The organism is Paenibacillus xylanexedens, assembly GCF_007680605.1.
Lineage (GTDB): Bacteria > Bacillota > Bacilli > Paenibacillales > Paenibacillaceae > Paenibacillus > Paenibacillus xylanexedens_B.
In genome coordinates this window covers 230686-288356 of the sequence record NZ_VEIO01000002.1, presented here as the reverse complement: position 1 = coordinate 288356, position 57671 = coordinate 230686, and the positions used below count along the sequence as shown (strand labels likewise).

The following is a 57671-nucleotide window of genomic DNA, read 5'->3' as shown; positions in this document are numbered from 1 at the left end:
TACCAACCCTCTCTTCTCCGGTCTTAAATACATCATCCCTCTGCACCCCTTTTTCTCAAAATTAATATGGAATCCCGCGCCACGTTTCGATCTGCATTTAACGCTCAATTCGGCGAACGACAAAAAAAGCACCCGCAAGTCAGGCCTATGCCTGCTCTTACGGGTGCTTCCCTCATGAGCCGTTCCATATAAGATTCGATGAATCAAAGTGTCGCTTGAATCTTTGCTTTTCCTAATATATTCCACAAATATTATCTGGTCAAGCTAAATGTTGAAACACTAAGAGTTCGTAACACATATCTATCTTCGATTGTTTCTGGCATTCAGACTACAAATGCGAAGAACAACAACACGTTATAGATCAGCCAAGATGGCTTTCATATCCTCGGTGAGATCTTCCTCTTTTAACATCATATAGACATTCTGACCTTTGTTAAAATTAAGCTTGATCTGATAGAAGATACCCTGATCGGTATAGTAACCTGATCTTTGGCGCTGAAGCAACTGGCTGATAATTTCTTTGTTTTTGGTCGCGACTTTCTTCTTCCCTGTTAGACTTTGATCTATTAATTGTGGGTCAGGATAGACTAGTGTAGCTTTACCTCGGCTGTGGATCTCTTGTTTAATAAACTGGGCGGAAGCAATTTCATCTACAGACACCTGCAACTGGTCATAAAACTTGTTCTCTTTAAGCCAAGCAATCAAACGGGTGTAGGTTGGTTTAATCTCATATGTGGAGCTCAGATTAGGATTATCTAATATCTGCTTATGCGATTCATCCCGGTAATTCTGATAAACCTCAGCTGATGCATATGACTCCCAATGGGATTTTTGATCTTCATACGTTTGATCCAAAATTTCTGTTTTCAAGAGTGCCTTGAATTCACGAATGAGCTGAGGGTCACTGATGTATACAGCGCGATCACTAGTTAATCTTGACCGGATACCAACGCTGCGAACGTCATTGTCGAGTGCATAGGTTCCATAACTGACTACTTTATAATCCTCGAAGTTTTTCATATTCTCAAATTCTTGTTGAAAATTGGTCTCTTGAACGGTATATTGTCGCGATATCGTCTTTCCATTCTTTAACTTGTAATCAATCCTGACACTCTCTTGATCGGGTATAATCTGATTCTGCCCCCTGTCATTCAAGCTCTGTCTGGTGTCGACAATCTTATGATGAAGTGTTAGGACAGCATCAATATATCCCACAGAGCTGGAGTAGAACCGTTCGTCATCCAGCTTTACAATCTGATTATCTACATAGATCCTTTGGTCCCCGCCAATACGAACCTTCTCGACGTTATCTTTCGAAGGTACATTTGTCGCATAACCATTCCAGTCTGCGACAGGCACGTAAAGAATAAGTGCAGCTGCAATCCCATATACAGCAAACTGTGGTAATAAGCTGCGGTTCCAGATCAACCAGGTTTTGCGAATAATCATCTCGGCTCCAACGTATCCCGCAACGCCTCCGATGATATATCCTGCGACGCCCCATTCTTCGGTGTTTCCAGGTGAAATCATTGAAAAATATGCGCCACTAAGCAAAACAATAGTGAACATAAATCCAAAACGGAAAATCGGTTTTACGATTCGGAATGTAATGGCTTGCGTTGCCGATTCCACATGTCGCTTGCGGTACAGGAGATACGATAGAGTAGAGAGTACCACTGTCAAGGCAGCATAGATTCCAATTTCGCCCCATCCCGGAATCGCATAAACTAAGCTACCCATACGGGAGATTGGAGAAATGGTCTCTATTTTGAATCGGAAAATGTCCACCGGATAACCATACAAAAAACGCTTCAGATGCAACTCAAAAGTTCCCCAGAAAATTAATGGAATCAGGCTGATACCATACACGGTAAGTCCTTGTAAGATCGACTGTCCAATACACATGCCCACCGCAACGGTCAGCGTAAACATGAACAAAGAAACAATGCTCATTGTTACTCCCCACATCCAAACAGCAGTACTGTCAAAACTGAACGCGGGCTCATCTAAAACTGCGGATACCCACCCGGTAACTCCAGCTGTAATCCAAATAGGAATCAGTATCATCGCATATCCGGTCATCAGGTTCATCGTGAGCATATGGTTACGTTGCAAAGGCAAACTATGATACAAATCCGCAGGCCCACCTGCTTGAATGTAACGGAACAGGAACAAGGCCATCACAACGGGAACCGTAATGGCCATTAGCCAATGAAATTCTCCGTTTGCTCTAAAAAGGCTGCTGATTTCCTCAGTATAATCTCGATACTGTGTACCGATATACAACGGCAACGAAACTAATAAAAGTAGCAGATAAACAATACCTAGCCAGCCATGCTGCCTGAAATTTTGGTGCAGGATGCCGCGGTTAAAGTATAATCGGTTGAATGTCATACCCTGCACCCTCCATTTCATAGATAAAAATCTCCTCCAGTGTCAGCGGCAACACATCCAGCAGATACGGATCATGCAAACGAAATTGTGCCGTAACATCTTCACGATGGCCTTTAACAATATACAAAGAGACACTTCCTCTTTTTTCTTCATGCAAAATATGAACTTGTTCTTTCAATAAATCGGCATGGTCCGGGTGGCGGAAGGCAACCTGAATCTTATGTGTATCAGCCTTAAGGTCATCCAGATCCTTCTGCACGATGATTTGGCCTTTGTGCATGATCGCTACATGATCACAAAGATCTTCAATCTCCCGCAAATTGTGAGACGAGATGATAATAGTCACTTGGCGCTCCGCCGCTTCCTGGAACAGCAGGTTTTTGATCTGCTGGCGCATGACAGGATCGAGTCCATCAATCGGTTCATCCATCAGCAACACCTCAGGCATACAGCTGAGTCCCAGCCATACCGCAGCCTGACGGCGCATGCCTTTGGACATGCGATGTAGCTTGCGTTTTACATCTAATTTGAAGACAGTCCCGAGTTGGTTGAAACGTTCCTCGCTCCAACTCGGATAGATTGAACGATAGAATGCGGCCATATGAGTAATCGAAGATTGCGGGAAAAAGGTTGGCGAATCCGCCATAAAAATAGTGCGGCCTTTCAGGTCTAAATTTTCGTAAATTTCGGCTCCGTTAATGCGTACCGTTCCACGATCTTGACGATAAATGCCGGCAATGATTTTGAGCAATGAAGTTTTGCCTGCCCCGTTGGAACCGAGCAAACCATAGATCGATCCCTTATGTATGTACATGGTTACGCCATCGACGGCCTTTTCCTGTTCAAAAGCTTTGACAACTTGATTCAGCTCAATCATGAGGCACCTCCTTCTCTATACGGGCCATCGCTTCTTCGAATAAAAGAGTCATCTCCGCCTTGGTTAAACCGGAAAACGAAGCTTCGGCAATCAGTTTCACCAAGGATTCTCTGATCTCGTCTTTCATAGCCTCCTTCGGATGTTCCACAGATGGTGATACGAAACTTCCTTTACCCTGCACGGAATAAATATAACCTTCCCGCTCAAGCTCACGGTATGCCTTTTGAATCGTATTCGGGTTCACGGTGAGCTGTGTTGATAATGACCGAACGGAAGGAAGCTGCTCATCGGGTTTCAGAATACCGTATACGATCATTTCTTTGACTTTATCCACCAGTTGCTCATAGATCGCCTTCCGGCTACGTACATCCAATTCGAACATCCCGCACCTCCTTTCTTAACTTAGTAAGTTGCCTTGCTTGTTTTGCTGTTAGTGTAGTCTCAGTGTGCTATCTGTACTATCTGTACTACTATTAATAATACAGTTAATACAGTTTGTCAATCTTTAAATTAACTCCATGCGTGAATTCGGGAATAGCAAAATGTATATAAAACAATCAATATGGTATAGTTGACATATAAAAAAACACGCGTGAAAATGCTCATGTTATTGCCTGAAATCATTTCCTAGAAACCGAAAGGGATATCCCTTTGAAATAGAGTTTAGCGAGAAAGATTGGATAGCTTCTACAACCAATCCTTCCTCCTTATGAGGCTGGTGCGATTATGCTCGAAACTGGTCGTGGTGCGAATATGTTCGAAAGGTTGTCCTGCGCCTGTCCCTTCATTATGATGAGTTACAATGGTTTAGAATAAGTTAGGATGAATTAAGAAGAATTAAGAAGAATTAAGATGAGGTATGACGAGGAATGGAAAGACATGATAAAGCACGACGAGATCTGAATAAGAGTAGTGAGTGTGAGTTAGATGTGGTGTGATAAAGTTAAAATGATAGAATGAGTTAGATTGAGTTAGATTGAGTTAGATTGAGTCAGGATGGGTTAGTGTGAAGTAGGAAGAGTTAAGATGGGTTGAGTCAGTGTCAGAATCAGTGTCAGTGTGAGTGTGATGAGTGAGTGCGAGTAACAGTATGGTGGAAAGTTTTCATTTTGCTATTCGGTATTCCGGCTTTGGATAGGACGTGATCTTGTTTATACCTTGTCCACTTGTCGTGTACATTTGAGGATTTTGTTTATCAAAAGGTGGACACTTTTTCAAAAAGAACACACTTCACCTACCAACCTACATATAGATAAAAAATAAAAAATTTGATTTTTCCATCTATATATGGTGTTACAATCATTAGCGGAGGGACATGCTCTTTTGGAGAGTACTGTCCACTCTTTGAAAGACAAAAAGGATCGTTTTGTTTCCATACAGTGGACATTTATATATACCTATAATGTATGGTAACGAGTTCGAGTTTGAGTTCGGGTTATGTGTATGTATATGTGTAAAGCAGATAGCCTTCTGAACACTATAACCTTATACATGCTGGGCTTGGCAACTGCGATCTATCTACTAATACAATTAAAATCGAGGTAAATAACTCATGAACATAACAAAAGGTACGATTTCTGATAAGGTTGCTTCTACAGCCGGGCTCTGGGCTTCTCCACGCATACTTATTGTAACGGCTGTGGACGCGGAAAAAGACGCCATCCTTCGCGGCTTGGGTAATGATGCCGCTACACAGTTTGATGTTATTGCAGCGGGCGTCGGCCCCGCCTCGGCCGCTGCCGGAACTGCCGCTGCGCTAGCTTTTGCTTCAGCAGCGGCACGTGAACTGGCGCACGGCACGGCCGCGCCAGAGGAACTTGATGCGGCGCACGGCACAGCCGCATCTTCAGGGCCGGGGCCCGTTGCCGGAACCGGCGCCAGATCATCAGCCTATGGGCTGGTGATCTGTGCCGGCATCGGCGGCGGGTTCCCCGGCCGGGCGGACGTCGGCTCCCTCGTGGTAGCCGACGCCATGGTTGCAGCCGATCTGGGCTCGCAGACGCCAGACGGCTTCCTCTCTGTGGACGAGCTCGGATTCGGCTCGTCCCGTGTGGCGGCGGACGCGGTGCTTGCCGCGCGCCTGCGCCATGAGCTGCAGCGGGCAGGGCTCGCTGTCAGCGGGGGCACTGCGGTCACCGTGTCCACGGCGACCGGAACCGCGCAGACGGCCGCGGAGCTGTTGCGCCGCGTGCCGGATGCTGCCGCCGAAGGCATGGAAGGCTTCGGCGTAGCAACAGCTGCGCAGCAGTTCGGCCTGCCGGTGCTCGAACTGCGCGGCATATCTAACGCGGTCGGACCACGCGACCGCGACGCTTGGCGCATTAAGGATGCCCTGGATGCGCTCCAGGCAGCAAGTTCTATTTTACGGGAGGTTATCACATCATGAATATTGCTTTTTCCCCTTGTCCTAACGACACTTTTATCTTTCACGCATGGGTACACGGTCTGATTCCTGGTGCACCTGAGCTTGAAGTTCGCTATGCGGATATCGATATAACGAACGGCCTTGCTGCAAGTCCAATCGGACCAGACATTCCGGAAGTGATGAAAATCTCTTATGCAGCGCTACCTTATGTATTGGAAAATTATGCTTTGCTACCTGCTGGCGGCGCTCTGGGTAGAGGCTGTGGTCCTTTGGTTTTGACAGCTAATGGAACAACTGATCCGTCATACCTGTCTGGACGAAGTGTTGCCGTACCAAGCGAGCGCTCGACAGCCTATCTGTTATTCCGTCTATGGGCCGCGCAAAATATTCCCGGCGGTGTCGGTGAAATTGTTGTCATGCCTTTTGAACAAATTATGCCTGCCGTTCGTGATGGTCATATCGATGCCGGGCTTGTTATCCATGAAGCACGCTTTACGTACCAAAACTATAATTTGCAGCTAATGACTGACCTCGGCAATTGGTGGGAAAATGACACAGGCTTGCCGATTCCGCTCGGTGCCATTATTGCCCGCCGTGATCTGAATGCTCACGCTCTGGCTGGATGGGCGCGTGCCTCTGTCGAGTACGCTTGGGCTCATCCTGAAGAATCGCAAGCATATGTCATGGAGCATGCACAAGAGATGGACCCCAACGTAGCCGCTCAACATATCGACCTGTACGTCAACGAGTTCAGTACTAATTTGGGTGAAGACGGTTATGCTGCGATTACAGCGTTGCTTGGTCGTGCCATGCAAGAAAAACTGGTTCCCGAGTTCGACCTGAACTTGTTAAAAATCTAAACTTCACGTTGCGATGCTCTCTATCGGCTGGTATTGGAATGTTTCCATGTTGTTTAACTCTGAACTTAGCCGGAGCTATTACTCCTTAAGGTTTTGACCTATCTTTTATGTGCCGTCTATCTCTAACGATCCTGACAGACCTTATTTGACTCATTTTTGCAGTCTGCAAATTCTAACGATCACCAGAAACCTTATTTAGCCGAAAATGGTCCTTTTTCATCTCAATCTGGTCTATTTCGGTGAAATAGCGTTCCTACGGATCGTTAGAATTCTAAAACCGCCAAATTGGTGTAAATAGCGTCTGTGGGGATCGTTAGAAATTGCGCCAGATAGTCATGCAGTATCATTGGCCCTAACACGCCGTAAGATTGAGTCTACACAAGGTTTCCACCCTCATATTGGGTACTAGCTCGTAAAACTCCCCTATGATTGGGAGATATATGTGTAAAAACCAAACTAATCAAATACGAGTAGGGCAACTCCTCTCGCCACCTTTGTGACGTATTGAAGTTGCCCTTTTATTCGTTGAGTTGGTTTATCAGTTATGGCTTGCTTATAGCCTATGGTTTGTTTGTGGGTTACCTGGTTGTTGATTGTTTATTAGTTTATTGATTACCTAGGTTATTGATTTCCTCGTATTAGTTTCCTCGTTGTATCGTTGTATCGGTTTGGTTGTTAGTTTGGTTTGTTTGTTGTTTGTCGCCAGGTTATTGATATATTGTTTGCCTCGTTATTAGTTTATCATTGTTGGTTGCCTGATTAGTGTTGATTGTCAGGATCCGCTTTTTGTTGGTTACCTAGTTATTCGTTACTGCTTGATATATCGGCAGTTTAATTACTTGTTTCCTTCTCCGACATAACCGTGCGAATGATGGATCGCAGTGCATCCAGCATCACCGGAAGTGGCAAAGATGGCACAGAAGGTGCCTGAACCGCCATTTCCGTCGACGCTGGAAAATGAACAAAGCCTGCCCGCACAGGCAACTGTTGCAACCGAATGTAATCGAGTATCCGGTACATCGTGTTATTACATATATACGTTCCTGCCGTATTGGATACCGTTGCCGGTATACCTGCAACCGTCATATCATTAACCATCGCCCGGATGGGCAAGGTGGAAAATAAACCATCGGGACTTCCAGCTGCAATCGGCTCATCCACAGGGCGCTGACCCTGATTGTCCGCATATGATCCGGGCGGAATGTCCTTCACATTAATGGCGATGCGCTCTGGCGTAATTGCCGTTCTACCTTTTGCTAACCCGCAGGCGATAACGATATCCGGTTGAAAAACCTGCATCTCTGCAATCAGCATGTCTGCACACTCATCAAAATTCACAGGTAGCAACACGGTTTTCAATACTGCTCCCTCAATCACCTCATGCGCCAATGCCTCCATTAACGCTCCTGTCGGGTTAACGGCATCCCCGCCAAATGGCTCAAACCCCGATATCAGAAACTTCATCAACTGTTGTGTACTCCCTCCTGCTGGAACAATTCAAATGCCACAACCCGCTTCGCCTCATTGAGTCGTTATTTAGTAACCTCGCTCTTCCTTTATACAACTGCAAGGCTTGTACAATTCCAGCGCCCTTTTTAATCAACCCTTTGTTTAGCTCTGCGGATTCAACAACAGATGCCATCACATTAAACTGACTGGACTACATCTCTGCAAAAAACACTCGCCATATGCGTGGAAACTCTCATTAAAATTAGATTACAAAAACAAATCGGATTAGAGATAACAAAGAAAGCGAACATCACCAATCATCGTCTCTAAAGCTGCAACATTTTTTCACCCGCCCCGACCTTTCCAGCGTTCCATCCAGCTACCGTGCATCATAGTCACTATAAATAAGTGCTTTCCCATCATTATCTAGCGACCTTACTCCGATCTGTAGCGCAATCCCCACTGCCGCCTTACCGTATCCATCAGCTTCATGATCTCCAGAGATTCGTCCAGTTTCATGGTATGACTCTCTGTGCGGCCTTGCAGAATGCAACGTCCCGCCTCTTCTGCTTCAAACGCATACCCGAGACATGTCCGATCGTCCACAAACTTCTCTGGCTCGTCCTGTCCGTTTACATGTAAATAGGCTTCTTTGCCTGCGAGGAAAAAAGGCAGACGAATTCGGCCTTCCGTACCATAAATAACGGCCTCATTGTTCAGATTCAAACGAATGGCACCGCTCAGTGACGCCGAACGCCCCTCGGAATAAGACAACAATATCGAAAATTGCTCGTCCACACCGGTTTCCCCAATATGGGCCGTGCTCCATACATGCTGAGGTTGTTCACCGAAGATCATGGACGCGAAAGAGATCGGATATACCCCGGCATCCAGCAACGCACCACCGCCCAGATCCGGGTTAAGCAGCCGTCCTTCCGGCTCCCAGCCGATGCGGAATCCAAAGTCTGCCTGCACCATGCGTACTTCACCAATCCGCCCTTCCGCTATCCATGCCCGTGCCTGCGCAATTGGCGGCAGGAAGCGCGTCCACATGCCCTCCATGAGGAAAAGCTTCCGTTCTCGCGCCGTTTCCACGAGCGGCTCCAGCTGGCGTGAGTTCATCGTAAACGGTTTCTCACAGAGTACCGCTTTGCCCGCTTCGAGGCAGGCCATCACATTTTCCTTATGTACCGGATGCGGCGTTGCCACATAGATGATATCCACCTCGGGGTCCCGCAGCAATTCATCATACGAAGCGTAAGCGCGTTCAAAACCATATTCGGATGCAAACTTCTCTGCACTGCCCGCGGTTCGTGAACCGACCGCTGCTTTAACTGCATTCCCGGCATGAGCCAAATCCTTGGCAAACTGGGATGCAATCCATCCCGTGCCCATAATGCCCCATCGTACCTTATCCTGTCCCGCTGTCTGTGTCATACGTATATCCTCCCTACTGCCAATTTGCGTATTACAAGGTTCATGATTCAGACCAGCCAACATGGTATCTCTCTTATTTTACCAAAAAGAAACGTTTTCGTCAGAAAAGCCTGCTTCCCTTTATCACATTTCAATTCCGCAACGGATTTGCTAAGATAACTTGGAGACATACAGTGAGCACATGTACCCTATTGAAGAACACAATGACCCCAATGAAAGGAAGGTACGCCATGATCTCTGAGCCAAAACAAGGCCATAACCGCATACCTTCAGACGGCAAACGGACTGTACGCCCTAGCGGCGATTTCAATCATATAAATACACGTGCAACGGCTCGCAATGAACTTCACCAGTTCCTGGATCATGCCCTGGTTGAACTTCGGCGGGCAGAACATATTAACACGCACCGCCAATTTCAATGGCATGCAGATGAACTCCCGCATCATACCTTCATCTACATACATCGATTCACGGGTACACAGATCGTGGACGGCGAGCCATCCCGTGTCGTTCGCAAAGCGGCCTGTCTGTATCCACCCGGAACCCGTCTGGAACTTGTATCTGATGCCGCTCACGATGCTGAGTTGTATATTCTTGAATTCGAGCTGTTTCGAGTGACGGAGAGAACCGAAGCGAAGCGCATCTATGAACGTGAACTTCATTCACCTGTTGCCGGATGGATTCAAGGGCCATTTTACGGCATTCAACGGATCGCTGCACAACTGACCGAACTTGCACATCCCGACAGCGAAACAGCATCCCGTGGAATCAAGACACAATTGCTATTGACGGAGCTACTCTATCTACTCTGGCCTGAAAAACATGCAAGCCCTACGGAAGAACCGGAGCAAGATGATCCCGAATCCTGGTTAAAATCAACATTGCAATATATACAGCAGCATTATATGCATGAGATCAAGTTGGATACCTTAGCCGAGCTGGCTGGCATGCATCCGTCCTATTACTCTCAACTGTTCAAAAGCCGGATGCACAAAAATCCGATCGAATATATTACGCATCTGCGTATGAACCGGGCGAAGGAAATGCTACTGACCTCCGACCTGCGTATTCGCGATGTCGCCCGTGAGGTCGGTTACCGTGACGAGTTTTATTTCAGCAGACGGTTTCGTAACTATGCCGGCTATGCACCAACGGCTTATGCCAAGCAAGTTCACCGTAACATTGTGTCACTTTCTTATCCCTATACCGATCACCTCATGACACTTGGCATCACACCCTGTGCAGCACAGATCCAAGGCCATCTGCCACATCTGCCCCGGTCGCTTACCATGCCTTTTCATGCCTATGAACCGTGGGAACAAGGGCGTCAGGCATTTCTTGATGTGAATCCCGACCTGATTCTGACCAAAGATAACGCTACGGCTAAAGCGATGGAACATATTGGTGATGTTGCACCCATCATAACCATTCCGTGGAACCAGACCGACATGTTCGGCCATTTGGAACAGATCGCTTCGATTGTAGACCGGACTCAGGCGGCCAAAGAATGGTTGGACAAGCATGAGCGCAAAGCAGAGCGCGCGCGCAAGAAGATCAAAGAACGGGCTGGCGGCCTCACTGTAGCTGTAGGCACGTTGACTGCCAAAGGGCCGCGGATGTACAGCCACCGCAACTTCGGTCATGTGTTCTACCGTACGCTTCAACTCCATGCACCACAGCGTATTCAAGCCGAACTGAAAGGCAAGGCTCCCGGAACAGGCTTCAACTGGATGCCCTTTACACCCGGAGAATGGGACGGTCTGGAGGCCGATGTGCTTGTGCTTGCGACAGACAACCTGCATAATCAAGCAGCATTGTTGCAAAAATTAAAGCATGATCCGCTATGGAACAGCCATCCCGCCGTTCGTAGCGGCCGTGTGCATCTTGTAGATTGGAACACTTGGGTTGTGTACGCTCCATATTCCATTAACATCCAGCTTGAGGAAGCGCTCTCGATGTTGACGAACAAGCCCGTACTTTTGTAATCTAAAAAATGTCCATTTCCCAAATCTTAATTTATGCCATGTACGGGCCTGGATTAAGATTTTATAATATTCACTAATTGATAATGATAATCAATAACAATGAATGTTGTTATTTGTTATAAAGGAGTGACCCGTATCCAACATCCGGGACTGCCTCATCGCCCGTCCAAGATTCAACGATCCGCAGTCACCGTTGGTCTGATGTTTCTGTCTGCCACCGCGTTCCTGCTGATCAGTATGTTTGTTGCTATCTCATTAGGAGCCAAAGGCTTGACACTGGAAACCGTGTGGACAGCTATTTTCCAGTACAACCCGGCTCTGACACCGCATCAGATCATTCATGAATTGAGACTGCCACGTGTGCTTGCTGCCGCTGTGATTGGAGCGGCCTTTGCTGTAGCCGGAGCCTTGATGCAAGGCATCACCCGGAACCCGCTGGCGGACACCGGCATCCTCGGCATTAACGCTGGAGCAACGTTTGTCGTGGCATTAAGCTTTGCGTTCTGGCCGGGATTATCTTACGGATGGATTATGCTTCTGTCGTTTATAGGAGCCGTGCTCGGCACATTACTCATCTTCCTGCTTGGCATGGCTGCTCCCGGAGGACTTAGTTCAATCAGACTCACAGTTGCAGGCGCAGTCATTGCTGCGATGCTCGGTTCTCTGAGCACGGGAGTAGCCATTTATTTTGACTTGAGCCAGGATCTGGCCTTCTGGTATGCGGGTGGCTTTGGAGGAATAGAATGGCGCCATCTGAAACTGATTCTTCCGGTGTTGCTGCTCACACTACTATTAACCATGCCGCTCGCACGTCGCATATCGCTGATGTCCCTCGGGGAAGAAGTCGCCATTAATCTCGGGATGAACCTGCGCTGGACTCGCTTTCTTGCTCTTGCTGCTGTCGTTGTGCTCGCAGGGGTGTCCGTCTCCGCTGTTGGTTCAATAGGATTTGTAGGACTGGTCATTCCTCATATCTCCCGTAAACTGGTGGGCGTAGATTATCGGTTGATCATCCCGATGTCTTCGCTGCTCGGAGCGATTCTGCTTGTGCTCGCTGATCTTGGGGCACGCATCGTGAATCCGCCTCAGGAACTGGCGGTAGGTATTATGGTCGCTTTTGTCGGCGTACCGTTCTTCCTCTATCTGGCCCGCAAAGAAAGGAGGGCTTTGTAGTGATGAAACGGGGAATGAAATCCGTCGTCAGATTTCCATTAGAAAAGTTGAATCAGACCTCTCGGGGCAAAAGAGCCGTAATCGTCGGCTTTATCCTGCTCTGTCTCGCAGCTTTGGTAGTTCTCATCAGTTTGAACACGGGTACCGTTCGCGTATCCCCTCTCGCCGCCCTGCAGACCTTGATGGGACAGGGAAGCGAACAGGATCAGATCATCCTGTTTGACTACCGATTGCCCCGCATTCTGGTCACCGTGCTTGCCGGGGCTGGATTAGGAATTGCAGGTGCTGCGCTACAAGGCATAACGCGCAATGCACTTGCCGACCCGGGAATTCTGGGTTTACATGCCGGGGCCGCTTTTGGGTTAATTGTTTTTGTCAGCCTTTCATTCAGCATGGATACCTCAGTAGCACTGTTGATCCCACTCTTTGCGTTTGCCGGCAGTGTAGCTGCTGCGCTGATTATTATGCTACTGTCCTATGACCGAAACAGCGGTGTATCACCAATTAAACTCATTCTCGTCGGTATTGCCGTTGCTGCTGGATTTCATGCGCTTACGCTCTATCTGTCGCTGCGTCTGGACGAGGACACGTATTCCTTCGCTGCACGCTGGCTTGCAGGCAGTGTATGGGGTCGTGACTGGATTCATGTCCAGGCTTTGTTGCCTTGGACCGTAATCTGCATCGCCTATATCTGGAGCCGCTCCAAAACGTTGGACGCCTTCCATCTAGGCGATGCCGCTGCGACCAGCATCGGCACGCCTGTGCGCTCGCGGCGCATCCTGCTTTTGCTCTGTGCCGTTGCCTTATCTGCGGTCAGCGTATCTGTCGCTGGAGGTATCGGCTTCATTGGACTCGCCGCCCCGCATTTGGCCCGCAGACTGGTGGGGCCACTGCACCGGCACTTGGTTCCCGCCGCCGGACTGATCGGCATGGTGATTCTGGTGACGGCCGATACGGTCGGCCGGACGATATTTGCACCAAATGCTATTCCAGCGGGTGTTGTTGTAGCCGCGATTGGCGCGCCCTATTTTTTATACCTGCTTGTACGAACGAAATAAAGCTATCCAAAATATGAATTTCATCCATGAGATGTTTAAGGAGAACGCGAATTTATGTTAAAGAAAAATCTTATGTTTTTGCTAACCATTAGTTTGGTTCTGGTTCTTGCAGCCTGCGGGACAGCCAAAACGTCCACATCGGGCGCAAACGATTCAAACACCACTTCAAACCCAAGCACCTCGGCAGACAATACAAATAACAATGCAGCTTCGGGTGAGCCGCGTATCGCTTCCATGTCCATCCACCTGACCAATGATTTGCTTTCTCTCGGGATCACGCCTGTCGGTTCTGTCATCGGCGGTGAAGCGAAAGGTTTCCTGTCCCATGTGGCTGATCGCCTGAAAGATACGACACCACTTGGCCCCGTCAAAGACCCGGATATGGAAGCATTGCTCGCGCTTAAACCGGATGTCATCTATCTCGATGAGGAGTTTTCCGGTGACGATGTAGCCAAATTCGAAAAAATCGCACCTGTACAGGTGTTCAATCTGGACGACGGCACATGGCGGGATCACCTGAAAGAGATTGGCAAGCTGGTAAATCGCGAGAAGGAAGCGGAGCAATATATTCAGGACTACGAAACGGAAACGAAGGAAGTTAAGTCACTGATTCATGATCAGATCGGTGACGGCACCGTGATGGCGATTCGTGTGACCGCCAAGGAATTACGTGTATTCAGCACACGCCGTCCTATGGGCCCTATTTTGTACGATGATCTCGGACTGACTCCAGCCAAAGGCATCAAAGAAATGGACACTTCCAAACCGTATCAGGTTGTATCCCGTGAGGTGCTGCCGGACTATGATGCCGATGCGATCTTTGTCGTGGTTAACTCGGACGATGAAGCCCAAACGATGTTCAAGGAGCTACAAAACAATCCGATCTGGCAAGGGCTGAAAGCGGTCAAAGCAGGTCATGTATACCCAATCGGGGCACAGCCTTGGCTTGATTATTCCTCTATCGGGAACAAGATGGCTATGGATGAAGCAAAAGAAATGTTTTCCAAAAAATAAATCCAGCTTCGCCTATTTATAAAAACAACAAAAAACCTCGCTTCGGTAACGGAAGCGCGTTTGCGAGAGCACAGAGCAGATGAATCATGCTCCAGGCTTAATGAATACAGGGATCAGACTTCGTAATCGTCTTACTCCCCGTCACTCGCACGCTTCCTTACCCAGCTGAGGTTTTTTATTTTAGATACAGCATACCGATTGTACTCCATCATACCGTACATACAACGATCTCGATATCCATCTCCGCAAACGTATTCTGAATAATGACGCTGACCTTCTCCCACTTCAATCTGTCCAACCCGCAACCGATTCGGGGCATAGCCAGCTCAGTAATTCCCTGCTCTATACAGACGTCCCGCATTGATTCAACCGCCTGTGTTAATGATGAATACGTAGGTTTATTTGAAAATTTGGCTTTGGTCACAAGATTCAGCGTCCTTCCAACCGGATAACATCTCCCAATGTCCAGCGGCTCCAGCTTCGCTTGCTCCTGAAGAGTCTGTAGATCAAACCGCTCTTTGAATTGCACCGCGATTCCTTTACCCATTCTCGCATCGGCTGATATGCAATGTGCCAGCGCATAGTGATCCTCTAGTTCAAACAAATCCTGTTGTCGTTCATGAAATTGCATGTTAGTTCACCCTTTCTATGACATGACGTCCCTGCTTTCCCACTACCCCTGCTCACACTCATGCTAGCAGGCGCTTGAAGGCTTCCAACGTTCGCTGTCCTGCACTCCGGTCATATACGGCAAATACGATGTAATCGAAGTAGTCCCTGTATCCTTCTTCATCCAAGACCTCGGCAAAATACGAAGCGACCCGTTCCGGCTCATTCCGAAACACACCACAGCCAAAGGCTCCAAGTACGATGGTTCTATGGCCTTGTACAGCAGCAACCTCCAGTACATATCGAATGCGTTGCTTCATGACCGACTTGATCTCTGCATCTGTTGCTTCCTTCCGCTCTTTGACCACACCTGCATTTACCGCCGGAGCGGTGATCAAGGCGGTTGTGTAATATTGATCCAGCAATCGGTCATAGTCGTCACGGATCACGGGAACACCTGGAGAATAGATCATATGGTCCGAGTAGAGGCAAGTCCGCTGCTTGCGATTATACTCATACATCTCGGTCATCTGTGCAATACATGGATACAGCCCCGTTGCCCGTGCCAAGCTTTCCTCCTGAGCCTGACTTCCACCAAGGAAACCACCGCCCGGATTTTTGGCCGATGCAAAATTTAAACAAACAACATCCGTTCTACCCTCCTCCAGGGTCAGACGCGCTGCTGCTGCAAGCGTCGTTTCACTGGTTACTTCTATCCGTGCCAGGTTTCCTCGGGACTCCATAGACCGGGATTCTTGCTGGTTCCCTGCCGAGCTTGCTTGCTCATCTATGCGTCCCCGTCCCCCTTTGCGTAGCTTCTCCCCTAGTTCAGAAAGCTCCGAGGGCCGATAGAGAACTGAATTCTGAATGGCTTGCTCCATGTCTTTCTTGATATGAACAGCACGATCATACCCGTTTACATACAAGCCTTCTTCCAGAATCTCCAACGTCTGATGCGCTATACGCGAGCGTCCGGAACGCGAGTTAATACCTGTGCCCTCTGCTGCTACGTTAGAATGACGAGACCCCGTAGTCTTATGATTTGAATGATTGATTTTGTTGTGTTTGTTTTGTTTATCGAAGTTACTCATTTCGATCCCTTCCTATCTCTTCTCTCAGACGAGTAAGAATCTCGCCTAGCCAGTTCGTTCCTCGCCATGTTTTTCGGTTACGAATACGCGGATCTTCCTCCGCCAGCCCCACACCCCAGATTCGGTCATCCGGACTTGCTTCTACGAGTGTTGTGCCTCGGGTGGCAAGCAAAGCCGCCAGCAAATCCTCGTTCTGTGTAAATTTTGCCTGATTGCCTTCATAGACAATGCGCTGGCACTCGCTTTCCCATGTCGTCTGGTTGAAACCCGTGACCTGGCGGCCCAGCTTTTTTTGCACAGAAGCCGAACGGCTGTTCATGATTTTATCCGCAATCTGTTGATCGCCAAAGAGCAGCGCTTTCTGATGCATCATATATTGCTCTGCACTTGTATACTGAACCCCGTTCACCGTAAAGTCAGCCTTAAACCACTGAGAGAACGGTGATTCCGTCCGCCAGAAAAACGTAAACTTTTCCATACATATCACCTCTTACTTCTATCTGTCCAACTATTGCTTACTTTCTTCGGATTGAATCATTTCTGCTCATTACTGAATCCGATTACTAAATTCAACTACCATTCTTCTCTCTCCGGATTTAATCGGTACAACCGGGATGGCCGATGCCCGGCACTACTTGCATATTTACCCGTCTCGATGACCCAATCCGTCATTTTGCGCCGAAATGCAGCTGCCAGCAGTTTTTTGCCGCTAATAATCTCATATACCTTCTGCAACGCCGTTAACGTAAATTTCTCCGGCATCAGATTAAACGCAATATCCGTATATTCAATTTTGGAACGCAGCCGCTCTAACGCATAATGTATAATCTGGGCGTGGTCAAACGCGATCCCTTGAACATGCACTATACTCAATTTTCTGTTCCGCACGCGCCCCTCTACCTGCTCTTTGGTTTCTACGATGGCGGACAACTGTTCTGTTTCATTGCTCAAAATAAGTTGCAATCTGCGCTCTGTCACCCGTCCGCGTTCATGAATATGACGTTTCTCTTCGATGAGCTTCTGCTCTACCCGGAACCAGCTTGCATCGCTGGCATCATCACCCGCCTGAAGCTCCAGCTCACTGCTGTCCACCAAAGCCATGTAAGAGCAACTAATGACCCTTGTACGCGGATCGCGCCCTACATCTCCCCATGTATACAGCTGCTCCAGATAGATATCGTCCAGTCCCGTCTCCGTCTGTAATTCCCGCCGGGCAGCATCCTCCAGTGATTCATCCATGGAGACGAATCCTCCTGGCAGCGCCCACTGCCCGAGGTATGGATGACCGCCCCTGCGAATCAGCAGCAAGCCAAGCTCCGGTTCCGCCAGCTTGCGGTAATTTTCCTGTTCTCCGCTTCGGATCGTAAATACAAGCATATCCACAGTAACCGAGGGACGTTCGTAATCTCCGGCATCATAGGTTTTTAGGAACTCCTCTTCGCTAATGTTAACCGGGTCAAGCGCTTTGTCTCCATGAGACATGATTCATGCACCTCATTCTGTTATTAACATTTTGTTATTAACAAATAGTTAATAACAATGTAGCACAACTGTAACCAGCAGGTCAAATCTTCCATAAATCCAAAAAAAACCGTTGCCCTTGCTCTTTACAGAGCGAAGACAACGGCTATAAACACTGTTTTAGAATTCCATAAGATGGATATCGCAATATAGTTCTCAGAGGCCCACCAAAACGTTCTTAAAATACGCTATCTGGAACGTAGTATATTTTCTGCCCATTTGGTTTGTTTCCCGGATCGGTCACAATCAGAAAATAAACGTTCCCGTTCTTCGTTTGTACACCCTCGATTTCATGTTTTCCGACATTCGTTATTTTTACAAGAGACTGATACGCGCCTGAACTTGAGATTTTAGCAATCTGAGGCGTATCTCCTTCTGCCCCACCGGATGTAAATATTTGAGTCTTACCCAGTAAGTCTACTCCTTGGAAAGAACCATTTGGCCGAATAATTCCGCTGCCCGACTGCGTAAAGCTGGAGACTGCTGCTTTAATTGCCGCTGGGCTGTCCATGCGAACCTGCTTGTTCTGATCAAGCAGCCTGTTTAAAGCAGCCGTATCATACACAGACCACACTACCTTATCCGTTTTGGATTGTCCGCCTTCCCTTGTCTGAATCCGGAACACGGTATAATTACTGTTGCCACCGCCATCCACTCGGTATGTCGTTCCCTGTTTTGTTCCCTTTTTATTTGCGTAGTTCATATAAGTAAACCGATGAAGATCGGTATAATCTACGGTTTTACCAGCCGAGTATTGAAGTCTCGCTACCTGAAGGGACCACACATTGGTAGGCGCTACATCCGCTTTGGAACTAAAATAAAAATAGTTCGATCCGTTATACGTATACATATCGAGCGTCTGGCAATGCCCGCTGTTGGTAATCGTCATATGATCCACGTATTCGGCATTATTACCTTTGATCAGTAGTCTGGACAGTTGACATGTCGTATTCACGCGCTGCGTAACGTATACGTACTTGTCTGCTATATAAGCCTTCTGCACAACTTTGTTAAACTTGAGTCCTTTGAGGTTATAAGCCAATTTGGCTGATGCATTTACGGTTTTTCCCGGAGAAGCTGCAAGAGCCGGGACAACGGACATCATAAATAGGATCATAGCCAGAAAAGCAGAGATCATTGTTTTCCACTTCATTGTTACAGGGTTCCAAGAATGTTTTTTAATCACCCAAGTGCCTCCTTTATGACTTGAATCCAAAGTACATTCGTTAAACTAGCCTGCCTCTGAGAATAAAGCGTATCTAATAGATAATACCATATTTTCCAAATTACAAAACATCGATGGCGAAACATGATATGTACCTGCCGCATTATCCATGAACCTGATGTCCTTTAAAATTTAATATTTCTTTTTAGTACATCTGTGTTATATTGTTTTTAATTCATATGTATCAAAAAAGGAGGACTGCATGAAACGTATTGCCTTACTCGATATCCTTCGGGGTTTTGCGATTATTGGAACCTTGGGAACCAACATCTGGATTTTTGCTTACCTTGGCGATCTGAATCTGGTATTCGGTAACGCGCTTGAACCGTGGTGGAGTTCAGGAGATCGTCTGGTGCAGACGATCATGCTCATCTTGGTGAATGGAAAATTTCTAGGCATGCTCACTTTGCTATTTGGAGCCGGCATGGAATTGAAACGCCAAAAAGCAGCTCGTAAAGGCTATGCCTGGCCCGGTGTCTATATCTGGTCATGTGCCCTTCTGCTGCTGGACGGACTCTTGCATTATATTTTTGTAATGGAGTATGACGTGTTAATGAGTTATGCCGTTACTGGCATGATTGTTTCCCTCATTATTCATCGCTCCAAACGCTTTATGCTAACGATGATGGTGATTGCAGGAAGCCTACATGTGATTGCCGTTACAGGCATTACAGTCTTGATTGCGTTCGAATCCGGTTCATCCTTTAACGGGATGGATACCATTACTCATCTGTACGCTTCTGGAGCATGGTGGGAACAAGTAATGTTCCGGCTACATAATTTTGGTTTTTTCCGTGCAGAATCGATAGCTATCATCCCACTAAATATTTTTCTTTTTCTGCTAGGGGCACTGCTCCTGCGAACAGGTGTATTTTCAAACGACGAGTCAGGACGCCGTAAGCGCCGTAAACTGATGATGACCGGACTTGCGACTGGTATTCCTCTGAATCTGCTTCTGCTCGTTCCCGGTGGAGTTATGGATATTTGGGTACGCTATATCAGCGCGCCAGTACTTACGCTTGGTTATCTCGGAATCATTACTTATGGGTTGGAAAAAGGGCTATTCCCCTCGCTGTTCCAGCGTTTCGGTGAAATTGGAAAAATGGCGCTAAGTTGTTACATTGTACAAAATATCATCGCCTCTGCGCTCTTCTATGGATGGGGAATTGGCCTGGGCGGACGCCCGTCTTCACTGTTTATTCTGCTGATATGGCTTGGCATCTGCCTGTTCTTAATGCTTTTCTCTCACCTCTGGCTGCGCAAATATCCACTAGGTCCAGTCGAATGGTTATGGCGCAGATTGTCGATCTCCCCTTCTCCCAGACCCGGAAGTACGTATCAAGACACATCTGTATAAATGCGTTTCGCGCAAATAAGGGCATCCCGGAGCTCCATCGATGATTGATCGTAATCAATGACCGATGGAGTTCATAGGATAGCCCTTGTTTATTCCATATTACTAAAAGACCCAGCACGCCTTCTCCCCCTTTTGCGCTGGTCTGGCCTATAATGACCAAGCATTATTCGCCCGACTCTACAGGCAAGCATAACGTGAAAGTGGAACCTGCACCTATTTCACTGTGAACGGTAATATTACCGTTATGGTCCTGAACAATTTTTTGACAAAGCGCAAGACCCAGTCCCGTTCCCTCCTCTTTTGTCGTAAAAAACGGGTTGAAAATCGCGGTTAACGAACGCTCGGGAATCCCGCTCCCCGTATCCGCTATGGAGATCAACACGTTCTCCCCTTCTTGTATCATATCGATATGTACCTCTCCGGGGTCTGACATCGCTTCAAAAGCATTACGGATCAGATTGATTAGAACTTGTACAATTTTATCCCGATCCATGTTCACGCAAACCGACTCGTCCCGCACATGAAGGGTAATCCGGTGTCCTCTGGAAGCCGCATCCGATTCGGTCAGAGACATCACCCGTTCCAGACAAAGCGACAGCTTCTCCGGTTTCATATGATGGACTTGAGGTTTGGAAAATTGTAAAAATTCCCCCGTTAAATCAGTGACTCTTGTGACCTCACTCATAATAACTTCATACCACGGTGCGATATTAAAGGATTGCCCACGCGACAGTTGCAAAAATCCTCGGATTGCGGTGAGTGGATTACGGATCTCATGGGCCATCCCTGCAGCAAGCTCGCCTACAGCCCGCAGTCTTTCGGAACGGAACACTTCCTCTTCATTTTTAATCCACTGACTGCGCTGTTGCTCGATCAGTTGATCTTCCGCAATGGTCATGAATTGCTGCAAGGTCTGTGATAACCTCGGATAACGCGATACGCTATAACTCGCTTGCAATCCCTGTAGCTGATTAGACAACAAGGAAGATATCCGTTCTTCGATATAGGGTATTTGCGGCAACACAATGGCAAATCGGTCGCCCGCATACCTCGATATGCCATAAGCTTCGGGGAACTGATTCGTGATCTTTTGTCCGATGCCCTTAATGACTGCACACCAGGGATCGTCTAATTCTTTTTTGTATCCACTAAAATTATTAACATTCAAAAGAATCAAGAGGAATGATCGTTCTTCCTCCAACGTCTTATGAAGCACCTGCATGTATCCTTCGTAATTCAACAATCCCGTAAGCGGATCATGAAGGGTAAGAAACCGATTTTTTTCCCGAAGCTTCCGTTGTTCAGACTCACTGTTCATTAAAGTATGATATAGCCAAATAACCAGCACGGCGGTCAGCAAATCAAATAACGACACGAGCAAGCTGTATGGTTCTATCGGGACATATGACAACCTGATGATTGTATACTGGAGCATAAGCAGCAGTGAAATGGGTAAGGTCTGTACCATTCTCTGCTTGTTCTGAATCATTGAAATGATGAGCATATAATAGAGCAGATTACACCAGTTTAATTGACTGAAATAATGAAATGCACCAAGGATGAGCCATTGGGTCCATGTTAAAAATGGATAACGCCGTTCCGCCCATATGCTGATCATTAGCAGAATCCCTGTGACGATCATCAAGGTTGGATGCGATGCTTGTCCCAGTACAGTAGAGGATACAATGACAAGCAGACAACCTATTGGGAAAATTACCATCTTCATTGTGTAACTTAGCAAATAGCCTCGCCCCCTTAGACAAAAGTCACACTAACAAACATATACACAAATATTATATCGATTATGATTAGCCGATGTTGTCGATTATTGGAAGCTGTTAAAATTCGCAAGGATGTATAATTTTCAAAAACAATAGGACATATGAATGAATTGAAATGTTAGAATGTGCACATGAATATTGTTGCACGTATTTCGCAACGCAAAATTCATCATAAAGTATTCAAAGCCAGCTCTCGTGGGATGAGGGCTGGCTTCTTTGTTGTTTTTCCATATTAGATCAATCATTCTGGAAGAATAAGAAGATATCCTGTTATTTCTTAGCCATGTATTTGCGAATATCAAACGCTACAGCCGCAACAATAATCAATCCTTTAATAATCAATTGCCAGTAAGGACTTACCCCGATGAAGGTGAGACCGTAGTTAATGACGCCAAAGATCAGCACGCCTGCCATCACACCGGGTACAGTTCCGATTCCGCCAGCCGTAGACACCCCGCCAACGACACATGCAGCAATGGCATCCAGTTCGTACATATTACCGTAGTTGTTCGTCGCTCCACCGGTACGAGCTGCTTCCAGTACGCCGCCCAGTCCATAGAGTGCTCCTGCAATTGCATACAGCGCAATCAGGTTTCGTGCGACATGAATACCGGATACGTGAGCGGCCTGAATGTTTCCGCCGATGGCATACATATTTTTACCCAGACGGGTTTTGTTGAAAACAACCCAGCAGATCAGTGCTACTCCAATGGCGATGAGCACGATGTAGGGAATCGAATAACCTCCACCCAGATCAATATAACCTGATCCTATGGTCGTGAAATCCGGTCTAAGCCCTCCGATGGGTTGCGATTGGTTGGGTTCTGTATCGAAGTAGATCGAGTTCAGTCCATAGACAGCCACCATTGTACCCAGTGTGGCAATAAAAGGCGGTACATGCAGCTTGGCAACGATGAGGCCGTTCACCAGACCAACGAGCAACCCTGCTACGATGCCGATCACGATCGGTAAACCCACCCATAATTGCGGCAGATCCGGGAAAAAGCGATTGGCGTACGTATCAATCTGTAACATGGATGCCGATACCACCGCTGTCAGACCAACGACGCGTCCGGCAGACAGATCGACGCCTCCCGTCACCAGAATGAAAGCCGCTCCCAGCGCGATAATCGCCCGAGTGGAGGATTGCTGCAAAATATCTCTCAGCGTGGAAAATGCGAGAAAGTTCGGATCGGCAATGGCGATACCGATAACAAGCAGGATCAGTACGATAAAAATCGCACGCTGAGCCACGTATTGCTTCACTTGATGAACAAGGGTTGTATTCATGTGTGTTCCTCCTGACCAGCCATCCGCTGCTGCGCGGCCAGCCTCATAATATGCTGCTCCGTCGCCTCGGCCCCGTCCACAATGCCGGTGAGGCGTCCTTCGCTCATGACCATAATGCGATCAGACATCCCTAACAGTTCAGGCATCTCCGAGCTGATCATGATAATGCTTTTGCCTTGTCGCGCCAGTTCGGTAATAATCGTATAGATTTCAAACTTGGCTCCGACATCAATTCCGCGTGTCGGTTCATCCAGCAACAGAATCTCCGGGTCAGTCAAGAGCCAGCGAGCCAGCAGTACCTTCTGCTGATTTCCTCCAGACAGGTTTCGAATCAGCGTGTTAACCGAAGGCGTTTTGGTTCTGAACTTTTGCGTCTGTTCCCGCGCCTCTTCGCGTCCCTTCTTCTCGTCCAGCAAGCCCAGACGATTCCGGTAACGGCCAAGGCTTGCGATAATCGTATTCTCATAGACGGATAACACGGGGAATATCCCGGTCACTCGCCGTTCCTCGGTCAATAGTGCTATGTTATGACGCTTGGCGGCAGCGGGAGAGTTAATCTTCACCTTGCGCCCATGAATAGAAATCGTACCTGAAGCGAGTCCTCTTAAGCCAAACAAGGATTCCATCAGTTCCGTCCGCTGCGCGCCAACAAGCCCACCGATGCCAAGTACTTCGCCTTTGCGCAAGTGAAACGAAACGTCCCGGAACGAATTCGGCTGATTCGACGTCAGCCCCTCTGCTTGAAGAATGACTTCACCGGGGACATTTAGCCTCTCCGGGAATCGTTCACTTAAATCCCGACCAACCATACGTGTAATGATCAGGTCTGTCGTCAGGTCCGCAGCGTCCCAGGTGCCTACAACAAAGCCATCACGCATAATGGTTACTTCATCTGAAATCGTTAAAATTTCCTCCATCTTGTGCGAGATATAGATGATGGACACGCCTCGGCTTCGCAGCTTATTGATAATCGTAAACAATTGCTCCACTTCTTTACCTGTAAGAGATGAGGTCGGTTCATCCATTACAATCACTTTGGAGTGGAACGATACCGCCTTGGCAATCTCCATCGATTGAATTTTGGACACGGACAACGTTCCGGCAAGTGCCTTCGGATCAATATCCAAGTTCAAATCCTGAAACAGTGCCAGCGTATCGGCATACATCCGTTTCTCATCCACCAGCGGACCCTTCATCGGGAATCGTCCCAGCCATATGTTTTCCGTCACCGGACGGTGCGGAACCGGATTCAATTCCTGATGAATCATGGATATACCCTGCTGTAACGCAGCCTTCGAATTCGGGATTTCTACATCCTTGCCTTCGATGCGCACTGTGCCTGCATCGGGACGATACATCCCAAACAAACATTTCATCAAGGTTGACTTTCCCGCCCCGTTCTCGCCCATCAACGCATGAACGGTTCCCGGCTTGACCTTCAGTGTAACTTCGCTGAGTGCCTGCACGCCGGGGAAAGCTTTGGAAATCCCGTTCATCTCCAGCAGATAAGGTGACTGCATCTTCTATCTTCCCCTTTCATCTGACCGGCAAAAAAAGGACGCTGCCTGGGTGACATACGTCCCTCTCTGCTGCTATTATTGGGCGTCGGCAATGTTGTCTTTCGTAATTTTTTTGTATGCGATCCAGACATACTTCCCGTCTGTAATATCAAATTTGGTGTTTTCTTTGGTTGGTGTCTCGCCTTTGGCCAGAACAGCAGCCAGCGCAACCGTTGCCGCTCCCTGATTTTTGGCATCATTCAGCACGGTGCCCAGCATGGTACCATCCTGTAGCGCCTGAATCGCCGGAGCTGTAGCATCCACGCCTACGACAGGCATGGTTTTGCCATCCTTGAAGTAACCCGCTGCTTTCAATGCTTCAATCGCACCCAGTGCCATGTCATCATTGTTCGCCAGTACCGCTTCGATTTTGTCGCCATGCGAAGCAAGGAAGGCCTGCATTTTCTCTTGGCCTTTTACCCGATCCCACATTGCCGTATCTTCAGCCAGCGCTTCGACTTCAATGCCGGCATCCTGAATGGCCTGAACTGAATATTTGGTGCGCAGCTCGGCATCCTGATGACCCGGTTCACCTTTCAGCATGACATATTGCAGCTTGCCATCGCCGTTTTTGTCAGCTTCCGGGTGCGCTTTCCAGTAGTCCACGATCAACTGACCCGAGATTGTACCGGACTCTTCCGCTTTCGCACCGACATAATACACTTTATCCCACTTATTCATGTCCTCTGCTACAGGCTCACGGTTCAGGAACACCACCGGAATGTTAGCCGCTTTCGCCTTGTCGATAATGACACCTGCTGCGGTCCGGTCTACCGGATTCACCGCCATGGCATTGTATTTCTTGGATACGAACAGATCGACCTTCTCATTCTGTGTCGGTTGCGCATTCTGACTGTCTACAATATCAAGGGTAGCTACGCCCTCCGCTGCCGCAGTCATCGCGTTCCTTACTCCCGTCATAAACGTATCGTCAAACTTATAGATGGCAACGCCAATTTTCGGATTTTCCGTTTGCGTTCCAGCTTCTGCTTTCGTGCCGCTGTCTGTTCCCGCATTTCCGTTTCCGCCAGAGCTGTCTCCCCCGTTGCTGCATCCTGCCGCTACCGCCATGCACACCGTAAGCAACAATGTCATCCACGTTTTCTTTTTCATTCTTCATGACCTCCCCCAAGTTCATTCGGCTTTACCGATGTCTTTATTATGAAAGGGTTTACATTGTTTTCGAATACAATATCTTCATCTGTTCTATCGAAATCCTCATCAGTTCATTGCACAAACGGAAATAACAGCTTCTGGTTATCCATCCAGAACATATTGTCTGTGCTAACGACCTTGGTCTCCAGGATGACCCTTTTCTGAACATGCTCCCGCTTCAGTTTGGCAAGTGCCTGATTAAGCCCCAGGTAGCCAGCACTGTACCCATTCTGCACAATCAATCGTTGAAAAACGCCTTCCTGCAACTGCTCTAACTGTTGTTGTTCGCTGCCGAACCCAACAATGCTGATCTGCCTTCCATCCTTGCGGCGATGCAGTTCATCTGCCGCGCCGAGCGATGCCGGCTCTTGCAGGGCAATGATTCCGGCCAGCTCATGCTGATCCAGTAGTTGCTTGACTGTTTGCCAGCATGCATCCCGGCTGTTGCATACGGATTTGGGGATGATGTTGATACCCGGGTATTGCTGCAACGCTTCCACGATCCCTTGTTCCCGCAGAACCAGACCTGCACTTAGCGGGTCCGGGCCTACTAAAGCAATATGGCCATGACCTTCCAGTAATTCGGCCATGGCCTGCCCGGCCTGACGTCCTGCCTCGAGATTATCCATGGAGATGACACTGGTGATGCCTTTGACGGGGAACTCATCGTTGAGCACAATAACAGGTACGATACTTCCATCCGTTCTCGCCGTCTCTGCCTCCCGAATGATATCAGCCAGGGTATCTTCACTTAACGGATCAACCAGTACCGCGGCTGCTCCTTGTTTCAATGCGAGTGCGGCTGCCTGGACCTGTGCCTGTTCACGCTCACTGCGGGTATAATCCCGATCTGCTGCGGCTGGTGTGCCCATAGGTGGCGGACTTATCGCATAGTCCGCGTTGGGTGAGGTGTGTGAAGCGGAATCCACGGGATACGCTTCAACAGTAATGAGCTGTGCGCCACGCTCTTTGGCGGCTGCCTCAGCTCCCAGGCGGATCGCTTCGGCGAGCTCCCCCGTGCCCGCAGGCGTAATCAGCGCTATGCGCTGCGGCGACGCCGGTTGATCCGCCCCTGCCATGCCGCAGGCGGCACAGATGAACAGACAGCAGGCTGCCGCCGCTGCCTGGCACAAGGCTTTGAATAGCCAAAATCCCGGGGAACCGGGAAGCGTGGCTTGGCTTTTTTTGGCCAATACACGGCGTGTGCTTTTGCTCTGGTTATTGATCTTGTTGCTGGTTTCACCAGTGGTTTTGCTACTGATCGGGCTATCGTCCATCATTCATCCCGTCCTCCTTCTCTTCCTCCTGAACAGGAATCCGAATCCATACCGTTGTACCTTCCTCCAGCTCACTTGCAAATTCCAGGCCATATCTCTCGCCATAATAGTGCCGGATGCGATCATGCACATTGCGTACAGCGACACCGGAGCCCGCCCCGCTCTTCACCACCGGATGACCGCTGAGCAATCCCTCCATCTGTTCCTCCGACATGCCTACACCGTTATCTGTAATGCGAAATACCAGAATCTGCTCTTCTCGCTGCACATCCACCTCGATACGCCCCTCGTCCATGTGATACTCGATACCGTGCACGATGGCATTTTCAATAAGCGGCTGTAGAATGAGCTTCAGTGTGAGGCAGTCCAGTACCTGCTCATCCGCATGAATGGTGAAAGTAAACTTGTTTTTGAAACGCATCTGCTGAATAGTCAGGTAATGACGGGCGTGTTCCAATTCTTCACGGACAGTAATGATCGTTTTCCCTTGGCTGAGACTAATGCGGAATAACCGGGAAAGCGACGTAATCATTGTGATCACTTCGTCATTACGGCTCATGCCCACCATGCGCACAACCGAATTCAGCGTGTTATACAGAAAATGAGGATTAATCTGGGCTTGTAAGGCCTCCAGCTCCAGACGGCGTTTCTGCTCCTGTTCATGAATGATCTCATCCATGAGGTTACGGATTTTGTTCACCATCAGGTTGAACCTGCGTGCCAGGCGCTCGACCTCAAGTGGTCCCGTTATAGGCAGTTCCACGTTGAAATCCCCTCGTTCCACCGCCTTCATCTTCCGTTCCATGCGCCGGATTGGACGTGTCAGACTCGAAGAGAGAAACAGGGATACCACAATGACAAGCACCAGCACAACGACCAACACACGAATCAGGTATCCGTTCACTTCCTGACGTGTCGTCATGATTTCATCCAGATACGCCACACCGACAATTTTCCAACCGATATTTGCCACCGATTTGACAGTATTCAGCCTTTTTTGCCCATTGGCCTCATCTTCGTAACTCCCCGTAGCTACCAGTGCCTGCTCAATATTTTCTTTTTTCAGTCCCATATACATGAGTTGCTGCTGTGGATGATACACAATATTGCCTGCGCTCTCATCAATTATATAGACGTACCCTCGCTGCCCCAGGCTAACCCGACTGCTCAGTTCGTCCATTTGCTTGAAATTGATATCAACTAGTAAAATGACTTGCTGCTCCCTACCCTGCTGTTTAATGGTAATGCCCTTGCTCATGGAAACGACCCATTGATAGGGTCCAGCATACATATTTTGAATATGAGGCAAGGAGAAACTTAGATGATTAGGTACACGCAGGGCTGATTGAAACCATCCTTGCTGCGTGACATGAGCACTGCGCTTCAGTTCAGCAGCCGGTCTGTTCTTGAGCAACTGTCCGTCCGCGTCGAGCAGTGTAATGGAGATGATATCTTCCCGGCTGCTGAGCAAGGTATCCAGCTGTTTGTCTACCTGCTCTCCTTCCCATGTACCGTCCCGTAGCATATGTTCCTCAATCGCACGGTACAGATGGGACATGCTGCGCACGTAATCCTCCAGGTTATAACTGACCTGATCCACAATCTGTCTGGTCGACAGTTCTGCACTGCGCTCCGCAGCCTGAGTGAATTTGTCATGCAGCAATATCGCCATAATGGTGAGTACCAGTACAATGAAGATGGAGAAAGACCACGTAATAATAGAACGAATACTGCTGACCTTGGACGAACGTACAACCAAGCGGAGCTTCATCACAATAGACTTGATTCGTGCGGTTAACGTGTTCCAACTCATTGAAGGGAACCTTCCGGGGTCGTAGTGGCCTGTTTCCGATACTCTTTGGGCGAGACGCCAATATGCTTTTTAAAACAAAAGCTGAAATAATTCGGCTCGGCAAAGCCTACCTTCTCGGCTATCTCAAACGACTTCAGCTCCGTGGAGCGAAGCAGTTCCCTTGCTTCATCCATTCGAATCTGCATCAGATATTGCAGGAAGGTAAGCTGTACTTCTTTTTTGAAAATGCTGCAAAAATAACCGGAACTGATATGTAGATGCGCGCATACCTTCTGAATGGACAGATCCGGATCGGCATAATGTTTCTTCGTAAACGTGAGCGCCTGCTCCACAATATCTTTATACACATGCTGGCGCCCGCTGGAGATTCGCTGTTGTACAAGCAGACAGACTTCACTCACCTTATGTTGTGCCTCGGACAGACCCGGAAGTCGGAACAGATCCGTATACAGCTGGAATCCGGCACCAAATATATCCTCCATCTCTTCACCCGAAGCCTGTGCGGCCTTCCAAACGGTAGTTAATACCTCGATCAAATACAACTGAATATCACTGCGCCCATGCTCCACCGTAATTTCCCGGAAAATGATCTGTAGCCCTTGCTCCAGCTCTGCCTGAGTTCCCGCTTTCAAGCAGCGGGTTAACGTCTGTTGTTTCAATTCATCAAAACGCAGCTTGCCAGCCGCCTGACGCTCCACGTCGGCAATGTAGATCAGGGAATCCGTTCCTGGCACAAGTCGGTAATCCAGCGCCAGCAAAGCATCCTCATAAGCATGTTTCACATCGGGAAGGGTGCCCACAAGCCGACTCGACCCAATCGTTACAGGTACACGTAAATAGTGACGGATGCTTCGCATTACATTTTCCAGTGCATGCTGTTGCGGGTTTTCCGCATTCCCTGCTACTCCGTCCAGCGGTTCCACGTAGAGTAATACAACCGTCTCTTGGTGCATAAAGGCATAGCCTGCCTTGTGATCTGCCCATACCTCTGACGCTATATTCAGCGCTGCAAACAGCTTCAATTCCGGATCTTCGGTCGGATGCAATGTTAGGATCGATACGCCATAACGTTTACCTCCCAGTTCCAGTCCGCACTGGCTTGCCCGGCTTAATATATATGCTGATGATTTTTGGCGATGTAACAACGTTGCAATCAAATCCGCCTGCAATAAAGGCAAGCTGGTGCGATAGTGTTCTCGTAGTTGCTGCACGTCCTCACGTTCCGCAATCTCCGACTCCATCTGAGCACGCAATCTGGTGAGCAGTTCGGTAAGATGTCCTGCCGAGAAGGGCTTCAGCAAATATTCATCCACACTAAGCGATACCGCCTGCCGAGCGTAATCAAATTCATCATATCCCGTTAAAATAACGACCTTCACCAGCGGATTCCGCTCCCTTAATCTTCGTGCCAGCTCCAATCCATCCATAAACGGCATGCTGATGTCGGTAATCACGATGTCGGGTTCTATCCTCTCTGCCATCTCCAGAGCCTCACGGCCATTCTCGGCCAGACCCACAATGCGTAGATCCAGTGCCTCCCAATCCACCTCGACAACCAATCCTTCACGAACATCTTCCTCATCGTCCACGAGCAGCACCCGGTACATGGTATGATTCCTCCCTTTTTCTCTAACAAACGAATATGCACGGTCTTTAACCGATATCATAAAGCGCAAGGTTTCCAACATAATATACAATAAAATCTTATTTATGTAATCGCTTTCTTTTTGATAAGGAAATACGATCTATTGATGAACCATTTTATCCTGTCTGGCAAGGGATTGTGCTTCCTTGGGCAATTTTTTTTAGAAAATACATTCAAAAATTGACTTATATTGGTACGCATGCTATGATGATATAGGTCGATACATTAGTGGACAGAACGTCACGGTTTAACTACCGAATGAGCATTCATATCAGAATGAAATACTGCTCATACCAATGGTCGTACAAAACTTATTATTTTTGGAGGAATCACATGCAAACAGGTACAGTAAAATGGTTCAACGCAGACAAAGGATTTGGCTTCATCGAAACTGAAGAAGGAACAGACGTATTCGTTCACTTCAGCGCAATTCAAGGTGAAGGTTACAAAACGTTGGACGAAGGACAACGTGTCGAGTTCGAAGTAACTCAAGGTAACCGTGGCCCACAAGCGGAGAACGTTACTAAACTGTAATTGATACGAGGGCTGCCTCCGGCAGCCCTTTATTTATGCCCAATGACGCTTACTTTTTGTTGCTTTTCTCTACACAAATTCCTATATAAGTTCGGATTTTCCGTTTATACAATAACGGAGAGGACAGAGAAAACCTGGATAAGCGAAGCGTTCGCCTGAAAGCTTTCTGAAAGAAAGCTACATCGGAAGCATATGCTTATCACCGGATTTTCCCTTTTGGAAAAGGGAATCAAAAAATCTGGGGATAACAGCGATAGAAAGGTTATTCTGTCATCGGAGTATTCGTATAAACACCTTCCTTACACTTATATCCATTACAGAAAAGAGGTTTTTATTCCAACAGATCATTATAAATCCAGTGAACACGTCGTATTTTCCACGGTTGACGATATCATTAACTTCTACTCACCTCAGCAAACGAGCACTGAACGTACTGAAGCTCACTCACGTCCTGCGCGTGCGGCTGATCCATCCAAACACAAGGATCACACGGATTACAAGGCCGAACGTTAACCACGAAAAGAAAGCAACCAACCTATCCGACAAAAGCAGAAGGCCCTGAACCGCTTGAACGGTACAGGGCCTATTTCAAATTCGATTTGTAATCCTACATGTGTATGCTTATTTTACATAACCGTTTCGAATGGCAAAAACCACTGCCTGCGTCCGATCGTCCACCTGAATCTTCTGCAGAATGCGGTGCACATGCGTCTTTACGGTGCTTTCGCCAATGAACAACTTTCGGGCAATCTCTTCATTCCTTAGCCCGTAAGCCATTTGTTGCAACACTTCAAGTTCACGTCCCGTGAAGGCATCTGCGAGTGGTGCGAGCTCTCTCGTTTCCTGTCCGAAGGTTGGATTCTCAGCTTCTCTTGCCTTTTTTTCGTCCTGGGCTGATGTTTCGGGGGATCGTACTGCAATGCCGATCACCTTCGCAGCAACAGCGGTTCTGTAGATCGCTTCACCGCGATAAGCCGCCCTGACCGCATCAATCAGTTCTTCCGGCGCGGCGTCCTTCAGCAGATAACCTACTGCCCCGGCACGTATTCCCTGATATACGTAATCTTCTTGATCAAACGTCGTTAATATGACAACCTTGCATTCGGGCTGCAAATCCATTAAAGCCTGTGTGGCTTCCAGTCCGTCACCGTCCTCCATCTGCACATCCATAAACACGACGTGGGGGTCTAACTCTGCCGCGAGCCTCACCGCCTCATGTCCGCTCCCTGCCTCACCAACCACTTCCATATCTTGCTGGGCATTAATTATAAAACGTAACCCATGCCTGACCAGATGCTGGTCATCCACCAGAAGCACACGAATGATTGGTTGCTCTGTCATGACTCACCACCTCCTGTTGCCGATTTTATGCCGCCATGTGGAATGCAGACAATCAGCTTCATCCCGTGCGGATGGATCGCTTCGATAGTCAGTGATCCTCCAGCCCTTTCACACCTTGCTTTCATACTGGATAAACCAAAACCCGGTACAAGCGGTTGTTGCTGGATGAATACGCCGTTATCCTCTACCTGCATGAACAGATCCTCTTCCTGTTCCTTGATATGTACGCTTACTTGGGTAGCCTGGGCATGACGAATAATGTTCGATAAGGCCTCCTGTAGAATACGGTACAGTAGTTCGGACGTCTCCTCCGTCCACGCTTCCTTTGGCCCAGCATAGCGCAGTTCAATGGAACAACCTGTTAGCTTCTGTACTTCATTGACCAGACTGTTCAGCGCAACTAATCCAAGCCCTGCTTCGCTACTCCCCATCTGGTGAGCCACCGTCCGCACTTCCTGCAAGCTTTGCCGCACCACATCCAGCACGGTGCCAATGGCTTTATCCGCTTCAGTCGCGTCTACCTTCATCATATAAGGAATGGCTTGAAGCTGCACAATGGCCGATGTCAGACGATTTCCGATACTATCGTGCAAATCCATCGATATTCGTCCCCGCTCTTCAAGCACCGCATAGTGCATTAAACGAACGGTTGCCCGTTCCAATTCTTCATGCGTATGCTGAAGCTCGTCATGCGCCTGGCTCAATTCGGCATGTACGGCCTGTAATTCGGCATAATGACGTTCACTCTCTCGCCTGCTTTCCCGCTTGATCCGTGCTCCCCAGCAGAAAATGTACGTGACAATATAAGCCATCGTATATAACCAAATCAGATGTAACTCCACTCCAGCGGCATATAATAATAGCCCGTTACCCACGAGAATGATTAAACCCAGCCACCAGGAACGGAATACGGGCAGATTCAACGCGGCATATCCGATGAGATAAAAGGTAAGCTCAAAAATGCGGTACTCTGCATGGAACCATGCTGCATAGAGAAGCGTAGCCGCCCAGGTTAAACCAATCATGATCGTACGAATCCGATCTTTTTTTAACCAGTTCGGTGTCCAGACCAGTACAAAGTAAGGTAAACGGATAACCAGACCTGCACATAAACCGAGCCAGGTGAATGGTTCCATTGGACTGACCAGATTATACAGCAGCAACAGACTGAGAATCATATCCCCTGTATGATCAGCCATAAATTTTCGTATGTTATCCAACGTGACAAATTGATTCCGCATAAGTATTCCTTTCGCATCACCTTGAATCCACCAAGCCTGATCGGGTGACTTCTCGTAAGGATTCCAGTGTAATTTTAGCTATACGTTGATTGAACTATCCCTTGACAGCTTGCATGTGACGAACCCGATAATAAATGATAAACCGACGCGCGGCAATACTTCCAAGCGGTATAAATAACAATGCACTGCTCAGAGCAACCACGCTGTGATGGACATCCAGTGTGCTGATGTAATGTTTAACAAACATGATGATGATAAGTACAATAGCTGTGCCCATGGAACCTTTAGACATCACTTTGCCAGTCACCGTATCCACCCGCAACCGTTCCATCCAGGCACGCCACAAGCCTACCCCGCAGCCAATGACCAGAAACATAATGTAAAATAGCAACGTCAATCCTGTAAGAGGTACTTGGGATATATTGAAAAAGATTGCGACCGCAACAATCACAGGCAGCATCCACATGCGATCAAGCTTAACCTCTTTTTCCCTCATCGATAACAATACAATAATCAAACCTGTAATCACCATATTCAACATCTAACATTCCTCGCTTTCTTTCATTTATCTTCTCTTCTTACCGCTCCGTCTAGGAACAGTATAACCAGCCCAAAGTAAATAAAAGTCCACCCGCAGGTGGACTTGATGCAAATTCACTTCAATCTGTAGGTGGATCGTGTTTGAAAGGCCAAGAAGTTCAGGGTGCATGTTAGATCTTGAAAGGTTTCAGGGATGCTTGCAGTTCTGCCGAAACGTCAGACAGCATCGCTGCGGACTCTTTGATCTGCTCCACAGATTTGAGTTGCTCTTGTACAGACCCGGCGGCATGCTGAGAATTGGCGCTGGCCGTCTGTGCATGACGTGCGATCTCGTTCACGGATGCCACAATCTGCTCTACACCTGCCGACATCTCTTCACTGGTCGCCGCCATATCTTCGATCTCTGTTGCAATGCGCAGGTTCGTATCCCGAATCTGGGTAAAGCTTTGTTCGGTTTCTTTGGTAAGTCGCAAACCTTCACTTACTTCTTGCTTCACTTTGGCCATCGCTGCCAAGGAATGCAGCATGTCCTGTTCCATCGCTCCGACAAGCGCTTCAATCTGGCTCGACGACTGCCCGGCCTGCTCAGCCAGCTTCCGCACTTCGGTAGATACAACGGCAAAACCTCTGCCTTGCTCTCCCGCTCTTGCCGCCTCGATGGAAGCATTAAGCGCGAGCAGATTCGTCTGGCCTGCAATGTCATGAATAGCAGATACCATCTGACCGATCTGGGCAGACTTCTCCTCCAGCATACGAATCACTTCATCCGTTGCACGGACGGAAGCTTCAATGGCCGCCATCTGTTCCACCGTTAGCTGTACCGCTTGTCCTCCAGTATCCGCTTGCTCCCTTGAGTACACCGCGGCATCTGCAATGCTGGAAGCTCTATCTGCTATGCGCTGTACGCCGATAGCCACCTCTTCCATCGCTTGTAGATTCTCTTCCGTACTTACTGTCTGACTTTCGGCCCCTCGCGCAACCTGTTCGACAGAGACAGCAATCCGTTCTGACACACTTGCGGTCTGTTCCGCAATCTGTAGCAGCAATCCCGTGGAATGACCTGCTTTGTCTGCTGCGTCCAGCCCGCCTTGAATAATGCCCTGCAAGCTGCTTCTCATTTCATTGTAACCTGCACCTAGCATACCAATCTCATCTCTAACATGATCGACCACTGGTTGAGTGAAGTCTCCCGTTCCCGCACGTTTAATGGCAAGGGATACCCGATTAATTCTGGCTCTCACCCTGCGGACGTACCAAACGATCAACACAATGGCAATCAACATTGCAATACCCACGACGATGAGAAAGGTTCGAAGAAACGAAGAGATAATCACATCAATTAATGATTGGGAAGCACCCACATAGAAAATACCGATAATCTCTCCAGATGCATTTTTAATGGGTTCATACGCGGTTTGAGTCTTCTGTCCGACAACAACGGCTTCCCCGAAATACTTTTCCCCCTTCTGCAAAACGGTCTGTGCCACCTGTTCGGACACCTTCGTGCCTGTGGCGCGTTTCCCGTCAACCATTACATTCGTAGCGATTCGTTCATCTCCGCGAAAAATGGTCACGGTATCCCCTGATGCGTTGCCGATTTCATCCACGAGATCAAAATTTTCTTCCAGCAATGCATCGCCTTTGTACAACTGCCCATCTTTAATGGCCCAGTCTCCAGGGTATTTATATGACAAGATGTGATTTGCCATCTTGAGGTCCCGTTTTGCCTTTTCGGTAGCGAAGGTCTTAATGCCATCTCTCATCTCCATCACGACGCTGACCGCTACAGCCGAGGAGAACAACATAAAAATGCCGATCACGATCAAACTGATTTTAGTACCAATGCTCATGCTACGCATGTGTGAGCCACCCTTTTCACGATTAAATTGTCTTGATCTCCGGCAGACTCCGTTCTGCCTGGAGAATTCACATATAGACTTATCGGCGGTGGTATACACATTTTTAATAATTAAACTGTGACTTTTATCACATTTTTTCTAAAATATTAGCTAGTCGTTTACGCATTTTCCGTAATTGTGTAAAAAGATGTATAGGGCTGGGATATTAGCAGTAATAATTACATGCCATATGTCCTGAAAGTGCAGATAACTCTTCGTTATGGAAAGTAAACCAAATAAAGCCGTACCCCCTCCGCTTATCAGGAGGAAGATACGACTTGGCGGGGAATTTTACAATCGCTCGCTCACTTGCTTGCTCTTGTTGATCCGGTTAACCCACCCGGGTTTTCTATTCTGATGTCAGACTCACCAATGCATCGGCTGCGTTCCAATCCACCTTCAATCCCAACCCTTCCGAGATGAAGCGCAATGGAACCAGCGTACGATTGTTTTGAATAATGCTCGATGTATCCATCTGGAGTGTCTCACCATTCACTGTTACTGTGTTGCTGCCGATCTGGAGAACAAACGTCTGGTCATTCAGAACGGCTGTTACGGTTTTGGTTGCTGGATTCCACTTCACTTCAGCACCGAGCGCTTCAAGGAGAGCGTTGACGGGAACCATCACACGACCATCTTGTACCAAGGGATTCTGATCGGGAAAAGTAATCTTCTTACCGTCCAGTGAAACAGTAATGGTTTGATTTGTCGTCCCGTCAGAGCCGTTTGAGCTTGTCTCATCGTCAGATGTGTCAGGCAATGGAGTCACTTCACGGCCCAGCTGTTCCTGCAGATTGGCAAGGCGGTTAAGGGCAAAGGTTGTTAACGAACCCGCTGTCATGAGTCCCATATTTATCCCGAAGCCGCCAAAGTTACCTCCCGGACGAGTTGGCATATTATCGTTGCTGGCATCCGCACCAGATGTATTGTCTCCTGCAGTTGTCTCCGATAGAGCGGGAGGAGTCATCCCATTCGGCGGAGTGAAGCCTTCGAAGCCCTCTGGAGGCATCATGCCTTCCATCCCTTCCGGCGGAGTCATGCCCTCGAATCCTTCAGGGGGTGTTCCCATACTACCTGCTGCATCTGTAGTTGCGGAATAAACAATGTTGGATTCGAATTGCTCCGTTGTGTAAAACTTGGTCGGGTCTGCTTCAATATACGGACGAATCTCAACTGCCAGACTTGTAATGCGATCCTGGATCCCTTCCAGATAGTCGGTCAACTCGTTGACGTAGGCAAGATACTTCGCTTTGTATTCCGGCACCGCAAGCAAATTATTAATCATCGGCACCTGATCCATGCGAATACCCAGTACAGGCTCGTCTACCGATACATTCGTTGCGTTCGTATTCACTGCTGTGGTAGACGCTCCGGCCTGATTACGGCCACCGCCACCGAAACCTAAACCGTTAAAGGACATGTTGAAATCCCAAGGTACAACGGTGAATTTGCCGTTGGCATCGCTGTACAGCATGTAGTTGTGCCCTTTCTCTCCGTTGTAACTGTCGTAATTGCCCAGTATAACGTTACCAGCAATATATTGAAGAGCGGAATCAACATCCAGCACGCTTTCGATGTCTCCTTTTTCACCTGCGGGCATGTCGTTTAAGGTTTTGATAAAGTTTTTGAGCTTGGCCTTATCCTTGTCCGTTCCCAAATCCTTGGTGAGAGTGCTGTAATCGCTGCCATCTTTGTATTGAAGATAACTTTTTTCTTCTGTGTCATAGAGGACGCCATCTTTATAGCTTTCACCGTAATTGCGCTCCAGGTAACTGTCGTCTACCGCTTCCACACCTGTGTAGAAACCGGCCAGTTCCCCGTTGATATACAGATTGACGTAATTCGTCATAGGCACATCCATGCCAATGCTGCGCAGCGCTTCATAATGGAGCACCTCGCGCATATAAGAGGGATCGCTAAAATTGTTGTTCAGTACCATCTTGTCCAGACCAAGCAGTGTTTGTGTTTTATCATACTTGTCGAATTTCAGTCTGAAGCTGTAGCGGTCTGAATCCTTCATGGAAGAAACCGACATCAGAGTCAGGTTTCCTTTGGTGGAAAAACCGACATTGTCGAGCTTGTTGCCATCCACTTCAACACTGACATTCTTGTAATCCTTATCCATCGGGCTCTCTAGCATGCTTTTCCAATCGGCTTCGTCAATCGTAATTTTCACGTCAATCACGTTATCGGTTTGAAAGAGCGACTCATAAGCCTTTGTGACCCCCTTACTTTTCGCTGCTGTAGATGCCTCTGCGGCCCATACCGCATTCGGATTCACAATCAGTCCATAAGAAGAGCCTACCAACGCTACGGACAGTGCCGTAATTGAAACTTTTCGTAATAAATGCTTCAAACGATAATTCCTCCTTTTGGTTTTCTAGGGCGTGTCTGAAAACGCTGAAGGAAGCCAATTTTGCTGCATTTTCGTTCCAAGCCAGGAAGTTTTCCGCAGGCGTGCCGGGGCACGTCAAGAGAAAGTGACGCAGCAGGGGGCGAAAAGGCGGTAAAAGATGCACTTCAGTAGGTTTCAAGACACGTCCCAGTAAGCAACTGAGGCTTGTAAAACCATGATAGAGGGCAAACCTTTAGTGAACCTTAAATCAAATCTCACACCATATGTTCTGCTTAGATACTGGTTCTCCGATTTTCCAACGAACATCCATTTATATGAAATTTTTTACGCAAAAATTAAAATGTAATTCAAAGGTTCCGGTTCATAAGTCCTATTTTAGTAGATAAACCTAACATTAATATGTCGAAATAACGATATAAGTGAGGAGTAGAACTTACCTGGATTTCATATACGTGAATATTAAAATGAGTATCGTTTAGTATTTTTATTTTTTTCCGTAGCACCATAAAAGCATTTCCAAGCCATTGAGGAAGTCCATTCATTGTAATGGCAACGACATACGCAACGTATACGACGTCCAGGTGAAGTCCTTTTAATTTTACAGGAGGAGTGAATGACCTTGTTTAAAAAGCTTCGCTGGAGTACCATGCCATTTTTCGTCAAAAATCTGATCATTTCATTCGGGAGCATCGCTCTGATTGGAATTATTCTGATCACTGCAGCTTATCAGTTGCAAAAAAGCATACTAATCAAGCAACTGCAAGATCAAGCCGAGATCACAACCTTGAAATGGTCTCAGGATCTGGACACAAGTCAGGTCGAACAAGCCACATCCGAAAAGAGTTATTCCGATACATATCAGAGTAAACTGCGGGAGTATCTGGATTCCATCCACACCTTTAATCCCAATATCGCGCAAGCTTACATTTTCAGTTCGCAGCTGGACGAAAATAACGGGGCTCCCATTTATGCGATTCCAACGAGTCTGGTCGAACCATTCGAGAAAGACAAGTATTTGCCCGGCACAAACTATCCGTTATCCAAACAGATTGAACATGGTATAGATGATATGAATGCAACGGGTAAACCTGCATTTAGTGATTTTTATACCGATGATTTCGGTACATGGACAACACTGATGTATCCAATCAAAAAAGCAGACGGCTCCATCTACGCAGCTCTCTACTTTGATGTCGATGCAAGTGCAGTCCCTAACGGACTTAACAAATTGCTTATGTACGGCTTGATGTACCTGGTTGGTTTCCTGATTCTGTTCATGGTACTGCAATTTATTATGCTGAAAAAAACCATGCGCCCGATTCGTGACCTCATGAAAGGCATTGAAGAAGTAAGCACAGGTAACCTGAACGTTGCAATTCGGACAGGACACGATGATCTCGGGGTAATCAACGAGAAGTTTAACTCGATGATTGATCGTTTTAATACTACGCTTTTCAAGGTAAAGAATACGTCTCTTCATCTCTCGAATTCGTCCAGAGAACTGCTGGATATTTCGGCGAAAAACAATGATAACATTCAATCCATCAGCACCAACATCCGTGAGATCTCTACAGGTCTGGTGTCTCAGGACAAAGCAACAGTAGAAAGTGCACGCGCTATGACCGAGATGTCTACCGTAGTGCAGAACATTGCCGGAAGCTCAGCCGAAGTAGCCGATGAAGCGCTCAGCATGGAGCAGCGTTCGAATAGCGGACATGAAATTATGAAACAGGTGATTGATCAGATGGGGCTGATCTCAAGTGCAGTCCAGAACACCTACGCGTCAATTCAATCCTTGGAGAACCGTTCTAATGAGATTAGTAGCATTGTCGGTATCATTACGGATATCGCTGGTCAGACGAACCTGCTCGCCCTGAATGCTTCCATTGAAGCAGCACGCGTTGGAGAAGAAGGACGCGGCTTCGCAGTCGTGGCTGGAGAAGTCCGTAAACTGGCGGAACAGTCCCAAGAATCTGCAACTCAGATTCGTGCGTTGATCGATGAGATTCAGCGGGATATCGGACAATCGGCAGACGCGATGGAACGTGGTTCAGAAGAAGTGCAAAAAGGCCTCAACCTTACGCGTGAAACGGGTGTTTTCTTCGAAGATATCTTGACGGCAACCAACAAAGTCGCGAACCAGATTCAGGACATCTCCAGCTCCACCGAGGAAATCTCGGCAAGCACGCAAGAAATGTCCGCGACGGCAGACGAGCTGTCCGCAAGTGTCAGCAAAGCAGCCAGCAGCACCAAACTCATCGAGAACTCCATCACCGAACAGGAAACTTCCATGGCTGCCATCGTCAGCGCATCCGACGAATTAGCCGAAGTATCCGAGCAGTTGCAAGAACTCATCTCGTTCTTTAAGGTGAAGGAAGCGTAAACTGGGGAGCATTATATATTCCGGGTATACTGCGGATGAGAGAAGTACAGATTATGCGGTAGTTGTAAATTGTATTGCATAAGACCCGTAGAAATTGTGGGGAATTGCAGGCATATCACCAAGTGCTGATCATAGGCGGTATGCGCCACAGAAGTAAAATGAAACCAAGGCTTGAGTGTTTGTGCACTCAAGCCTTGGTTTGTTCTAGCTTAAATTGTCTGACTTTGCATTCTAATTCTAACGATCTCAGGCGACGCTATTTGCCTGATTTTCTGCTTCATAGAATTCTAACGATCACCAGAAACCTTATTTGTTTCAAACACCCTGTTTTCCGTCGTTTTCTGCTGTATTTCTTCCAAATAACGTCTGTGGTGATCGTTAGAATTGGAAAAGGTCATAAACTGTCCAAATAAGCTCTCCTGTGATCGTTAGCGTTCATTTGAGACTAGTTCATCGCATCTGCTATACTGCTCAAGCTGCTTCTAACTTCCTCAACGCTTCGATAAGCGCCAGCAATCTTAACCAGCTTCCATTTCTTTTTCTGCTTCAAGTAATGCAACGTCACCGCACTGGGCAAAAGGCATACTCGCTCATCACCCATTTCGAACCATTCCAGCTGCATTCCCACATTTGCCGCAAAACGTTGAATACCTTCTACTGTCTCCATTGCATCTAATTTAGAAGTAACTAAAGTAGACTCTACTGAACCTGAATCTAAATTTGACTCTACATCTATTTCTGTCGCTACTCCTACGCTGTTCCCTACTTCGGCCCAAACATCCACACTATCGAACAAATAACTTCCGTCCGTCCGGAATGTCATATTTACCGTATATCCTTCGTAATCCAAGCTGACTACTTCCAGTTTCTCCTTTTCCACACTCCATAGTTCATCCGCCTGCGCCTTGGCCAGTTCCAGTGTAATCTGAGCATCTGCTGGTAAACATTGCGATAACTTCCCCTTTTGCACGTACTCTTCCATAGAGATCGCGCCGATAAGTGACTTGGTTTGCTCGCTATTCATCGTTTGTTCGTCAGCACCTTTCTGAGTCTGTTGTTCAAGAACACACGCGTATAATTTCAATCCACGCACTCGTGTAGAGTGCGACGTTTGGGCTTGCCTCGTTTGTATTCAACAGGAAAAGATTTCAATCCACGCACTCGTGTAGAGTGCGACAGCGAAAAATAACGTATAAACATTTTCGTAAATGAAAATGTTCCGTAATTCCGCACTTTCTAACTATGATTTCACCTTAATCTTGTACAAAGCAAATAAATAATTCAATAATATGTTGCCAAAAGGGAATAAACAAAACTAAAAATGGTGTGAATCCCCCAGGAAAATCATGTGAGCTTGGCATTCGCACTCAATCACTCTCATTAGAATTCAGCTTATTTATATGAAAATACTAGTATTTATTGAGAACGATCTAGTTTAAACCTCCTGTCTTACCGTTCCACAATCCACAACAAAACATCTGTAAGAAATGTCAGAGTAGCCGTTCCAAACAAGCGCTCTTCGTGGAACGGGCAGAGCAGAACCGCAAGTAATACATATTTGCCCAACTCTATCTCCATCTATCTTTACTCCTCATTAGCTTGCTCCACTCTTCTACAGAAATGAACAGATAAAGACGCTCGGTCAGGTGCAATATCCTGTCTGGGCGTCTTGTTTTATGGTGTAACTCTTTTAATTCAGGTATCCTTTGGATTTCCAATATCGCTTCGCAAAGGATTCAACGGCATAGGGCAGTTCCCCATCCAGCAAATCCCGATTCGCTTGCATCAGCTCTTTGCTTCCATGCTTCAGCAATTGAACGGCATGTAGTAATTGGGGACCACCTACATAATGAAGTTCAAGCAACAACGGCTCTCCTTCATCCTCTTCCTCCTGAGCCGAGTGTTCAATTAACACAACTTCCGTGCCGTCCGCATGCTGGTGTAGCGTATAGAAGTATTTCTCGACCTTCGTCTCCCCTTGTGTATCCGTATACTCTCTACCAATACGCAACATAGCTGGCTGGGGAACATCATTATACATTTGACCTGCTTGTCGAAATGCAAAGTAGAAGTCTCCAATCCACAACCCATGTCGGTCATCATCATAATAATCGTCATACGGCTCCGCGATAGGCAACGCTAATAAATCACGAATATGTTGCGGCGAAATTAAGGTGCGGGCATACTGGTAATTCGATACAGACTGCAGCAAGGTATCCCATCCACGGTTGCTTAATTGCTGAATATCCGAAGGTGAGTCTTCCGTAAATACGCTCCATTCGGAGTTCTCACTGTTCACATAACGATATGCGCCTGAGATCATCCAGATAGGAGTGCCCCCTTGCTCGGCAAGTTCATTAGGAAAGCTTGAAGATTGGTCTGCTGGCTCTATTTTGAGCAACAATGCACAGTCATGGTCGTCTTGAAAATACAGACTACGGAAATAGCCCTCCGTATGCTCGTCCCCGTAGACGGAACCTCGGCAAAACTGTCCATCCACCCAAAACTCATAGCTGTTCAGCAACTCACCCTGCTCTCTTACAGGTAATAATGAAGGGTGAGTAAGACGCTCAATGTTCGCAGCTGTGAACTGATGATCTTCGAACCAATCCGGTACATCTGGCGCTAGTTCTGCGGCATAAATATACTCTCGTTTAATGATAGGCTGTCCCTGCTGTAGCCTCTTTATCATCTCTTCTCGCCATGGAAACGGCTCTTCTGTATCTTCGTCAATTACACACTCAGGAACAAATAATTCCAGCATGTCAAAGCCTTGCCATGGTCCGAGATCCTCCCACTCTTCAAGCTGACGCTTCACTTTCCGCTGTCCTTGAACCTGAATTCGATATTGCTCTGTACTTACTAGCAGCCCACCTTCTACGTTGCCTCTTACCGCCAATTCTCCATGGTTGTAATCTCCCCAGAACATATCCTCCACATAAAGATTACCTGTAATATATATTTCCTGCCCCCCAACGAGCATATAAGGCGTTGTAAGATCACCAAGCACAACCAGGTTAGATGAGGCCGCGTCGGATTCTGTGTTTCCAATATAACGATCAACGATCAGATTTCCCTCCACCATAATTAAAAAAGGCCCCTCATCCAGCAACAGCTCATTGATATGAAGATCACCTGAATGCAGCCATACTTCCTCGGCATCAAATTCACCATCATGTGCTTCATTCTGTGTATACATCCAGCTCTCGTGAGGCAACCTCGTTTTGATATCGGCAAAAGTAACCTTGTGACCTATGTGATGTATGGACATGTCCTGACACTCCTCATCGGTTGATATATGGATAACATCTTCCAAACTTCTAATCTTCGAAACTCCGAATCTATTGGTAGCATGACTAACCAGTTTAATTATACTAGAGGAAATTGAGTTGAGCTTTCTGCTGACTAATATTTTTGTAACGCTTAATCTCCGTTGAAATCTCTCCTCTTCACGTCTAGCTTCATCGGTACGCGCATCATCTTGATCCACTTCAAATTGCTTGTGAACAATGGTAGCAGCTAACCAATGAGGGAATACTTTTACCTTGTCGTTAGTTTTGGATCTTTTATCAAATTCCGATTGATTGCTCAGAGTGAGTAGCCGATTGCTCATTTTGATACCGACTACCCTCTATGATTTTAATCCACACACTCCATACGGAGTGTGACACTTTCACAATTTGGAAATTGCCGAGATTCTTCGTACTTAATCCATGCACTCCATACGGAGTGCTACTACCAAGCGTAGCTGCAGCTGAGAATATGGAAAAGATTTCAATCCACGCACTCCATACGGAGTGCGACTCATATCGTCACCTCAATGACAAAAGGACCCGGGAATTTCAATCCACGCACTCCATACGGAGTGCGACAGCGAAAAAACACGTATAGTACATACCTATACGTCACAAAACTACGTTTTTACACTACTATTCTATGTGTTCCCGCCAACGAATTCAATCTTTTTCCAGCTCAATGATGCCAAAAGGTATCAAAATGCCCTGTTTTCACTACTTTCAAGGTGCGAATCCCCCGGGGTTTTCATGTGAGCTTCACATTCACACCGCATAAATCACTTTCTACTCTCTACTTAATCTTCCTACGTTTCTATGTACCTCCCACTCCTACTATCCTTTTCAAGTCTCCCCCTTTCCCTACTCCTCCAACTTCTCCCCACCCCACCATCACAACGTTCACTTTCCAAACTATGACATAGATCACATCCATCCTCATACACAAGTGCTACATTAAATAACGACCAACTGACCAAAATGGTAAACTGGTCAATCGAAAGGTTAGGTTCATCCTTTTAAAAACCAGTCATAATTGTTTCAACTTGCTTCAACCTGTGCTTCAACCAGCTTCACCATTTTCAAAAGTTTCTACTGCTTAACACTGCTTCTTGTGTTTTACCCGCTTCACCCATTACACACGTCAGCCCCCAAGGAGGTGCATAGCCGTGAAAACGATAGATCGAAGGCAACAGGTGATGGACTCTGCCGAGAAATCCTTTGCCTTGTTTGGCTACAAAGCCACAACGATGGAGCAAGTGGCGAGACTGGCCAATGTGGGCAAAGGAACGATCTATACCTTTTTCGAGAACAAAGAAGAATTGTTTGATGAGATCCTGCGCTCGATTATTGCAGACATGAAACGGATTACGGAGCAGACGGTGAAGGAGGAACACTCTTTTCTGGATAACGTGCATCGGAGTATGGACTCGTTGCTGGAATATCGGGAGGAGCATGAGCTGCTGATCAAGCTTTTCCAAGAGGTTAACGATTTCGGAACACCCCAAGCGAGAGAGGGTCTGCAAAAAGTAGAGAAAGCCATTCTCGAATACCTCGAGCGTCAGGTGAGTCGTGCCATGGAATTACAGCAGATTCGTACCGACGATCCCAAGCTGGTCTCGTTTGTGCTACTGAAGTTATACGTCAGCCTAACATCCGATTGGAATAAAGCGCATCCTACTTTGCACAAGGATCAGATCAAAGCGTTTGTAGGTCTTTTTCTCAAAAATGGATTATCCCCCACCTAGAGAAACGCCCGCGGACGCACACATACCATACTAAATAGAGAAACAAGGGATAAGCGTAAGATAGGGAGAGAACATCATGAAATCATTTCGTGTATTTGGGCAGGATCTGAAATCCGCCTTCAAGAAACCAAAAGTATTTATTCCAATCCTCGTTGTACTGTTCATTCCCGTGTTATATAGCGGACTGTTCCTGAACGCCTTCTGGGACCCATACGGCAAAATGAATGAATTACCTGTAGCCGTGGTCAACACGGATCGGGGTGCGGTTTACAATGACAAATCGCTAGAAGTCGGCCAGAATCTGGTCGATGAGCTGAAAAAAAGCGATGATTTCAACTGGCAGTTCGTCACTCGCAACCAGGCAGAACAAGGCATGAAGGACAACAAATATTACATGACCATTGTCATTCCGGAGGACTTTTCCGCCAAAGCAACTACCCTGATGGATGAGCATCCCGCTCCGGCTGAGCTGATCTACGAGCCCAACGAAGGTTACAATTTCCTTGCGGGTCAGATCGGCGGCACAGCGGTCAAACAGATTCGCTCCAAAGTCTCTGCCAAAGTCACAGAATCATATACCGAAACCCTGCTGGATAAGGTCGAGAAAATCTCGGACGGTTTGGCAGATGCCGGAGATGGCGCAGGTAAAATTCATGATGGAGCAAGCAAACTGGACGAAGGGGCGGTTACGTTAAAAGAAAACCTGGCGAAACTGGCTGACGGTGCAGGCAAGCTGCAAACCGGCGCCGTTTCGTTAAAAGAAGGCACAACCACCCTTGCCAAAGGCACAGGTGATCTTCACACTGGCGCGAGCACATTATCCAGTGGTCTCGCACAATTAGCCGCCGCCGGCACCAAGTTGGGTGACGGCGCAACACAGGCGGCAGCTGGCAGCAAACAGCTGCATGCCGGTATCCAAGCTGCGCAGGAAGGCGCGTCCAAACTGGACGCCGGACTCGCAGCTACCGAACAAGGCAGTGCCAAGCTGACCGCCGGACTGCAAACTTCCGTGGAGGGCAGCGGCAAAGTCACCGAGGGCGCCAAAGCGGTCGCCCAAGGCCTGGCTCAGCTAGCGAAGTCCAATCCCGAACTGGCAGCCAGCCCCGCTGTTCAACAGCTACTCGCAGCTAGCCAAGCCGTTGCCGCTGGCAGTGAGCAGGTATATCAAGGCGGACAGCAGCTCGTTGCCGGAAGTCAGCAACTGCAAGCTGCACAGCAACAATTGCATCAAGGCAGTAGCCAGTTGGTTCAAGGTGAAGAACAGCTGGTACAAGGCGCTACACAGTTATCCGGCGGACAAGAAAAGCTGAGCGCCGGGCTTAACCAATTCAATGCCAAATTGAACGAAGCCGCCGCTGGCGGTGCCAAACTGGCAACAGGATCAGAGCAACTGAATGCTGGCGCAAGTAAGCTGCTGTCTGGCGTAAACCAGCTGGAGGGTGGAGTTTCCACCCTTACGGACGGATCTAATAAGCTGGCTGATGGTGCTGATAAGCTACAAGAAGGCACGATCAAGTTAACCGACGGTTCCGGTGAACTCGCCACCAAATTAAACGACGCTGCGCAGCAAACGAGCAGTGTCAAAAAGACCGATGAACTGGTAACGATGTATGCCGAACCGGTTCATGTCGATGAACACAAATTAAACGAAGTGCCCAACTACGGCACAGGTTTTTCGCCCTATTTTCTCTCACTCGGATTATTTGTCGGTGCGTTGATTGCAACGCTGGTTGTGCCAACACGTGGCAGCAGTGTGAGTGAGGCAAGTGGCTGGAATCGATTTGTCAGCAAAACCCTTGCGTTCACCATTATGAGTGGCGTTCAATCTTTGCTCGCTTCCGGGCTGGTGTTATACGGACTTGGCCTGAAGGTACAGAGTGTGCCGTTATTCCTTTTGTTCAGCTTTGTGACGAGTCTGAGCTTCATGTACATCATTCAGGCATTGGTAACTTGGTTGGAAAATCCGGGACGGTTCATTGCCATCCTGCTGCTCATCTTCCAACTCACCACCAGCGCGGGAACGTTCCCACTGGAACTCATTCCGAACTGGCTGAAAGTGTTCAACCCATGGCTACCAATGACATACTCCGTAACGGGATACAAAGCGGTCATCTCCAGCGGACAATTCGGCGTCGCCTGGGATCAGATCGGTATTCTGTGCATCTTCGCCGTTCTCGGTCTGGTCGGTACGTTAACGTATTTCCTGAAACATCGCACGGCCCGAAACGAAAGTCTTGGTAGTGAAGCTGTGCTTCAAGCTTAGGCCAGAGATTCTGATTTGGTATAGAAATGTAAAAGGCATATCCATTGTTCTGACTCGCTTCATCACAGCAAGTCTGACATAAAGGATATGCCTTTTTAGTTTGCTTTTGTTAATTTGCTTTTTTAACTAATATGATAGCCTTTGCTGATTTCACGTTATACGCCAAAAGATTTTATACATATCGTCAGGCTCTCACAACATGTTCTTCAACAAACTTTAGAAACACTGCTTGCATGGAGCCGAGCGTAAGCATTTTTTTGATGATGCTAAACCGATAATGAATGCCATGAGACTGAAATGACCATATCGACGCCAACGAAACCCCGGATTTGAGTCGCTGTTGCTCCAGATCTGAAAGTGGTATTCGAACCATTTGAACAACTTTGGAAGAAAATAAATTGAGGAACAAAATTTTAAGCACGTCATGATTGATCAGCAATATAGCTCGAGTTGTCGTTGAGGAAATCCCTTGTGATGTAACGTAACAGGCCAGCATATCGGCTTCTTTGTAAGGTTCGATTAGTCGATCTATTAAGTTTCTAGTAATCAGCAACATATTGATCGTACTCCTAATATGTTATGTAAAATACACCCGCAGTCAAAACTATAACACTAAAGACTGCATGAACCAACCGGCTCAAAGTTTTATCAAAAATGGTGAAGCGTGTCTCTCGGGTAGAGTATATGAACTGGAGGTTTCTCCCACCTATATTTTTTTTGGAAAACTTTCGTTCTAAATGAACACTAGTATGGGCGATCTCCGGTTTACCAGATACCAGATTCCCCCTACTGTGGACGATCTCCGGCTTCCCGAATTCTAACGATCACCAGAGACCCTATTTAACCCTTTTCAGCCATTTTAAAATTCTAACGATCACCAGAAACCTTATTTACTTGAAATACAGCGATTCACGCTACATTTTGAGGATTTGAGCCCAAATAGCGCTTGTGGTGATCGTTAGATTTTCAATGGTCGCTGAAATCGCAAAATAAGCTCCTGTGTGATCGTTAGCGTGTTAGGTGTAAGCGAAGCCGGGAAAATCAGACATGATATCTAAAGTTCCATATCCTATTTCGATCCACGCACTCTAAACAGAGCACGACTCGTGATCGGGACGGATAATGACGCGGCTGGTGAATTTCAATCCACGTACTCTATACGGAGTGCGACGCTAATAGGATTCCCTCTACGATTGCTACGAATTTATTTCAATCCACACACTCCATACGGAGTGCGACCAGATGTGTCCGACCTGAACGCTGAGCTCTTGCAGATTTCAATCCACGTACTCCATACGGAGTGCGACTCGGCAATTGCTGAAAAACTTCAAAAAGATAAAGATTTCAATCCACGCACTCCATACGGAGTGCGACAGCAAAAAAACACGTAATAAAAGCATAGATTGTATACTTTATTACGTGTTCTCGTTTAATTCATCTACTAATCAGTTTCATCTTAATATAAAAAACCTAAAATATTCAAGGTAATTTGCCAAAAGGGTTCAAATTAGCCTATGGTCAGGTGCGAATCCCCCAGGGATTTCATGGGAGCTTGGCATTCGCACCTGTTTTAAATCACGCTCCACCGTTACTCTTCCATATCCACCCGTTTCAAAAACGTCTGGGTACGTGCGAGCTTTGGCGAACCAAAGAGTTGATCTGGCGGGCCTTGCTCGGCAATTTCGCCATTGTCCATGAAGAAGACACGATCCGCAACATCGCGAGCAAAGCTCATCTCATGCGTGACAATCATCATCGTCATGTTTTCCTGTGCCAATTGCTTGATGACGCGAAGTACTTCTCCCGTTAGCTCCGGGTCGAGAGCCGAAGTCGGCTCATCAAAAAGAAGGATATCCGGCTGCATCATCAGAGCGCGGGCAATCGCTACGCGCTGCTTCTGTCCACCGGACAGATTCGACGGATAAGCATCGGCCTTGTCCGACAGTCCAACCTTGGCAAGTAATTCCGCACTGCGGCTACGAATGACTTTGGCACTCTCTTTTTTCAACGTCTTCGGTGCGAGTTCCAGGTTCGCCTGTACAGTCAGATGCGGAAACAAGTTAAAATGCTGAAACACCATGCCCATACGATCCGTAATCTTCCGAATCTCGGCAACCCCTGCGTACCTTCCATCGTCCACCAGCGACTGATTCTGAATGCGAATCGTTCCGCCCGTAACGTCTTCCAGGTGGATCAGGCTGCGCAGCATCGTGCTTTTCCCCGAACCGGAAGGTCCAATAACTGCAATCACTTCCCCTGGCGCCACGTTAAAAGAGACTTGTTTCAGCACATCCAGCGTGCCAAATGATTTTTTCAACTGATTTACTTCTATACTATAGGTCATATGCAGACAGTCCTTTGATTGAACAGATTTGATTTATTCATACGAAAAGCGCTTCTCCAGAACCTTGAATAACAAGGTAAGCACCAGAGTCATAAGCAAATACATAATCGCCGCTACGAAAAATGGAATGAGTTGCAAGTCCCGATTCACTGCGGCTTGCGCATAATAGAGCAACTCGGGTACAGCGACAGCGTAGAGCAATGCCGTATCCTTAACCAGCGTAATTGCCTCATTTGCTGTCGCTGGCAGTACTACCCGAACCATCTGTGGAATGATGACCTTCGTCATGGTCTGCCACTTTGTGAGTCCAAGCACTTTGGCCGCTTCATGCTGCCCTTTATCAATGGACAACAATCCACCCCGGAAGATTTCGGCGAAGTAAGCTGCATAGTTCAATATAAATGCGATGGCCGCTGCAATGAAACGATCAAAGACCAGATACTCTCCGATGACCGGAAGTAATGGAAGGCCGAAACAGAAAAATAATACTTGCAAAAGTAACGGTGTCCCACGCATCACATAGACGTATGTGTGTGCAATCCACGCCAGCGGTTTGAACTGGCTCCGCATCGCCAATGTTACCGCGAATCCCAGGGGTACCGATAGCACAATCGCAAGTAAAAATAAGAAAATCGTCGTTTGTGCACCTTCCAGCATCGGTTTTATAATCGTTGAAATATAGTCCCAATTCATGAATTAGTTCTCCTCTAATCTGTTAACCCCGCACTCCTTGGAAGCATATCGCTCCAGCATGGAATACGGGGTCATCGTTTTCGTGAGTACAGTTTCCCAAACCGGGAAAAGCTCACATCATTATTTGTCAGGTGTATTTCACCTGAATACTTTCAAACTCACAAATTCATCTTTTACTTCAGAACCTTGTCCTCACCAAGCCATTTCTTAGAGATTTCAGCGGCTTGGCCGTCCGTGTTCAGCTCATCCAGCGCATTTTGCAGCTGATTGAGAAGTTCTTCATTGCCTTTTTTGATCCCGATGCCATATTGCTCTGGCGCCAGCGATTCGTCCAGCAATTTGAAGGTGCCTTCTTCCTTCGACATATAATATCTTGCGACCACTTCATCAATGATGACTGCGTCCAGACGTTTCGTTTTCAGATCAGTCAGCGCCAGTACATTATCTTTGAATTCGGAAGCTTTAACTTTATCCTTTAGAGGACTTGCCGCCAGCGCATCTGCCGCTGAGGACAGTGCCTGCAATCCTACGTTTTTGCCATCCAGTTCATCCAGCTTCGTAATCGGGGAGTCTGCCAGAGTAATCGCAACTTGACTGTTCTCCAGATAAGGCTTGGTGAAAAGCACTTTCTCTTTGCGCTCGTCTGTAATCGTGTATCCGTTCCAGATCATATCGATCCGGCCGCTGTTAAGCTCCGACTCTTTGGAAGACCAATCAATCGGCTGGAAAGTCACCTTTTTACCCATTTTCTCCGCAGCTGCACGGGCATAATCAATGTCGAACCCGACAATTTCATTCTTCTCATCCCGGAATCCCATTGGAGCAAACTTATCGTCGATCCCTACAATGATCGTATTCTCGTCTTTACTTGCCGAGCTGGAACAGCCCGCCATAATGATCATACATATGCTAATAAATAATAGTAGAATTGCTTTCTTTCTCATCTCTCGTACCCCTCCATGTCTATGACCAAGCTCAAACGCTTTAGTTCGTTACCACGTTATCAGAGCCTTATAATAACATAGCATGAGAGAAGAGTCGAGCACCTTGCCCATTTCCAGCGAATTCAACCCTAAGAATTGTCAACAATTTGTGAAAATAAAGCCCGCACGTCAGCCGGTTCCACCAGCTTCTCGCGAACGATAGAATCCCAGCGCTCCGGCTTCTGTAGCGCTTTAAGCTCTGTTCCAGCCCATCGCTGCGCGAGCTTACGTTCAAATACAACCCGTGTGTCTTTGAACTGGTAGACAATCTGTTCCAGATTATCGATCAGTACAAAGTTTGCAAGAGCGTTATACACGAGGATTCGATCAAGTTGCACCGCATCCATCTCATCTGTATTCACACTGTAATTAATCTGAGCGGTCAATGTCTCAGGAAACAGCTGATAGCCATCCAACTGCTCATGTAACGGCAGATTCTGATTCAGATGACTTAGATTAGAGAAATTCCCCATGTATGCATTCTGATATTTGGCCAAGGCAGTAAAATCATGCGTCAGCGGACTATTCTGCTCGGCTTCATATCGACTCTGATCTGCCGCAATTTTAGGATTAATGAACCCTTCCACCACGACAAGACCCAATAACCCGATAATAAATAAGGAAACAATCCACAGGTTTTTTCCGTTCATATGCCATCACTCACTTCATATTTGCTAACGATCCGGTATGCCCGGTGAACGACCAAGGGAATGAGGATACTAAGTAGCGGTAACGCAAAAGCAAACAAAATGACAGCGAGCTGGTAGGGTCCATTCACCTGAAAGGGTCGGTTAAACCAAATATTGCTTCCAAACCGCAAAGCCGCCTGCGTACCCCAAAGCGCAAGTACGACTGCCGCCCACAGCCACCATGCTCTGCGTTGCCACTGCTTCAAAATGGGCATACGAATCCGCGTTGTATGATCTGGATTGGAAGATCCATTGCCATTCTCCCTGTTGCTCATCAAATAAACGACATAAGCAGCGCCCACAATCAGGCTAATGAGCAAAAGCAGATTGTTCAGAGCAGTACCGCCTAACATCACTCGTGTAGGAATCGTGATAATCCAGGCAACCAGGCTGTAGATCAAGGTCGATTGCCACAATGCTGTCCAGTAAGGAATACGTTTCACGAGTCGGTAATCACTCATGAATTGTTCCATACCATCCATATGCTGTATCGCTGTCTGGAAAGCTTGCTCCTCGCTCATGCCTTCGGCCAGATAATCATCGATTCGTGCGGCGAGGTTGCTGCGAATTTCTTCTTTCAACTCCCGATGCTCCAATGTATCCTGTACACCTGCAAACAAACTCTCCAAATGCCGATTCATCCGTCTTTCGAGCGTCATCCTTACTCATCTCCTTCTTCACTGGTGGCAATCATGCAATCGATTAAGGTTTTGGCTGCATGCCAAGCTTGAACCTGTAATTGATAAACTTCATGTCCTTGGCTGGAAATCCGGTAGTATTTCCGCCTTCCACCCTGCGTCTCCTCACCCCAATAAGACTCCACGTACCCACTCTTCTCCAGCCGTTTCAGACTGGAATACAGCGTCGGCTCCTTGAGTTCAAACTGCTCCCCGCTTTTGCGATATATTTCCTTAATAATGCCATACCCATAGTTGTCTGATGGAATAAGCACACTCAAAATAATGGGATCAATATTGCCCCGAATCAGGTCACTGTTAATCACTTGTACATCCATCTGTGCGTCTCACCGCTCTCCCTCTTACTCTGAGTATACTATAAGACATATTACTATGTCTGTAAAGGTAATATGTTGTGCATTGTAATTAAATTTATGTTCTTCTCTACCCCTTTGTTTTCCCATTCGCAATTTCCCTGCAATCTAAAAAAAACAAAAAGACGAAGCAGCCCTATTGCTGCTCCGTCCTCATTTACTCTTCTTTTCCGCTTCTTTCTCTCTGTAATCTAAGTCAGATTATCAAGCTGTTATACTGCCTCATTCATGCTGTCATTTCCATCAGCAAGCTTACCATCTAGCTGTTTGATGCTTTTGCACTGGTTATTGTTATACTTCTGTACTGACTATTGTCACCCGCATCCTCTACTGTTATCACACTCTCTACTGCTGTACCTTCTCCCGATCCTTGCCTTTGTCGGACTCACCTGCGTTTTTATTCGCGGCCTCCCGATCTTGCTGCATCTCTTCTACCGTTTTGACCTTCAGACGTGCAGCGCCTTCGTATGCCTTGGTTGGTATAAGATCGTCCGTAGCAAGTCTCTCTTCTGCAGCTGCAATCGCGTCACCGTACTGTGGCAACCACTTCGCCTGTGCAATCAGCATCTCATCGACCATCTGCCAGATTTCCTTCGGATTACAAACCGCGCCTACCAGCGGGTCCATCATAAATGCCTGTCGCAACAGCTGATCGTCCCCATGCACGGCCGCTTCCACCGCAAGACGTTGCACGGATATGCTTACATTACACACCGCCGCTGGGCCCAGAGGCAGTTCGCCGATATGCGGCATCGAGATGCCGTTACGATCTACATAACCCGGTGCTTCGATGATGGCATCATCCGGCAAGTTGGAGATCACCCCGTTGTTCACCGTGTTAAAATGACCCCGATACACACGTCCCGTCTCCAGGCTCTCTATGATATAAGATCCGTGTTCTTCGCCGCGTTTCTCCGGTAAATACTGCATCGGATCATCCTTCATCCAGTTTGGAAAATCCGTTTCGAACCAGTTGCGGCCCTCTGTACACACGCGTAGATATCCACCCGTTTCACCGTTAATCCAGCTTCCCATGTCAATCCAGTCATTAATCTCTTCAGGACGTTTGCGATACCATGGCACATATTCACTTAAGTGACCGTTGGATTCCGTACTGTAATAACCAAAGCGGCGCAGCATATCGATCCGAACTTTCTCCGTACGTCTGTACTCGGAATGCTTCTCAAAAGCTTCCAGCAAACCTTCGGTAAGATCCCTCCCTTTGTGGGACGCCTGAATATACCATGTTTGATGATTGATACCTGCACAGACAATATCCACTTCACTCTTTTGCAGTCCGTACACTTCCGCAATCTGTTGATGTCCATGCTGAACGCCGTGGCATAGTCCGATCGTGCGCACACCACCGTATTTGTTACAAGCCCATGTCAGCATTGCCATTGGATTCGAGTAATTCAGGAGCAACACATCCGGCGCACTCTGTTCGCGAATATCTTTGCAGATCTCAAGCATCTCGGCGATTCCGCGCTGTCCATACATAATGCCGCCTGCACACAGCGTATCCCCGACACATTGATCCACCCCGTATTTGAGCGGAATATCGACATCGGTTGCAAAAGCTTCCAGTCCCCCTACACGAATCGTACACAGAACATACTTGGCGTCTTTCAACGCTTCTCTCCGATTGGTTGTCGGCTGAATCCGAATATTCAATCCGTTCTCTCGGATATCCCGCTGGCACAGCTCGGTGACCATGTCCAGATTATGCTGATTAATATCGCAGAATGCGATCTCGATGTTATTAAATTCCGGTACGGTGAGCAAATCACGCAACAATCCCCTTGTAAAACCAATGCTTCCCGCCCCGATAAACGCCACTTTAAACGACATGTACATGTCCTCCCGTAATCCGAACCTTCCGGCTTCGGTTAATGACTTGCTTCATGGGTTTATTGTAGCAACAGAGGTAAGGAGAGCGTTATCAAAATCATGACCTGTTCAGGAGCATGGTGTCAAAAATCCTAACTTCATTCTCCTATTCCTTTGATATTCACTTGTATCTTCTTACATGTTCGATGAATACTGCTAAACTCTGAAACGATGAACCGGCCGTGTCTCCCCTACAGCCGGCTGTAACTAATGAGTTCAATACCTTGTGCTGTCACATATTCCCGTAGCGCGGGATTGACCAACACCGCAAGATCATGCTCACGCTCATCTACCAGAGATGAGATGCTACGCAGTTCCTCATCCGCATAACCCGGATGTCCAGCAATCTCAACGATATGTTCCGTATTCTTATACTGATCCAGTACCCCGCGCAACCATGATTCCTGCAGAGTAGGCATAGCTGGATCACCACACAATATATCCGTAGACCGAATCCCCGCATCCACAAGCTTGCTGTTCAACTCCAGAGATAAGATATCATCTCTTCTCATGGGAACGTTATATTCCCGAGCCAGCTCCATGACCAAGTCAAGCATTTGTGCATCTTTCACACTCACCCCATGATGGGTATCCAGATGATTCAACGATAACCCGGAAGCCAGAAACTTCTCGATCTGTGCCTTCAACTCCGCGCGTACTTCCCCGGGATCATAGGTCGAAGGAATAAGTCCAGGTTTTCGATAGAAACGGCCGGACTCGTCCACGATACTCTGAACAGCCGAAGCTTCCAGAACAGGGGTCATGAACGTCAGGTTCAGATGAACCCCCATAGCCGTAATGCCCGCTTCAAGGGCCATAACGCTACTCTTCTCAAAATGTACCGAATTCACCAACGCCGAGGTATCTGTAATCATACCGTGTTTCATTCCATGAATGATGCCTTCGCTCACTCTCATCGTGATACCGTAATCATCTGCGTTAACAATCAGCTTCATCTTGCTCTACTCCTCTCTGATCTGATTTAGGATCGAACAGATAACAGTTCCTCTGTGACAGCAACCGTTCCTTCTGACAGCAACGGCGTAATATCGCGGAATTGATCGGAGTTCGTCACCACAATTGGCGTGGTTAGCTTAAAACCTTCGTTCCGGATCTGATCCATATCGAATTCAATCAGTACCTCTCCCTTACGGATTCGATTCCCCTGCTGCACCTTCTGAGTAAAATACTGCCCTTTCAATCTTACCGTATCTATGCCGATATGCATGAGAATTTCGACACCTTCATCCGAGGTGACTGCGATGGCATGTGCACTTTTCATCGTGACCGACACGACGCCGTCTACCGGGGATACCAGCTGACCTTTGGACGGAATGATGGCTACGCCCTTCCCCATCGACTCCGAGGAAAATACGACATCCTCCACTTCATGAAGCGGAATTACTTTGCCTTCGAGTGGACTCGTAATCAAGCTTTCCATCGCTACGTTCGCGTCGATCCCAGCCGCATTTTGTTCCATTTTCGCCGTGGA

At 47.4% G+C, this 57671-nt stretch carries 47 protein-coding genes (2 of these 47 only partly in view); 11 read left to right on the top strand and 36 right to left on the bottom strand.

Annotated features, from left to right (window positions below; all coding sequences use genetic code 11):
- The 4 genes from FS818_RS15900 to FS818_RS15885 form a co-directional block, all read right to left on the bottom strand.
- Positions 1 to 36, bottom strand: partial view of a hypothetical protein gene (locus tag FS818_RS15900; protein WP_145333128.1) — the start only. Its footprint begins 927 nt before the window's first position; the window shows 36 of its 963 coding nt (coding positions 1-36); its start codon is at positions 34 to 36; its stop codon lies off the left edge, out of view.
- A gap of 318 nt (positions 37 to 354) precedes the next feature.
- Positions 355 to 2394 carry a hypothetical protein gene (locus FS818_RS15895; RefSeq protein WP_145333127.1) on the bottom strand — a complete coding sequence of 680 codons (2040 nt, stop codon included), beginning with the start codon at positions 2392 to 2394 and terminating at the stop codon, positions 355 to 357.
- On the bottom strand, positions 2369 to 3271 hold the full coding sequence (locus FS818_RS15890; RefSeq protein ID WP_145333126.1) for an ABC transporter ATP-binding protein: 903 nt from the start codon (positions 3269 to 3271) through the stop codon (positions 2369 to 2371). The genes FS818_RS15895 and FS818_RS15890 overlap by 26 nt, the downstream gene beginning before the upstream one ends.
- A complete protein-coding gene (locus FS818_RS15885; protein WP_123063085.1) occupies positions 3264 to 3653 on the bottom strand; it encodes a GntR family transcriptional regulator in 390 nt (129 codons plus the stop codon). Before FS818_RS15885 ends, FS818_RS15890 begins: the two co-directional genes overlap by 8 nt.
- 1170 nt (positions 3654 to 4823) lie before the next feature.
- Here FS818_RS15885 and FS818_RS15880 point away from each other — a divergent pair.
- On the top strand, positions 4824 to 5657 hold the full coding sequence (locus FS818_RS15880) for a futalosine hydrolase (protein WP_260989887.1): 834 nt from the start codon (positions 4824 to 4826) through the stop codon (positions 5655 to 5657).
- Positions 5654 to 6496, top strand: coding sequence for a 1,4-dihydroxy-6-naphtoate synthase (locus FS818_RS15875; protein ID WP_145333125.1), 843 nt, complete (start codon positions 5654 to 5656; stop codon positions 6494 to 6496). Before FS818_RS15880 ends, FS818_RS15875 begins: the two co-directional genes overlap by 4 nt.
- An 831-nt stretch (positions 6497 to 7327) precedes the next feature.
- Here FS818_RS15875 and FS818_RS15870 read toward each other — a convergent pair.
- Both FS818_RS15870 and FS818_RS15865 read right to left on the bottom strand, forming a co-directional pair.
- Positions 7328 to 7960 (bottom strand): pyroglutamyl-peptidase I, encoded by a 633-nt coding sequence (locus tag FS818_RS15870; protein ID WP_145333124.1) that lies wholly within the window; start codon positions 7958 to 7960, stop codon positions 7328 to 7330.
- 420 nt (positions 7961 to 8380) lie between these two features.
- On the bottom strand, positions 8381 to 9382 hold the full coding sequence (locus FS818_RS15865) for a Gfo/Idh/MocA family protein (RefSeq protein ID WP_145333123.1): 1002 nt from the start codon (positions 9380 to 9382) through the stop codon (positions 8381 to 8383).
- 212 nt (positions 9383 to 9594) lie between these two features.
- Here FS818_RS15865 and FS818_RS15860 point away from each other — a divergent pair, with 212 nt between their 5' ends.
- The 4 genes from FS818_RS15860 to FS818_RS15845 all read left to right on the top strand — a co-directional run bounded on the left by FS818_RS15860 (position 9595) and on the right by FS818_RS15845 (position 14612).
- Entirely contained in the window at positions 9595 to 11367 is a 1773-nt protein-coding gene (locus FS818_RS15860) for an AraC family transcriptional regulator (protein WP_222128823.1), read from the top strand.
- 201 nt (positions 11368 to 11568) lie between these two features.
- Entirely contained in the window at positions 11569 to 12540 is a 972-nt protein-coding gene (locus FS818_RS15855; RefSeq protein ID WP_145333485.1) for a FecCD family ABC transporter permease, read from the top strand.
- A 14-nt stretch (positions 12541 to 12554) separates the two neighbouring features.
- The gene (locus FS818_RS15850; protein WP_145333484.1) at positions 12555 to 13598 is read left to right on the top strand and encodes a FecCD family ABC transporter permease; all 1044 of its coding nucleotides are present in this window, start codon (positions 12555 to 12557) and stop codon (positions 13596 to 13598) included.
- 54 nt (positions 13599 to 13652) lie between these two features.
- Positions 13653 to 14612: an iron-hydroxamate ABC transporter substrate-binding protein gene (locus FS818_RS15845; protein ID WP_145333121.1), complete on the top strand. Its 960-nt coding sequence runs from the start codon at positions 13653 to 13655 to the stop codon at positions 14610 to 14612.
- Between the two features lie 208 nt (positions 14613 to 14820).
- Here the strand turns inward: FS818_RS15845 and FS818_RS15840 are convergent, their stop codons facing one another.
- The 5 genes from FS818_RS15840 to FS818_RS15820 all read right to left on the bottom strand — a co-directional run bounded on the left by FS818_RS15840 (position 14821) and on the right by FS818_RS15820 (position 18986).
- Positions 14821 to 15243 carry a macro domain-containing protein gene (locus FS818_RS15840; protein WP_145333120.1) on the bottom strand — a complete coding sequence of 141 codons (423 nt, stop codon included), beginning with the start codon at positions 15241 to 15243 and terminating at the stop codon, positions 14821 to 14823.
- A gap of 58 nt (positions 15244 to 15301) precedes the next feature.
- Positions 15302 to 16312 carry a TIGR02452 family protein gene (locus FS818_RS15835; RefSeq protein WP_145333119.1) on the bottom strand — a complete coding sequence of 337 codons (1011 nt, stop codon included), beginning with the start codon at positions 16310 to 16312 and terminating at the stop codon, positions 15302 to 15304.
- Positions 16305 to 16790, bottom strand: coding sequence for an NADAR family protein (locus FS818_RS15830; protein ID WP_145333118.1), 486 nt, complete (start codon positions 16788 to 16790; stop codon positions 16305 to 16307). The genes FS818_RS15835 and FS818_RS15830 overlap by 8 nt, the downstream gene beginning before the upstream one ends.
- A 95-nt stretch (positions 16791 to 16885) precedes the next feature.
- Positions 16886 to 17794: an NUDIX hydrolase gene (locus FS818_RS15825; RefSeq protein WP_145333117.1), complete on the bottom strand. Its 909-nt coding sequence runs from the start codon at positions 17792 to 17794 to the stop codon at positions 16886 to 16888.
- 217 nt (positions 17795 to 18011) lie between these two features.
- Positions 18012 to 18986 carry a helveticin J family class III bacteriocin gene (locus FS818_RS15820; protein WP_145333483.1) on the bottom strand — a complete coding sequence of 325 codons (975 nt, stop codon included), beginning with the start codon at positions 18984 to 18986 and terminating at the stop codon, positions 18012 to 18014.
- Between the two features lie 274 nt (positions 18987 to 19260).
- On the opposite strand from FS818_RS15820, the gene FS818_RS15815 reads away from it, so the two are divergent.
- Complete coding sequence (locus tag FS818_RS15815) at positions 19261 to 20415, top strand: DUF418 domain-containing protein (protein ID WP_145333116.1); 1155 nt, start codon at positions 19261 to 19263, stop codon at positions 20413 to 20415.
- 163 nt (positions 20416 to 20578) lie between these two features.
- Here the strand turns inward: FS818_RS15815 and FS818_RS15810 are convergent, their stop codons facing one another.
- From FS818_RS15810 to FS818_RS15780, 7 genes are all read right to left on the bottom strand, one after another.
- Positions 20579 to 22141: an ATP-binding protein gene (locus FS818_RS15810; RefSeq protein ID WP_260984838.1), complete on the bottom strand. Its 1563-nt coding sequence runs from the start codon at positions 22139 to 22141 to the stop codon at positions 20579 to 20581.
- Between the two features lie 325 nt (positions 22142 to 22466).
- Positions 22467 to 23486, bottom strand: coding sequence for a galactose/methyl galactoside ABC transporter permease MglC (gene mglC, locus FS818_RS15805; RefSeq protein ID WP_145333115.1), 1020 nt, complete (start codon positions 23484 to 23486; stop codon positions 22467 to 22469).
- Positions 23483 to 25006 carry a sugar ABC transporter ATP-binding protein gene (locus FS818_RS15800; protein WP_145333114.1) on the bottom strand — a complete coding sequence of 508 codons (1524 nt, stop codon included), beginning with the start codon at positions 25004 to 25006 and terminating at the stop codon, positions 23483 to 23485. Before FS818_RS15800 ends, mglC begins: the two co-directional genes overlap by 4 nt.
- 75 nt (positions 25007 to 25081) lie before the next feature.
- Positions 25082 to 26158, bottom strand: a complete 1077-nt coding sequence (locus tag FS818_RS15795; RefSeq protein ID WP_145333113.1) for a galactose ABC transporter substrate-binding protein — start codon at positions 26156 to 26158, stop codon at positions 25082 to 25084.
- Between the two features lie 113 nt (positions 26159 to 26271).
- Positions 26272 to 27480, bottom strand: coding sequence for a substrate-binding domain-containing protein (locus FS818_RS15790; protein WP_145333112.1), 1209 nt, complete (start codon positions 27478 to 27480; stop codon positions 26272 to 26274).
- On the bottom strand, positions 27467 to 29290 hold the full coding sequence (locus tag FS818_RS15785; RefSeq protein WP_397351778.1) for a cache domain-containing sensor histidine kinase: 1824 nt from the start codon (positions 29288 to 29290) through the stop codon (positions 27467 to 27469). Before FS818_RS15785 ends, FS818_RS15790 begins: the two co-directional genes overlap by 14 nt.
- Positions 29287 to 30897, bottom strand: a complete 1611-nt coding sequence (locus FS818_RS15780; protein ID WP_145333111.1) for a response regulator — start codon at positions 30895 to 30897, stop codon at positions 29287 to 29289. The genes FS818_RS15785 and FS818_RS15780 overlap by 4 nt, the downstream gene beginning before the upstream one ends.
- Before the next feature lie 371 nt (positions 30898 to 31268).
- Here FS818_RS15780 and FS818_RS15775 point away from each other — a divergent pair, with 371 nt between their 5' ends.
- On the top strand, positions 31269 to 31469 hold the full coding sequence (locus tag FS818_RS15775) for a cold-shock protein (RefSeq protein ID WP_111270569.1): 201 nt from the start codon (positions 31269 to 31271) through the stop codon (positions 31467 to 31469).
- A gap of 621 nt (positions 31470 to 32090) precedes the next feature.
- On the opposite strand, the gene FS818_RS15765 is transcribed toward FS818_RS15775, so the two are convergent.
- The 5 genes from FS818_RS15765 to FS818_RS15745 form a co-directional block, all read right to left on the bottom strand.
- Positions 32091 to 32810, bottom strand: coding sequence for a response regulator (locus FS818_RS15765; RefSeq protein WP_145333109.1), 720 nt, complete (start codon positions 32808 to 32810; stop codon positions 32091 to 32093).
- Entirely contained in the window at positions 32807 to 34009 is a 1203-nt protein-coding gene (locus FS818_RS15760) for a sensor histidine kinase (protein WP_186375508.1), read from the bottom strand. Before FS818_RS15760 ends, FS818_RS15765 begins: the two co-directional genes overlap by 4 nt.
- Before the next feature lie 136 nt (positions 34010 to 34145).
- Positions 34146 to 34592 carry a DUF1453 family protein gene (locus FS818_RS15755; RefSeq protein ID WP_145333107.1) on the bottom strand — a complete coding sequence of 149 codons (447 nt, stop codon included), beginning with the start codon at positions 34590 to 34592 and terminating at the stop codon, positions 34146 to 34148.
- Positions 34593 to 34761: 169 nt separating this feature from the next.
- Positions 34762 to 36450 (bottom strand): methyl-accepting chemotaxis protein, encoded by a 1689-nt coding sequence (locus FS818_RS15750; RefSeq protein WP_145333106.1) that lies wholly within the window; start codon positions 36448 to 36450, stop codon positions 34762 to 34764.
- Between the two features lie 388 nt (positions 36451 to 36838).
- Complete coding sequence (locus tag FS818_RS15745) at positions 36839 to 38845, bottom strand: CotH kinase family protein (protein WP_145333105.1); 2007 nt, start codon at positions 38843 to 38845, stop codon at positions 36839 to 36841.
- A gap of 613 nt (positions 38846 to 39458) precedes the next feature.
- Here FS818_RS15745 and FS818_RS15740 point away from each other — a divergent pair.
- On the top strand, positions 39459 to 41228 hold the full coding sequence (locus FS818_RS15740) for a methyl-accepting chemotaxis protein (RefSeq protein ID WP_260989886.1): 1770 nt from the start codon (positions 39459 to 39461) through the stop codon (positions 41226 to 41228).
- Positions 41229 to 41673: 445 nt separating this feature from the next.
- Here FS818_RS15740 and FS818_RS15735 read toward each other — a convergent pair whose 3' ends face one another.
- The 3 genes from FS818_RS15735 to FS818_RS15730 all read right to left on the bottom strand — a co-directional run bounded on the left by FS818_RS15735 (position 41674) and on the right by FS818_RS15730 (position 44499).
- On the bottom strand, positions 41674 to 42312 hold the full coding sequence (locus tag FS818_RS15735) for a hypothetical protein (RefSeq protein ID WP_145333104.1): 639 nt from the start codon (positions 42310 to 42312) through the stop codon (positions 41674 to 41676).
- Between the two features lie 365 nt (positions 42313 to 42677).
- Positions 42678 to 42806 carry a hypothetical protein gene (locus FS818_RS29295; RefSeq protein ID WP_260984836.1) on the bottom strand — a complete coding sequence of 43 codons (129 nt, stop codon included), beginning with the start codon at positions 42804 to 42806 and terminating at the stop codon, positions 42678 to 42680.
- Positions 42807 to 42918: 112 nt separating this feature from the next.
- Complete coding sequence (locus FS818_RS15730; protein ID WP_145333103.1) at positions 42919 to 44499, bottom strand: hypothetical protein; 1581 nt, start codon at positions 44497 to 44499, stop codon at positions 42919 to 42921.
- Between the two features lie 1188 nt (positions 44500 to 45687).
- On the opposite strand from FS818_RS15730, the gene FS818_RS15725 reads away from it, so the two are divergent.
- Together FS818_RS15725 and FS818_RS15720 are read left to right on the top strand one after the other, a co-directional pair.
- Positions 45688 to 46266 (top strand): TetR/AcrR family transcriptional regulator, encoded by a 579-nt coding sequence (locus tag FS818_RS15725; RefSeq protein ID WP_145333102.1) that lies wholly within the window; start codon positions 45688 to 45690, stop codon positions 46264 to 46266.
- A gap of 76 nt (positions 46267 to 46342) precedes the next feature.
- Positions 46343 to 48529 (top strand): YhgE/Pip domain-containing protein, encoded by a 2187-nt coding sequence (locus FS818_RS15720; RefSeq protein ID WP_145333101.1) that lies wholly within the window; start codon positions 46343 to 46345, stop codon positions 48527 to 48529.
- A gap of 184 nt (positions 48530 to 48713) precedes the next feature.
- Here FS818_RS15720 and FS818_RS15715 read toward each other — a convergent pair whose 3' ends face one another.
- The 10 genes from FS818_RS15715 to FS818_RS15670 all read right to left on the bottom strand — a co-directional run.
- Positions 48714 to 49085, bottom strand: a complete 372-nt coding sequence (locus FS818_RS15715; RefSeq protein WP_145333100.1) for a hypothetical protein — start codon at positions 49083 to 49085, stop codon at positions 48714 to 48716.
- A 1032-nt stretch (positions 49086 to 50117) separates the two neighbouring features.
- Complete coding sequence (locus FS818_RS15710; protein ID WP_145333099.1) at positions 50118 to 50873, bottom strand: amino acid ABC transporter ATP-binding protein; 756 nt, start codon at positions 50871 to 50873, stop codon at positions 50118 to 50120.
- 33 nt (positions 50874 to 50906) lie between these two features.
- Positions 50907 to 51566 (bottom strand): amino acid ABC transporter permease, encoded by a 660-nt coding sequence (locus tag FS818_RS15705; RefSeq protein WP_090917706.1) that lies wholly within the window; start codon positions 51564 to 51566, stop codon positions 50907 to 50909.
- A gap of 173 nt (positions 51567 to 51739) precedes the next feature.
- Positions 51740 to 52510, bottom strand: coding sequence for an amino acid ABC transporter substrate-binding protein (locus FS818_RS15700; protein ID WP_090917704.1), 771 nt, complete (start codon positions 52508 to 52510; stop codon positions 51740 to 51742).
- A 128-nt stretch (positions 52511 to 52638) separates the two neighbouring features.
- A complete protein-coding gene (locus tag FS818_RS15695) occupies positions 52639 to 53199 on the bottom strand; it encodes a DUF4825 domain-containing protein (RefSeq protein ID WP_145333098.1) in 561 nt (186 codons plus the stop codon).
- Complete coding sequence (locus FS818_RS15690; protein ID WP_145333097.1) at positions 53196 to 53897, bottom strand: permease prefix domain 1-containing protein; 702 nt, start codon at positions 53895 to 53897, stop codon at positions 53196 to 53198. Before FS818_RS15690 ends, FS818_RS15695 begins: the two co-directional genes overlap by 4 nt.
- Positions 53898 to 53899: 2 nt before the next feature.
- The gene (locus FS818_RS15685) at positions 53900 to 54253 is read right to left on the bottom strand and encodes a PadR family transcriptional regulator (protein ID WP_145333096.1); all 354 of its coding nucleotides are present in this window, start codon (positions 54251 to 54253) and stop codon (positions 53900 to 53902) included.
- Positions 54254 to 54634: 381 nt separating this feature from the next.
- On the bottom strand, positions 54635 to 56140 hold the full coding sequence (gene melA / locus FS818_RS15680) for an alpha-glucosidase/alpha-galactosidase (protein WP_145333095.1): 1506 nt from the start codon (positions 56138 to 56140) through the stop codon (positions 54635 to 54637).
- 230 nt (positions 56141 to 56370) lie between these two features.
- Complete coding sequence (locus FS818_RS15675; RefSeq protein WP_145333094.1) at positions 56371 to 57135, bottom strand: ChbG/HpnK family deacetylase; 765 nt, start codon at positions 57133 to 57135, stop codon at positions 56371 to 56373.
- A gap of 26 nt (positions 57136 to 57161) precedes the next feature.
- Positions 57162 to 57671, bottom strand: partial view of a beta-glucoside-specific PTS transporter subunit IIABC gene (locus tag FS818_RS15670; protein WP_145333093.1) — the 3' portion only. 1440 nt of this gene lie beyond the right edge of the window; only the last 510 of its 1950 coding nucleotides appear in the window; its start codon lies beyond the right edge, outside the window; it ends in the stop codon at positions 57162 to 57164.

Coding starts and splice junctions, on each gene's coding strand:
- FS818_RS15895 (WP_145333127.1), bottom strand. CDS start 2,394: ATGACATTCAACCGATTATACTTTAACCGCGGCATCCTGCACCAAAAT.
- FS818_RS15890 (WP_145333126.1), bottom strand. CDS start 3,271: ATGATTGAGCTGAATCAAGTTGTCAAAGCTTTTGAACAGGAAAAGGCC.
- FS818_RS15885 (WP_123063085.1), bottom strand. CDS start 3,653: ATGTTCGAATTGGATGTACGTAGCCGGAAGGCGATCTATGAGCAACTG.
- FS818_RS15880 (WP_260989887.1), top strand. CDS start 4,824: ATGAACATAACAAAAGGTACGATTTCTGATAAGGTTGCTTCTACAGCC.
- FS818_RS15875 (WP_145333125.1), top strand. CDS start 5,654: ATGAATATTGCTTTTTCCCCTTGTCCTAACGACACTTTTATCTTTCAC.
- FS818_RS15870 (WP_145333124.1), bottom strand. CDS start 7,960: ATGAAGTTTCTGATATCGGGGTTTGAGCCATTTGGCGGGGATGCCGTT.
- FS818_RS15865 (WP_145333123.1), bottom strand. CDS start 9,382: ATGACACAGACAGCGGGACAGGATAAGGTACGATGGGGCATTATGGGC.
- FS818_RS15860 (WP_222128823.1), top strand. CDS start 9,595: ATGAAAGGAAGGTACGCCATGATCTCTGAGCCAAAACAAGGCCATAAC.
- FS818_RS15855 (WP_145333485.1), top strand. CDS start 11,569: ATGTTTCTGTCTGCCACCGCGTTCCTGCTGATCAGTATGTTTGTTGCT.
- FS818_RS15850 (WP_145333484.1), top strand. CDS start 12,555: ATGAAATCCGTCGTCAGATTTCCATTAGAAAAGTTGAATCAGACCTCT.
- FS818_RS15845 (WP_145333121.1), top strand. CDS start 13,653: ATGTTAAAGAAAAATCTTATGTTTTTGCTAACCATTAGTTTGGTTCTG.
- FS818_RS15840 (WP_145333120.1), bottom strand. CDS start 15,243: ATGCAATTTCATGAACGACAACAGGATTTGTTTGAACTAGAGGATCAC.
- FS818_RS15835 (WP_145333119.1), bottom strand. CDS start 16,312: ATGAGTAACTTCGATAAACAAAACAAACACAACAAAATCAATCATTCA.
- FS818_RS15830 (WP_145333118.1), bottom strand. CDS start 16,790: ATGGAAAAGTTTACGTTTTTCTGGCGGACGGAATCACCGTTCTCTCAG.
- FS818_RS15825 (WP_145333117.1), bottom strand. CDS start 17,794: ATGTCTCATGGAGACAAAGCGCTTGACCCGGTTAACATTAGCGAAGAG.
- FS818_RS15820 (WP_145333483.1), bottom strand. CDS start 18,986: ATGAAGTGGAAAACAATGATCTCTGCTTTTCTGGCTATGATCCTATTT.
- FS818_RS15815 (WP_145333116.1), top strand. CDS start 19,261: ATGAAACGTATTGCCTTACTCGATATCCTTCGGGGTTTTGCGATTATT.
- FS818_RS15810 (WP_260984838.1), bottom strand. CDS start 22,141: ATGAAGATGGTAATTTTCCCAATAGGTTGTCTGCTTGTCATTGTATCC.
- mglC (WP_145333115.1), bottom strand. CDS start 23,486: ATGAATACAACCCTTGTTCATCAAGTGAAGCAATACGTGGCTCAGCGT.
- FS818_RS15800 (WP_145333114.1), bottom strand. CDS start 25,006: ATGCAGTCACCTTATCTGCTGGAGATGAACGGGATTTCCAAAGCTTTC.
- FS818_RS15795 (WP_145333113.1), bottom strand. CDS start 26,158: ATGAAAAAGAAAACGTGGATGACATTGTTGCTTACGGTGTGCATGGCG.
- FS818_RS15790 (WP_145333112.1), bottom strand. CDS start 27,480: ATGATGGACGATAGCCCGATCAGTAGCAAAACCACTGGTGAAACCAGC.
- FS818_RS15785 (WP_397351778.1), bottom strand. CDS start 29,290: ATGAGTTGGAACACGTTAACCGCACGAATCAAGTCTATTGTGATGAAG.
- FS818_RS15780 (WP_145333111.1), bottom strand. CDS start 30,897: ATGTACCGGGTGCTGCTCGTGGACGATGAGGAAGATGTTCGTGAAGGA.
- FS818_RS15775 (WP_111270569.1), top strand. CDS start 31,269: ATGCAAACAGGTACAGTAAAATGGTTCAACGCAGACAAAGGATTTGGC.
- FS818_RS15765 (WP_145333109.1), bottom strand. CDS start 32,810: ATGACAGAGCAACCAATCATTCGTGTGCTTCTGGTGGATGACCAGCAT.
- FS818_RS15760 (WP_186375508.1), bottom strand. CDS start 34,009: ATGGCTGATCATACAGGGGATATGATTCTCAGTCTGTTGCTGCTGTAT.
- FS818_RS15755 (WP_145333107.1), bottom strand. CDS start 34,592: ATGTTGAATATGGTGATTACAGGTTTGATTATTGTATTGTTATCGATG.
- FS818_RS15750 (WP_145333106.1), bottom strand. CDS start 36,450: ATGCGTAGCATGAGCATTGGTACTAAAATCAGTTTGATCGTGATCGGC.
- FS818_RS15740 (WP_260989886.1), top strand. CDS start 39,459: ATGACCTTGTTTAAAAAGCTTCGCTGGAGTACCATGCCATTTTTCGTC.
- FS818_RS29295 (WP_260984836.1), bottom strand. CDS start 42,806: ATGGAGATAGAGTTGGGCAAATATGTATTACTTGCGGTTCTGCTCTGC.
- FS818_RS15730 (WP_145333103.1), bottom strand. CDS start 44,499: ATGTCCATACATCACATAGGTCACAAGGTTACTTTTGCCGATATCAAA.
- FS818_RS15720 (WP_145333101.1), top strand. CDS start 46,343: ATGAAATCATTTCGTGTATTTGGGCAGGATCTGAAATCCGCCTTCAAG.
- FS818_RS15715 (WP_145333100.1), bottom strand. CDS start 49,085: ATGTTGCTGATTACTAGAAACTTAATAGATCGACTAATCGAACCTTAC.
- FS818_RS15710 (WP_145333099.1), bottom strand. CDS start 50,873: ATGACCTATAGTATAGAAGTAAATCAGTTGAAAAAATCATTTGGCACG.
- FS818_RS15705 (WP_090917706.1), bottom strand. CDS start 51,566: ATGAATTGGGACTATATTTCAACGATTATAAAACCGATGCTGGAAGGT.
- FS818_RS15700 (WP_090917704.1), bottom strand. CDS start 52,510: ATGAGAAAGAAAGCAATTCTACTATTATTTATTAGCATATGTATGATC.
- FS818_RS15695 (WP_145333098.1), bottom strand. CDS start 53,199: ATGAACGGAAAAAACCTGTGGATTGTTTCCTTATTTATTATCGGGTTA.
- FS818_RS15690 (WP_145333097.1), bottom strand. CDS start 53,897: ATGACGCTCGAAAGACGGATGAATCGGCATTTGGAGAGTTTGTTTGCA.
- FS818_RS15685 (WP_145333096.1), bottom strand. CDS start 54,253: ATGGATGTACAAGTGATTAACAGTGACCTGATTCGGGGCAATATTGAT.
- melA (WP_145333095.1), bottom strand. CDS start 56,140: ATGTCGTTTAAAGTGGCGTTTATCGGGGCGGGAAGCATTGGTTTTACA.
- FS818_RS15675 (WP_145333094.1), bottom strand. CDS start 57,135: ATGAAGCTGATTGTTAACGCAGATGATTACGGTATCACGATGAGAGTG.